The following is a 57,671-nucleotide window of genomic DNA, read 5'->3' on the forward strand; positions in this document are numbered from 1 at the left end:
CCAGATTTAGTTATAACTCAAGGTCATTTTTAGTCTTCCATAAATTTTAATAAATGGTTTTATAGTTATTGACTATCTTCCAGTTTCAAACGCTATATAACAATTTAGACTGAACGAATGGAGCAAACAACTAAAGTCAATCAGAAACATAAGGATCCATAACCATATCGCATCTAAAACGCTGAGATAGAAGCATAGACATCCCTGTCCGATTTGACGGAAAAAAGCTGACAGAAGGCTAACGTCTCCCCGACGAACTAGCTCTTCTGACGTCGCATGCCGCATTCCCACACCCTCATCCAAAACCACATTAAAAGCCAAATGCTTTATCATTGGGCCAGGATACGTACGGAACCCGCATAATTACAATGAATAACACTCCGCAACCCACCGCCAAATCTTTGATTTCTCCCGTTATTTTATTCGCCGCCACGCTGTTTATCAGCGCCACACTGATGTTCGTGTTGCAGCCGATGTTCGGCAAGTTGTTGCTGCCGCTGTTGGGTGGCACGCCGGCGGTTTGGAATACCTGTATGGTGTTTTACCAAACGCTGCTGTTTCTGGGCTACTTGTATGCGCATTGGCTGAGTTCGCGGCTGGGCAGTCAAAGGCAGATTCAAATTCATACCGCTTTGCTGGTTTTTAGCGTGATTGCGCTGCCGGTGGCGTTGCCGCCGGATTCCGCGCCGCCGACCGACGGCGATCCGACTTTATGGCTGGTGTGGACTTTGTTTCTAGCTATCGGCCTGCCCTTCTTTGTGGTCTCCACCACCGCGCCGCTGCTGCAAAAATGGTTTTCGCATAGCGGACATCATAGTAGCGACGATCCTTACTATTTATACGCAGCCAGCAACGCCGGCAGCCTGTTGGCTTTGTTGAGTTATCCGTTTCTGATTGAGCCGAATCTGGGCCTCGCCAATCAAAGACTGATCTGGAGCGGCGGCTATATTGGCCTGTGCGCCTTGATTTTAGTCTGTGCGATCAGCTTTTGGCGCAGCCAAGCCGATAAGGAAGACGAGGATGTTTTAACTGATGTCGGCATTGAACCGCCATCGACACTTGAGCAGTTGCGCTGGCTGGCGCTGGCTTTCGTGCCGTCCAGCTTGTTGCTAGGTTTGACCCAATTCATCAGCACCGACATCGCCGCTGTACCCTTGCTGTGGATCGTGCCGCTGACCCTGTATTTGCTGACTTTTATTTTGGTGTTCAGCACCTGGGCCGACCGCATCCGCCCCTGGATGTTGGCCGCGCAGCCGGCGGTCTTGACGGTGTTTATCGCCTATTCCTTCATCAACCCGGCCACCCTGCCCTATTGGCTGGATTTGATTCTGCACCTGCTGGCCTTCTTCCTGGCGGTGATGGTGTGCCACGGCGAATTAGCCAAAAGCCGGCCGCATCCGCACTATCTGACCCGCTTTTATCTGGTGATGTCCTTCGCCGGCATGCTGGGCGGTTTGTTTAATACCTTTGTTGCGCCGTTTATCTTTAATGCGGTGTATGAATATCCGATCATGATCGTCGCCGCTTTGCTGCTGCGCCCAGGCTTTTTCAACGGCAAATGGTTTTTACAGCCGATTTTCCCAGTGTTGGTATTGATCACCGGCCTGACGATTTATTTCACTACAGAACAGCTGTTCGACTACCTGGACTTGATCGGCGGCGCGCTGATTCTGCTGGCCGGTTTGAGTTATTCGCTGCGGCATAGCCCTATCGGTTTGGGCGTGTTGACCGGGGTAATTTTGCTGTTCACGCTGGGCTTGCACAGCATGGCGTCCAATACGATTTACCAGGAGCGCACCTTCTTTGGCGTAATGTCGGTGCGCGACACTGTCATCCCCGACGAAAACCAACGGCCGGAAACAGTCCGCGAGTTGTATCACGGCACCACCAAACACGGAGCGCAACGCCTGACCGCCGCCAACGTCACCACGCCCTTGACCTATTACAGCCGTCCCGGTCCCATCGGCCAGCTATTTGCGGAATTTGACGGTGAAAACCGGCACTGGCACATCGGCGCGGTGGGCTTAGGCGCTGGCGCGCTAGCCTGTTATACCAAGGAAGGCCAACTGTGGAAATTCTACGAAATCGACCCGCTGGTGGTGGAAGTGGCACAAAATCCGGCCTGGTTTACTTACCTGAATCGCTGTAACAAACAAGCGGAAATGATCGTTGGCGATGCGCGGCAATCGCTGCTGAAGGAAGCTGACGCCAGCTTTGACTTGTTGATCATGGACGCCTTCAGCTCGGACGCGGTACCCACGCATTTACTGACGCGCGAGGCATTGCAGCTATACTTTAGTAAGCTGAAAGACACCGGTTTGCTGGCGTTCCATATCACCAACCGCCATCTGGCTTTGAAAAAAGTACTGGCCGACCACGTTAACGAATTGCATCTGGCCGCCTTGATGCAGGAATTTAAACCGGAAACCGATGTCCCTCTAGTCATTGCCACCGACTGGGTGGTGATTGCGAAACAGCCCGAGCGTCTGCAACGCTTGCAGCAAAGCCGGCTGGGACATTGGCAGAAACTGCCGCTGACGTTTGGTCTACAACCCTGGACCGACGACTTCACTCATATTATTGGCATTTGGAAATAGGATAGTACATGCTCATTACGGACCTTGCCCAGCGTTGCGACGCCACCGCCCAGGGCGGCGACTCGACAACCTTTATTAATTCTGCGGCCGACATCATGTCCGCCCTTCCCCATCAAGTTACCGTCCTCAGCGACGGCAAATACAAAAAATATTTAAAAGATTCCAAGGCCTCTGCCTGTTTTATCGCCGAGCAACTGGTAGACGGCGAAATCCCGGAAAACCTGACCTTGCTGGTCTGTAAAGACCCGGAAATCAGCTTTTTAAATGCGGTTAAATTGCTACATCCGGAACCGGTGTTTAAACGCCAGGTTTCAGAGCATGCAGTGTTGGCCGACACGTCCACTTTAGGTTATGACGTGCATGTCGGGCCGTTTGCTACTATCGGCCAACAGAGCAGTATCGGCGACAGCAGCACCATCGAGGCCGGCGCCCGCATCGGTAATCACGTGATGATCGGCAAACACTGTCATATCCACCCCAACGCGGTAATTTACGACTACAGCATCATTGGTAACAATGTGATTATCCACGCCGGCGCGGTAATCGGTGCCGATGGCTTTGGTTATAAATTCAGAGACAACCAACACGTCAAAGTGCCGCATGTCGGTCATGTGGAAATTGACGATAACGTCGAGATCGGCGCCAATACCTGCATCGACCGTGGCGCACTGGGCGCCACCCGCATCGGTGCGGGCAGCAAGATCGACAACCTGGTGCAACTGGGACACAACAATATCGTCGGCCGCAACGTGATTATCTGCGGCCAGTCCGGCATCTCCGGCTCCTGCACCATCGAAGACGGCGCCATCCTGGCCGGCAGCACCGGCGTGGCTGATCATGTGAAGATCGGTGCGCGCGCGGTGGTGATGGCGCGTAGCGGTATCTCCGGTGACATCGACCCCGGTGCGCAAGTGTTCGGCAGCCCGGCCAAGGATCGTAAAGTAGCCTGGAAGGAATTAGCGGCTCTAGCAAAACTGCCGGAGCTGATGCAAAAATTTAAGGCGCTGGAAGCTCGGGTTCTCAAGCTGGAAGAGTAAACCGGCTTGTAGGGGCGATTTTAATCGCCCCTACAACTTGGCAAATTTCTATACAACTCAACAGGATCGAATCATGAACGACAAACAACGGGTCGCGGAACACGCGGTACAACACGTAAAACCGGGCATGATAGTGGGACTGGGCACAGGCTCCACCGCCAACTTCTTCATCGAAGCGCTGGCGCGTCGGCAAAACGAGGAAGACCTGAAGTTCAAGGTGGTTTCCAGTTCGGTAGTCAGCGCCAACAAGGCCAAACAACTGGGCTTGCCCCTGCTCGGTATGGAGCATATCGACGGCCTGGATTTATATGTCGATGGCGCCGACGAAGTAACTCCAGACCTGACTTTACTGAAAGGCCGCGGTTACGATCTGGTCCGCGAGAAGTTATTGGCCAAGGCCGCCGACTCGTTTCTGGTGTTGATCGATGCAAGTAAAAAGGTCAAACGCATCGGCGAGAATTTTCCGATTCCTATCGAAGTCAGCCCATTTGCCTGGCGCTTGGTGCAGCACAGCCTCGCAGCAATTGGCGGCCACGGGTCGTTGCGGCAAACTGCCAAACAAGACGGGCTGGTGGTTACCTCTCACGGCAGTCTAGTACTGGACGCGACCTTCGAATCGACCCCGGACGGCAAAACTCTGAGTGATCAGCTGAATGCAATTCCGGGCATTGTCGAACACGGTATTTTCAGCGGCCTGACCCGCGCGGTATTTTGCGGGCACGACGGCCAAGTTGAAGAGCAGTGGGCTTAATCGCTGACAGTTTATTCCTTTCCCAATTACAAACCCCAAAAACCGCCTAGCCGAATGGGTAAATTCTCACCCATTCGGCGGTTTACCCTCACGTCATAAAATAAAACGTCACGCTGAAAACCCCGGTAGCAGTGGAAAGCAGCTTCACTTTGTTAAGCAAAGGCAGCGACAACCAGTAATAGTGGCATTCGGTTTTTCGGCGCTCCCAGGCCAGCAGCAAAAACTGTACACACTTCCGGCAAAGGCGCGGCATAACCCGCCATAAGCCGTACAACAACAAACCGGCGATCAGTAACAGAATATAAAACGTGATGATCTGACTGCCGTGCCGCGACGTATGAAATAAATGTTCTACGGAATGTTCTATTCCTAGCTCGAACCATTCGTACAGAAAATGTAGCAGCTCGAAACACAGATGCAGAACATTCAGAAACAAATCAATCACCCTGTCATACATGGCAATGGACAGCGAGATGAGCCCCACAATAACCAAGTCAAAATGCTCTCTGATCATGTCAATCCTCCAAGATTTAGATTCGAAAAGACGCGTAAATAACAGGCTGGTTAGCGTTCTTCCACGGCCATCTGCCTATGGTATTCCGCCATTTGCCGGCTTTCTTTAGCGGCCATCTCCAAATCACGAACCATAGCGTCAGCTCGCGACTTCAAATCCTGAATCCGCTTTCCATACCTCCATGGCTTAGCCATATATTCTTCAAGCATTTCCCGTTCTTCCTGCGCATCTGCATCCAGCGTTTTAGCAACATCTTCGTAATGATCCGCAAGACGCATATGCGCATCTCGGGTATCAGCAGTCTGTACCGCCTTTGCCCAGCTGTGGGGCTTGGGGCCATTATCCGTCGCACAAGCGGACATCAATCCGACGGCAATAAATAGGGATGCTATGTTTTTAAATTTCATTGATGGTCTCCTTTGTTATTGTTTGTTTGGGCTCTCAACGTTTTCTAATGCAAAGTACTGTTTTTACAATCACTACCGATATTCAACAAAGGTACGGCGGAAATAAAGCGCCATTTACTCTTTTGTTGATCCAAATGATCCGTCTTCATCAAGGCTTGCTCAAAGGGTTGCAGGATATCGTCCAGAAGCGGAGTAAGCTTCGCCCCCTTATTAAGATATCGAATCGCTATCTTAATAGCAACACTTTAGCCTCTCATCGTATAAATTAGTCATTTCAAACTAGGATATTTTGCTTTAAGCAGCTGCTGCAACCAAACTGCGTATTGATAAACCGGATTGATCGGCGTGTTATCGACGAACCGTATATTATTGATTCCGTTAGTGGTCGACTGCGAGAATGCAAGAGTTAGAGCAGCTGTAGAAAGCTTGTCGAACCAGTTGCGCCCTTGAAGGTATCAGCGGAATCAACTTCTCCCGAGTTTCCTTAACCGATTGCCTTTTATCCCACCACTTTTGTGGTAGATGCCGCCGGAAACCTGGTTCATAATCGCCGCAAGCTGTCTTTTCGGGGAAAGCCTTTCAGTTTCAACGACCCAGCGTCGTGAAAATCCGGCGCCGCCAAAGGCCGCCGACAGCCCAAGCACCGGTGTTTATCCGGCCGAAATCAAGAGGAGAACCGCATGTCACAATTAGAAAAAAACCAGGAAGCGCCTTTCTTTAGATCCGCCAATCAAGACAACAAATTGATTTATCTATCTGACTACAAAGACGAAAAGAACGTCGTGCTGTACTTCTACCCCAAAGACGACACCCCCGGCTGCACGATAGAAGCCAACGATTTCACCGCCCTGGCCGGCGAATTTGACGCCCAGGACACCGCGATCATCGGCGTCAGCAAGGACGATTGCCAAAGCCACCGCGACTTCATCGCCAAATACGGCCTGAACGTGCAACTGCTGGCAGACACCTCCGGCGACCTTTGCGAAGCTTACGGCGTTTGGCAGGAAGTGGAAAAAGAAGGCGTGAAAAAATGGAAAATCGTCCGCTCGACGTTCATCATCGGCAAAGACGGCAAGCTGATCGAAGCCATGTATGGTGTCAACCATGAGGGGCATGCCCAGGCGGTGTTGGATATTATTAAGGGTTTGAGTGCGCCGGCAGAGGCGTAAATACCAATAAGTCGGGTTGCGGCTGACGCCGAACCCGACCTACAGCTGACGGATATTAACCAGCACAGGGATTAAGCCGCTGCCCACGACCGCATGTCCAGATATTTGCTCTTAGCTGTGACCGCCTTGGCGTCATATCAGCTTTGATATTGCTCAAGCCGTTCAGAGATGTATTTTTCCGGATCCATCAGTACCCCCCAAATTGAAAACTCATCGTCCACCGACCAGAACTTTAAGCTGGCGGCGGGTTTGCTGCCGTATGCCGCTCCGATTACCGGAGCTTTCGCCGGGAACAACCCGAAGGAGCGATGCAAGGATGCATAGCGTTGCCGAAGGGGGAGGAAGCCCCTTCTGGCAACCCCCGGCGAAAGCGACAAATTTGCTTGGAGCAAATTTGAACAGCCAACGGATGGCCCGAAGGGCGAAAACCATGGATGGTTTTCGTAGCAACGCAGTAGATAAGCGGCATCCGGGTGTCTTTTCTTTTGGATACTTTTCTTTTGACAAGCAAAGAAAAGTATCGCGGTTGCCGGTCCGAGAACCGACATTAAAGTTTTCGTCGCGATAGCGATACAAATCCCAAATTTCCGTGTGGGCATAGAAACCGTCTCCACCCTACAAATTATTGAATCAGTCCAGGTGTGGGCTGGTCGGATGAATTGTGAATCCCAGTGATTCTAGTCTGCTCATTTCACTCAATAGACCTTCAACTGCTGTCCGTAGCTTCTTACCTTTAAGGACGTAGACGTTATCTGTTGCATCAATCACGCGGATTTCTTGAATGCCTTTATGTCGTATGTGACCACAAGGAATTAGACCGACTAGATTTCTTTGTGGAGCAACTTCTGAGCCTCTAGGAATCAAGAAGAAAAGAGGATAGAAGGTTTTTCCATCATTATCGGTAGCTTCAATTTGTTCAAAAAAGATGGATTCATGGCCTGGGTTTATAATCTTTATGGCGAGAGCCAAAAAATTTCCAATTCCGTTCCCGTTAGGTTCATGGCGCCAGCCACAGTCAAGTTTGAGATGTGGGCGCTTCAGAAGGTGTGTTACCAATCCCCCTACGAGAGAAAAAACCGGTTTTACCAATATTTCAATTCCGAACATAGCGACTTATCTAAGGCAATAGAGGGTGCATATTCCGTTAAAAACCTTCCGGAATCTGTTGAAAAACGATTTGGCAGTCAGATTTATTAGTTCGAAATTTCAAGCCGATTTAACATTCCCCCCATGCAACCCACATTCCTTCTTCGCCGCATCTTCCCACCACCAACGCCCAGCCCGCTCGTGCTGATTCGGCAATACCGGCCGGGTGCAAGGCTCGCAGCCGATGCTGATGTAGCCGTGTTTGTGTAGCTCATTAAACGGTACCTGATAGGCTTCGATGTAATCCCACACCTGTGCGGATGACCAGTTCAGCAGCGGGTTGAACTTAATCAGCTGTTTGCCGGGGCCGGAGAAGCCGCCGTCGAGCTGTACTTCTGGAATATCGCCGCGGGTATCCAGGCTTTGGTCTTTGCGCTGGCCGGTGATCCAGGCGTCCAGCGTCGCCAGTTTACGCTTCAAAGGCTCAACCTTGCGGATGCCGCAGCATTGCTGGTGGCCGTCGTCGTAAAAACTGAACAGGCCTTTTTCTTTGACAAAGGCGTCAAGCGCTTCGCGATCAGGGCTCAAAATATCGATGTTGATGCCGTAATGCTTGCGTACTTGTTCCAGGAAGCGGTAAGTCTCCGGATGCAGGCGGCCGGTATCCAATGAAAATACTTGAATGTCTTTTCTGATTTGCAAGGCCATGTCGATTAGCACCACGTCTTCCGCACCGCTAAAGGAGATAGCAATATTATCGAAATTGGCTAGCGCGGCTTTTAGAACGGTGCGCGGATTTTTGCCTTGCAGTTCGGTTTGAACGCTGGCGAGGTCGAATGCGGTCATGGGTTTAGCTCTGGGCAAAGTAACGGGATAAGTATTCGTCAAAGTCCAACTTGTCGTTGGCTTCAATGTCGGCTTGTTTTTTTAGCGAGGCGGCGGCCATATCTTCGAACTGCCTTTGCGTTTCATCGTCCAGCGGTTCGGCGTTGAAATAATGCTTATGCAAGGCCGAGGTGTTGCTGGCAAAGCAGCCAAATTCCTGGCCGTTTTCGCGCATGCACGCCAGAATCCGCGCCGACGGCGTCAGCGCCGGGTTGTCCACCACCGCCAGCTGATGTTGTAAGGCCAGTTGGTAAGGACGCTCCAGGCTGCCTCTATCCAGCACCGCGCAGATCGGTTGCATCGCGTACAGAATGCTGTGTGCCCATTGCTGCATCGTCACGGTTTCGCCGTTGCGGTTCAACTGCAAACCGGGCTTGCGGCCTTGATTGGCGACCAATAATTGATTGCTGTTGTTAATTTGGAATTCGTCCGGGCCTTGCAGTGGGCTGTCCTGCAACAGGCAGTACAGCAAGAATGCCTCGACAAAGCGGGCGGTACTCTCGTCGATGCCGATAGGATTCAGCAGATTCAAGTCCAGCGAGCGCATTTCCACATACAGCACGCCGCGCCGTTTCAGAGCCAGGGTTGGCTTCTCGCCGGATTTGGCGATCTGCTTGGGGCGCATGGTGCTGTAAAACTCGTTTTCGATTTGCAGGATGTTGGCGTTGAGCTGCTGGTATTCGCCGTCCACCTTGACGCCGATAGCTTCGTAGTCCGGATACGGGGTGTTGATGGCCGCGCTCAGGCTGTCTACATAGCCGTCCAGTGAGTTGTAATCGATCTTCAAGCCCGCCTGATTCTTGCTCTTATAGCCGATGTCGCTCATCCGTAGCGAGGTGGCATAAGGGTGAAATACGGTGTGTTCGTCAAACTCCTTGAATTGCTCCATCAACTGCGGACGGCTTTTGAAGAAAGTCTTGCAGATGGCCGGCGAGGCGCCGAACAGGTACAGAATCAACCAGCCTTGGCGGTGGAAGTTGCGGATCAAACCAAAATACGCATCGGAGATAAAGCTTTCCAGGCTGGATTCGCTGGCGCGTTGCCGATGCAGGGCCGGCCATAAATCTTCCGGTACCGAATAATTGAAATGGATGCCGGCGATAGCCTGCATGGTGCGGCCGTAACGGTGCCATAAGCCCTTGCGGTAGACATGTTTCATCTTGCCAATGTTGGACGAGCCGTATTCCGCAATAGGGATGCTCAAGTCGCCGTCGATTCCGCAGGGCATGCTGGTGGCCAGCAGCATTTCTTCGCCCAGATGCGGGTAGACGAACTGGTGGAGCTGGTGCATGTAATCCAGGGTTTGGCGGATGTCGGCAAACGGCGGGGTGATAAATTCCAGCAGCGCTTCCGAGTAGTCGGTGGTGATGTAAGGGTGCGTCAACGCCGAACCCAGCGCCTTGGGATGCGGCGTTTGCGCGATCTCACCATGCTCGGTAATGCGCAGGCTTTCTTTCTCGATGCCTTTCAGGCCTTGCTTTAACAAGTATTGTTGATCCTGATCGATCAAGTATTTGAGGCGGTCGGGTAGTCGGCAGTAAGTCATGTTCATAGAAGATTTGGGCGCCTGCTGCGGCTTGGGTAAGCATGGCATTATATAGGTTGGCTTTGGAATTATTGAAATTGGCTGAGCGGTAAGCTGGGTTTTTGCAGGGGTAAGCGCTAAATCCCGGTAATTAAAATATCAATGGCGGCGATGATTTCCGTGCGCAAATAAGACAGGTCGGTGGCGGTTTCGCCCAGGTTGGCAACGGGAATACCGGCCATTTGCTGCATTAGCAGCAGGTATTGCTCGTCACCCAGAGTGAAAACCGGATTCAGCTTGTCGATAGCCGAGCCGGTTGCCGAATGTATGGCCGGCACGACTAAACGGGTTTTTAGGCTTTGCAGTAATTCGGCTTGTACATCCAGCAAATACGGATAATTGGCACGGGTTTGCTTATTGTTATTCCGGTATAACGTGAACTGCGCCATTAAAAATCTCGCAAGCCGTCACTAAAGCTGCCGCATTCTTCAACGCGTTGATTGTATTGCGCGATAGCCTGCTGATTGTCCTGCAACCACTGTTGCCGTTGCTTTTGTTTGACGATTTCGGTCAAGGCTTGCTCCAATGTGGCGGACAGATTAATTTTATAATCTTTCGCCTGGCGTAATAGCTCGGTGCTGATGCTGAGGTTGGTGGCTTTTTTGCCGGATGTATTCAAGGCGCTGCGCATGGTTCGTCCCCGGGTATTGTTTGCGCATGGATTATACGTATGCAATCTGTGATTTAATAGCCGCACCGCTCATACTTGTTTCGCTTACAGTCGATTACCCCTATCCTCATCATGACCCATTCCCCCGCCCTGCAAACCCTGCGTAGCGTGTTCGGCTACGATAGTTTTCGCGGTCAGCAGCAGCAAATTATCGAGCAATTGATCGGCGGCCAGGATGTGTTGGTGTTGATGCCGACCGGCGGCGGCAAGTCCTTGTGTTATCAGATTCCGGCCTTGGTGATGGATGGGGTGGGGATCGTGATTTCGCCGCTGATTGCCTTGATGCAGGATCAAGTCAGCGCCTTGCATCAGGTGGGTGTGAGAGCTGCCTATTTAAACTCAACGCTCACCCTGGAGCAGGTGCGCGAGATCGAGCAAAAGTTGCAGGCCGGCGAGCTGGATTTGCTGTACATCGCGCCGGAGCGGCTATCCAACGTCAGAACCCAGGCCTTGTTCGCCCGTTGCGAGATTGCTTTGTTCGCGATAGACGAGGCGCATTGCGTGTCGCAATGGGGCCATGACTTTCGTGCCGACTACTTGTTGTTGTCGGTTTTGCACGAACAATTTCCGCAAATACCGCGGATTGCCTTAACTGCCACTGCCGACGAACGCACCCGCCAGGAAATCATTACCCGCCTGGCACTGGAGCAGGCGCAAGTATTTGTCAGCGGTTTCGACCGGCCGAATATCCGCTATCGCATCATTCAAAAAGATAACGCCCGTCAGCAATTATTGACCTTTATCCGCACCGAACATCCCGGCGATACCGGTATCGTTTATTGCTTGTCGCGCAAGAAAGTCGAGGAAACCGCCGAGTGGTTGAATGATAAAGGTCTGAAAGCCCTGCCGTACCACGCCGGCATGGAGCATCGAGAGCGGCAGAAAAATCAGCACCAGTTTTTGATGGAAGACGGTTTGATCATCGTCGCTACCATCGCCTTTGGCATGGGCATAGACAAACCCAACGTGCGCTTTGTGGCCCATCTGGATTTACCGAAAAGCGTGGAAGCCTATTATCAGGAAACCGGCCGGGCCGGGCGGGACGGTTTGCCCGCCAATGCCTGGATGGCTTACGGTTTGCAGGATGTGTTGACCTTGCGACAAATGCTTAGTGCCTCCAATGCCGACGAGGCGCATAAGCGTGTGGAATTGCATAAGCTGGATGCGATGCTGGCCTTGTGCGAAATGGTCAGTTGTCGACGGCAGGCCTTGCTGGCTTACTTTGGGGATGTGCTAGAAGAGGGCTGCGGCAATTGCGATACCTGCCTGGAGCCGGTGGAAACCTGGGATGGCAGCGTTGCCGCGCAGCAAGCCTTGTCGTGCATCTATCGCACCGGCCAGCGCTTTGGCGTGACGTATTTGATCGACGTGTTGCTGGGCAAAGCCGACGACCGTATGCGCCAATTCGGTCACGATAAGCAGTCGACGTTTGGGATCGGCAAAGCGCTGGACGAGAAGCAATGGCGCTCGGTGTTTCGACAATTGGTTGCCAAGTCCTTGGTAGAAATCGATTTCGAAGGCCACGGTAGTTTGAAATTGACCGATGCCTGCCGACCGGTATTGCGCGGCGAGCAAACCCTGATGTTGCGCAAGGATGTGCAAATTGCCAAAACCCGGCGCGAGAAAACCGAAAAACGCCAGCCAGGCGGGGCGGCGGACAGCGCCCTGTGGAATGCCTTGCGTGCCAAACGCAAAGAGTTGGCCGACGAGCAGGATGTGCCGCCCTATGTGATTTTTCACGATGCTACGTTGATGGCTATGGTCGACGCCCGGCCGCGCAATCATCTACAACTGAGCATGCTGTCCGGCATCGGTCAGCGTAAGCTGGAGTTATACGGCGATGAGTTTCTGGCGGTGCTAGCCCAGTTCGACGACGAACCACCGGCGTCGGCGACCGACTCGGTGGCGGAAAGTCTGGATTTGTTTCGATTGGGTTACAGCGTCGAGCAAGTGGCCAAGCAGCGCAGTTTGAGCGAGGACACCATTTACAATCACATGGCTAAAAGTCTGGAGTTGGGCTTGGTGGCGCTGGGTGATGTGTTGAGTTTGTCGCCGGCAGAAGTCAGTGAAATCGAGGCGGTGTTGTTAAGCTTGCCGGAAGAGCAACGTAATGCCTTGAAGCCGGTCTACGAGCAACTGGGTGGTGCTTACAGTTACGGTGTGTTGCGTTGCGTCAGAGCGGCTTTACAGCAGCAGCTTGGCTGAGCTTGTCGTGCGTGAAGCGATAATCGGTTTTCAGGCAATGATCCAGCCATTTTTGCAGGAAATAGTTTAAGCGCCATTTGTAATTCCTGATTTCCACCAGACTGCCGGGGTTTTGATAGACCTTGTCTACCGCTGGCCGGTCGATATCGCGCAGTACTTCCGCCAATTGCGCATCCAGATAAATCCGAATCTTCACCGCGGGCACGATTTGTTCCGACAGCTGTTGATCGAAACAATGGCTGAGTTCGATCGTCAAGGTGTAAGGATTACGTTCCAACACTTCCAGATACAGCGCGGGTTTGTTCTGCGTCAGACCGACAGCGGTCTTATCAAAAGAGCGCAGATTCGGAATCAGCCTGAACAGCTTTTGATAATTGGATTCGCAGATCTTTTCCAAACAAAGTGCCGTGTTGACCGGTTGCACCAGGCTCATCGTCACTCTTCCCGATAACAAGCATTGGCGCTGGCGGTTTCCCACAGCACCACTTGATCGACATTAAAGCCTTGTTGTTTGACATGTTGGTAGATCATCTTGCTCAGCACTTCGGCGGTCGGATGTTCGTCGATAGCCAAAAACTGTTCGTTGTTGGCGACCAGCGCCGGAATGATAGGGTCGTCTTTATGCAGCAAAAAGTTGTGATCCAGCACCTTATTTATAAACCCATCCACGCAGTCTTTCACGTCCGAAAAATCGCAGACCATGCCTTGGTCGTTGAGCTGGTTTTGTTTGATGGAAATGCTGGCTTTGACGCTGTGACCATGCAGGTTACGGCACTTGCCCGGATGGTTCATCAGGCGGTGGCCGTAGCAAAAATAAACTTCTTTGGTGATGATATACATAGAGTGTTACGTCCTTGTGAGGAACGGGTGCTGTCCTTAGTTGCCTTTGATGCTTTTAATCGAAGCGGCGATTTCAAAATTGCCGTCGCCTTGCTTGACGCTACGCACCACTTCGATAAAAGCCGTCATCGGTGGGGTGATTTGGGTTTTCGGCATGATGCTGACTTCCATCGCCAGACCGATCTCGAATGGCCGTTCGGCAATAAACGATACGCCAGCGCCACTAAGCGTCGTGCATCTGCCGGTGCTGACCTCGCTGGAATCGGCCAGCTTATAGGTAATGTCACAGTCCACATCCATACGGATGTAATCGCGTTTTTCATCATGATTCAGCATTGGCTTCCCCCGATTCGGATTGGCAGTGGTTGGGTAAAAAATCAGTGGCAAGGAGTTTACTATAAAAAACCGTGGCTCTGGTTAGGAAATAGTGGTCTAAAAATTCCGAATTGCCAGGATTTTAGGGCGTGCTGTGATGGAGTTGGCATAACCGAATTCGACTGTTGCGCCGGTTTTATTGCCTGACTATCCCAGGCTATTTGTGTAAAATTCCGCCACTTTTTAATACAGACAGCGCAGGCAGCAGCATGAGTAAATCCATTGTCCTTACCGGTATCACCACCACCGGCACGCCGCATCTCGGCAATTACGCCGGGGCCATTCGGCCGGCAATCAATGCCAGCAAAGACGAGCATGTCAGACCATTTTATTTCCTGGCCGATTACCATGCGCTGATCAAATGCAACGAGCCGGCGCGGGTCAAGCAGTCCAGTCTGGAAATTGCCGCGACCTGGCTGGCGCTGGGTTTGGATACCTCTAACGCGGTGTTTTATCGGCAGTCCGATGTGCCGGAAATCCTGGAACTGACTTGGATGCTGACCTGTGTTACCGCCAAAGGCTTGATGAACCGTGCGCATGCCTATAAAGCTGCGGTTGCCGAGAATGAAGAGACCGAAGGCAACGACCCGGACAAAGGCATCACGATGGGCTTGTTCAGCTATCCGATCCTGATGGCGGCGGATATTTTGATGTTCAATGCCAACAAGGTGCCGGTCGGTAAAGACCAAATCCAGCATATCGAAATGGCCCGCGACATTGCCAGCCGCTTTAACCATATCTACGGCGAACATTTTGTCTTGCCGGAAGCGGTGCTGGATGACAATGCCGCCACCTTGCTGGGTCTGGACGGTCGGAAGATGAGCAAAAGCTACAACAACACCATCCCCTTATTCGAGCCGGAAAAGAAACTGCGCAAGCTGATCAACAAGATCAAAACCAACTCGCTGGAACCCGGCGAACCTAAAGATACGGAGGGTTGCACCTTATTCGGTATTTATCAGGCCTTCGCTAATAAGCACGAAATCGATGCCATCCGCCAACGCTATGCGGAAGGCATAGGCTGGGGCGAGATGAAGCAGGTGTTGTTCGAGAAAATCAACGATGAAATCGCCCCGGCCCGTGAGCGCTACGAAGCTTTAATGGAGGCGCCGGAGCACATCGAGCAACAATTGCAGGAAGGCGCCGAGAAAGCCCGTGCCATCACCCGGCCGTTTATCAATACCTTGCGAGAAGCGGTGGGGATTTCCAGATTGGCGATATAACGGCACCAAGTCTGTAGAGACGCAAAATCTTGCGTCTCTAGTTCACTCCCAATAGGGCTGGTCTATAGTCATATCGACTGATACTTGCTCAAGGATGATCGCAGCCAATGTCCATTATCGTCATCTACATCATCAAGCTACTCTTGCTGCCGCCAACTTCCCTGGTAATCCTAGCGCTGGTTGGTATGTTTCTGGACCAACATAAATGGGGTAAGCGCATGACGATAGTCTGCCTGACACTGTTATGGTTACTGAGCTTGCCGATTGTGGTTAAGCAATGGGCCTTGCTGTGGGAGCGGGTTCCGCCTCTCTCTAGCCAAGCCGTGCAGCAATTCAAACCGCAAGCCTTGGTAGTGATAGGCGGCGGCATCGAAACGTCTGCACCGGAGTATCCTGGGCAGGTCACTTTACATGTCAGAACCTTGCTGCGCGTGCGCTATGCTGCCAAGTTGTCCAGGGAGTTGGGTTTGCCGATTCTCGCATCCGGGGGCGGTATGCTGGAGCAGGATGACGTTCCAGAAGCGGTTTTGATGGCGCAAACCCTGAGCAACGAATTTAAAACTCCTTTAGCCTGGCAGGAACCTCGCAGCAGCAATACGGCCGAAAATGCCCGCTTCAGCCGCGAGCTGTTAAAGGAATTTGGCATCAATAAAATCGTGTTGGTTACCCAGGCCTACCATATGCCGCGCGCTGCTATGGAGTTTCGCAAAGCCGGTTTCGATGTCTTGCCTGCACCGACGGCGTTTATTGGTCACGCAGGCGAAACCCGCGTGTTGGATTGGTTGCCGTCCCCGACCGCTTGGTCTAACAGTTTTTTGCTGGCTCATGAAATGATCGGCATGTTGTGGTACCGCATCCGCTACTGATTTATTAACCCGGCTCTATTTAACACTGGTGTTCCGTTCGACAAGTTCAGGGCGAACGGTCATTAATACCCGCTGGCGCTGCATGGCTCGCTCATCAACGGCGCGGACGCGTGGCAATTGGCTATAATGCCAACCAGCTTTGCTTAATTGATTTCATCATGCCCAAATCAGCCACCAAGGAGGGTCTCCGTCGCGCAGCGGACGCACCGCCGTTACCTGCCAACCCCTGGCGTTTCATCCTATTCTGTCTAAAGCCATTCCGTTGGCTGTTGTTGTTGATGCTGATACTGGAAACCGGTCAGGCCGCCGGCAGCATTCTGGTGCCGTATGCGATTAAAGCCTTGATGGACGCGGTCGCCAGTCAGCCCATGCCGGTTGGCGATTGGCTGGAGACTTTCAAACAGCCTTTACTACTACTCGCCGGCCTGAACCTGGCCGAGATTATTTTCAGCCGTAGCAGCGGCGCGGTGCTGATCATCATGGGACCGCGTTTGCGGCAAGGCACGGCGCGGTCTTTGTTTGCGTATCTGCAAAACCACGCGCCGCGCTATTTTGGCAATCATTTCGCCGGCGCGCTGGCGCATCGCATCAGCGAAACCGCGATGAGCGTCAATCATACCACCTGGTCCATCATATGCGATTTCTGGCCTATTGCCGTTACATTCACCGTATCGGTGACGCTGTTGCTAGGTGTGCATCAAGGCTTGGGTTTGTTCGTAGCTGCCTGGGTGTTGATGTACGTGCTGATCTCGTATTGGCTGGCGACCCGCTGCCAACCCTACGCGCAAGATTTTGCAGCTACCCGCAGCATGGTCAACGGCAAGATCGTCGATGCGGTGACCAATATCATCAACGCCAAGCTGTTCGCGCGGTTGCAGCATGAGCGCGAGTATCTCGACGGATTTCTGGCTAGCGAATTAAAAAGTGCCCGCCGCACGTTTTGGTATATGGAACGGGTACGCTGGTTTCAATTTACCGCCGCTGCGATCCTGAAAATCGGCACCATCGGCTACGCCTTGCAACTTTGGCAAGCCGGCGAAATCAGCGTCGGCGCTTTTGCCATGAGCACCGGCTTGGCGATATTAGTGATCGGCGACGCCCGCAATTTGAGCCGGCGCTTTCTGGAGTTTTTTGAATACGTCGGCAACGTCGCCAACGGCGTGGATACCATCATCCAGAGCCATGAAATCATCGACGTGCCGGACGCCAAACCCTTGCAAATCAGCCAGGGCCGCATCGAATTTAAAGACGTTTGTTTTAGCTACGAACCTGGCCGGCAGGTGTTTGACAGACTGAATGTGGTGATTGAACCGGGGCAGCGAGTGGGTTTGGTCGGCTTCTCCGGCTCCGGCAAATCCACCTTCGTAAACTTGATCCTGCGCAATTTCGAACCGCAAGCCGGGCAAATTCTAGTGGACGGCCAAGATATTCTGCTGGCAACCCAAGATTCCTTGCACGCGCAAATCAGCCTGATTCCGCAAGATCCCAGCCTGTTTCACCGCAGTCTGAAAGAAAATATCGGCTATGGCAAACTGGATGCCGACGACGCGCAAATCAGCATCGCCGCCAAACTGGCGCATGCCGAAGAGTTTATCGCGGCCATGCCCGAAGGTTACGAATCACTGGTCGGCGAGCGCGGCGTGAAACTGTCCGGCGGCCAACGCCAACGCATCGCCATCGCCAGGGTGATGCTGAAAGACGCGCCGATTCTGATCTTGGACGAAGCCACCTCAAGCCTGGACTCGATCACCGAAAAAACCATCCAGGAAAACCTGGACCGCGTCATGGGCCGCAAAACCGTGATCGCCATCGCCCACCGCCTGTCCACCATCGCTCATCTGGACCGGGTATTAGTCTTCGATCAAGGCCGGATTGTCGAGGATGGCAGTCATCAGGAGCTGCTGGATAAGCAGGGGTTTTATTATCGGCTGTGGAGCATGCAGGCCGGTGGGTTTTTGCCGGATGAGGTGGTTTAGCGGCGATTGTAATGGTCAACAAAAACCGAACACATGTTTAGGCCGCCGTTCTATAAAACCCCCTCTCGAATTCGAGAGGGAACTGATAGCCCAATGTTGAATGTGCCCGGCGGCCATTATAAAAAGCCAAATAATAGATCACGCTCAATTTTGCCGCGATTTTGGTTTTGAATTTTTCATAGTTGAGTTGTTCATGCTTCAAGCTGCGAAAAAATCGTTCGGTCGGCGAATTGTCCCAGCAGTTACTCTCCGCTCGAACCCAGCGTCCCAGGGCACTTAATGATACCTGATTACCCACGACCCGCAGCAACTTCGAAGTATCGCGCGAGTCCAACGAAAACCTTAACCCGCCTGGAGAAGTTGCAACCATTCCTATATCGAATCGTTGTCGAAAATGCCGTCATTGCATGTGGCATGATGACGATTCCGCCATGCTTTTCTTGCGCGATGCGCAAGATATCTTTTAGATTTTTGTCTGACTTTTCGAGCTGTTTGGCGGCGTTCACTCTCGGGTAAGCGTATTCGTAAAACCTTCGATACTAAGGTGGCTGCTAAGCGTTATGAGGTAATAGTTCAATCTCGTGTTGCTGTTGATCCTGGTTACACGTTGCCGAAAAAGGATACCCGTAAGCTTTCAGACTTCGTCAATCTTTGGTATCAGTCTACAGGCCAGTTGCTCAATTCAGGTCAGGATAGCTTTCAGCGTATGATTCAAGCTAGTGCAAAAATGGGTAATCCCGTTATGACCGTTTTTAAACCTGTTGTTTTTATTGAATACCGTTCGGCTCGTATCACTGAAGGTACAAAACCGGCGACACTCAACCGCGAGTTACAAACCTTTAAAGCGGTTTTTAATGATCTGATTCGTTCTGGCCAATATGAGGGTAAAAACCATTTTTCAGCGATAAAGCAAATTCGTCTTTCTGAGCCTAAAACTGTTTTCTTATCAACTGACCAGATAAAAAAGCTCTTTTCTTATCTCGAAAAAAGCGAATCTGATGCTTATCTGATAGCGTTGGTGTGCCTGGCTACAGGTGCCAGGTGGGGTGAGGCTCAAAGCCTGGCTTTATCAGATTTGTCTAACAATATGGTTCATTATCATGAAACCAAGTCTAAAAAATCTCGATCGGTGCCTATCTCTGAGGCTCTTTATAAGCGTCTACATGATCGCTTAATTCTCGACCGGCTGACTGATAGCTATTCGACATTTACACCCAGGCTTTATGAGTCGGGAATAAATCTCCCTGAAGGTCAGCGAACCCATGTTTTAAGGCATACGTTCGCCTCACATTACATGATGAATGGCGGTAATATTCTTGCGCTACAAAAGATTCTAGGCCATTCGTCATTAAACATGACAATGAAGTACAGCCACTTGGCTCCTGATTATTTACGGGAAATTTTACAAACTAATCCGGCGTTGACACTTTGTTGACACTGCTACCAAACAGGCAAAAAAAAGCTGTAAGGCGTAAACCTAACAGCTTGATTTTACTAGTCATTCGATGGTGGGTCGTGTGCGATTCGAACGCACGACCATCGCATTAAAAGTGCGGTGCTCTACCGGCTGAGCTAACGACCCTGATTGAGCCGCCCATTATACTTAAAATTATCTTCTTTGCAACGATTAATTGTAATAATTACAAAAATTCGGGAGTCGCTATTTTTGCCGAAAGACTTTTTCGAGTTTCCCCCGCAGGAAAAATCGGCAAAAACGACTCGAACGCTTATGCCTGCGGCGCCCCGACTCGTCCGCGCTATCTCGTTCCGACCCAGCAAAGGGCGGAACATAGGCTCTCTGATGACTTAACCCCGTACCGCGATGCCTTTGCAGGCTTTCTCCACTTAGCTATGAAAACCCGTCCGGCGCTAAGGCTATCAGGGACTAAAAATGTTCACTTCGCTCGCGCTCCGTTTCAAATATATTCAGCGAGAGCACTCTTACTGCAAATTAAATCAGGCCTTCTCATTCCTTCACCGGCCTTTTTTCCAACTTTCTTTGCAATGTTCTTCTGTGCATATTCAACGCTCTGGCGGCGGCGGAGATGTTGCCGTCGTGTTGCATCAGCACTTTTTGTAAATGCTCCCACTCCAAGCGCTTAACCGATAGCGGATTGTCACTAATAGCTACAGACGCATCACCTTCGTTTTTGTATAAGGCACTGACAATCTCATCGGCGTTGGCCGGTTTGGTCAGATAATGGATCGCGCCCAATTTTATAGCCTCCACCGCAGTGGCAATACTGGCGAAGCCAGTCAACATGACGATTTGGGTATTGTCATCCAAGGAAATCAATTTCTTGACCATTTCCAGACCGGAATCGAAACCGATCCGTAAGTCGATTACCGCATATTCAGGCTCGGTTTGTTCCGCCAGCTTCATTGCCGTATCGACATCGTTGGCGACGGTCACTTGAAAATTGCGCTTTTCCAACGCCGGCTTCAACACCGAACAAAAGGTGACATCATCATCGACCAGCAGTAAATTGGGTTTATCCATAGGTAATTCGTTCATGCGTACTCTCCTTAGCTAATAGCGGCAAACTGATCTCAACGCAGGCACCGCCCGACTCTAAATTACTGAACTGTATTTTACCGCCGAGTCGCTTGATAGTGGTATAGGTCAAGAACAAGCCAACACCCATGCCTTGCTTATTGCTCTTGACCGGTTGATGCCCGGCAAACTCAATAAATTCGGCGGGCAGGCCTGGTCCAAAATCCCGGATTTTCAGGTTTAGCGTTTCCTCATCCCATTCCACATGAAACTCGATGCCTGCATCGACCGGCGACGCCTCGGCAGCATTATTCAAGATATTGATGATGGAGTGAGTCACGGTGCGCTCCGCAATCACGCGCGCCTCCATATCCACATTCGGCGAAATAAATAGTTTGAGCCGGGTAGCGGCTTTATGCGTACGCCACTGGCCCAGCACTTCATCGATATACTCGCTCACCAGCATCACCTTGCCGGATTCCGCCCGCATCTCGCCGGCAGAGGCCGACATCACCGACAAGGCCTGTTTACAGCGATCAATCTGCTGCTGAACGATCACCAGCTTCTGATGCATATCCGGGTAACGATGCTCCGACAACTCTTCCGCCATTTCATGCGTCAATATTGCAATCGTGCCCAGCGGCGTGCCCATGTCATGCGCCGCACTAGCTGCCAAGGTACCCAAAGACACCACCCGCTCATCGCGTAATGCACTCTCGCGGGCGTCGGCCAAATTGCGCTCTCGTTCCTTCAAGGTCTTGGACAGTTCGACCACAAAAAACGCTACCAGTCCGGCGCTAAACACAAAACCAAACCACATACCAAATACATGCAGATTGAAATAGCGCCTGTCGTTCATCAAATGCATTTGCAGACTCATTTCCGGCGTCATCTCCGCCATCGCCGGATGTGCCATATGCGGCTCTACGGCCGGCAAGGGTACGTTGTAGGCAATCAACACCGTATAGACACAGGATGTAATGATCACCATATTCCAGGCGTAAGCTTGCGGCAGCATGATAGCGGTAACAATCAAAGGTAATAGAAATACCCAAATGATCGGATTTGACGCGCCACCAGTGAGATAAAGCAAATAGGCCAGCGCCAACACATCCATGCATATTTGCGAAAAAATCTCGTGCTCGGTGACCTCTTCCGGAGTTCTCAGCCGCAGCCAGGTGTATAGATTGAGTATGGAAATCGCAAAAATCGCCAGCCACAACTGATTTTGCGGCAAATTGATACCTAAGCCGTTCACCGCGATAAACACCGCGACCGTGACGGCAAACAGCATTAAATTCCTAAGGATGTATAACCACCGCAGGTTTTCCCGAATGGAAATTTCGGCTTTGGGCAGAATGTGTGAAAGCATAGAAACAACACTAAATTTAAGAAAGCGTCGCAGCGATATACGACCGCCGTTCGCTTAACATGATGGAAAGCCGATCAAATTTGGATGCCGGTCACCGGAGTATTCTCAATCGACTTTCGCGAGTCAAACCGTCACCCTGTTTTATTCGCCAAATATTAACTGCTAGTCTTCGGCGAACAAAATTGAGCTAGCCAATTAATAAGAACTAAAGAAAAATCCACGAGCTAGTCATTTCGAAGCAAGCGGCACGATCTCACGAATCATGCCCCTAAAAAATAGTGCGGCATATCACGCATTAGCCAAACGCCAACCGCCGTTTTTATCCACCCATCTCATGCTCAGCCAATACCAGAACGTCATGGGCAGCATCATCGCGAACCATTCCCAGTCGTCTATTAAAAATAACTTGGCAACCCAGCCGTTGCCGTCGAAATATAGCGGCCAAGGCACACAGTAAACGGTAAAAACAATACTACTCCAGATCAACAGTAACGCGCCTTTGCGGGTTTCTATACTGGATAGGGCCAAGAACACCCACAGCGGGGTTTTATCGGTTTTTTGCATACATCTCTCCACTGAAAAATCTCGTGCCAACCCAATTAGCGGCGCAACAACCTAACAATAAATGACTAGAAAAGAAAGAAATTCCTGATCAAATCCGCCAAAACAAAATTCACCACCAAACCCTGATTAATCACCAATAATTGAACTGTGTTATATAAAACATAGTTCTGAGCTATTTCACTGAGTTTCGCCCGAGACTCAGTCAAGCCACCCCAAGCAAAATAAGCCGTAATACAATGAAATATATATGCTTTATTAAACTGGCCCATTATTCGCTTTAACTAGTGCGCTTGCTTCGTGGTTTGCTCTCCGAAAAGCGGTTAGTAGTTATCTATCCCTGCCATGTCTGCCGCTGGCGTAATTAGCAAATCTCTGGAAGCAAGAATTGCCACACCCGTCGTGAGGCGGGGCCGGAAAGCCGCGGTTCTTAAAATAATAAGAAAGCCAGGCTGCTAGCTGCTGTGGGTGATAGCCATTCTATTTTTAATAAATTGGCGAGTCATTGAGGGCATTTACTTCTGCGCTTACTACTTTCTTTCGAGGGAAATAATGAAAAATTTTGCAAAAATAGTTGCTGCATCGACTACTCTGGTGGCGTCTCTAGCCATGTCTCCAACCGTATTCGCTCATAACAGCTACAACGTGGGCGGCTACGGAAATATTAGCCCTACCGGAGGCACCGCCGGACTTCCAGGCGGCACATCGGGCGCCAATGCTATCGCCCAAACCTTGGCGGGTAATCAAGCCGTTTGGACGAACGGACCCATTTCTCCGTGGCTGGACTCCAGCACAACGCTGACTTCCATAGGCTACTTGGGGCTACACAATAGAACCACTACGCGCATAGTCGAGACCGGCAACTATTGCGGCGGCACGACAACAGCGGATTGCGTCGGCACGGCAAATACCAATACAAACAGCCTGCTAAGACAAGTCTACAACTACAACCACAACGCAGCCAACGCCGGTAATCAGTTACCTACCGATGTTCAGTTTGCGGTTGGCGCCAACTCCTGGCAAGCCGGGGTTTCTGCCGCCAATACCGGTTTGGATTTCGCCAATGTTCACACCAGCACTGGAAGTGGCAATCCGGAAGCTAACCTGCTGACTGCCGGTCCGCTGTATTTGAACATCACCTTGGAAGACGATTTGAGCGACATCGCTCTCGGCTCTCAGAAATTGGCATTTTCGGTGTATGGCGGTTGGGCACAAGGCCCAGGTTTAACCGGGTTGACATTGCTGACCACGCAATTGGCAGCCAATGCCGGCGATAGCTTCGGTGTAAGTTTAGCGTTGCAAGGTTATGAGTTTAATGGAGCAGGAACTGGCGGGGAATACACCATCGCAATAGGCGACCAAAGCGCAGCTGGCGGCAAATACAAGCTGACACTGACTACCAACGCAGTGGCGCAGTATGCCAACAATATCGTGGTCGCTTCCGTTCCAGTCCCAGGCGCAGTCTGGCTGTTTGGCAGCGCATTGGCAGGTTTCGTTGGTTTTGGTCGTCGTAAAACAACTGCGGCTTAATCAACAAGTAGGTATCCGCGTTATGGAAAATGCGGATACTTTGTCTTTTTATGTGATTATTTTGGGAAGAACAGTATGAATAGAAAGCTTCATAAAGCGATTGTCGGCATTTTGGGCACCGTAGCTTTGGCTGCATCATCGCACGCGAATGCATTGGGTGTTGCTGAAGTAGATTTAGGTACTTTCACTGGAAGCGCCTTGGCAGGAACCAGCACTGCCGGGAAAAAGTCATGGGCAGATTCTATTTCCGGATCTAATGGTTTTGGCTGGGTGCATACCGGTTCTACCTTCGCCAAGTTGCAAGTGGGTTCGGCTGCGCAGATCGCCAGTGGCGCGACGGTAAATTTGACTATTAAGATGACTGCGGCCGCCACTAATGGCATCGATAATCCAGCGTTTTCAGTTTGGACCAGCGGCACCAGTGATTTTAACTTATCCGCAGGTGGTTTTGGCTTGCATACATACTCTCAAGTTCGCGGCCCGGCGGATGGCGGTGTGTCGGATAACGCCTCGTTAGGTAACATTGGCATCACTGACTTCATCGGTTACAGCAATTCCGGTGGTTCGTTTACCAATGGTGATGGTGACGCTGTCGGTGCGGGTGGTGTTTCTTCATCGCCATGGGTTTCTGCTATCGCCTCTTCTTGGGCAAGCGGCGCTGATTTCTCGTCTTTGACATTAAGCGGACTAAAATCGGGATATTATCTGATTGCTGCGGGTGGCAGTTGTTTCGACGGAACGTGTGCGGCGGGAAGTAGCTTTAATTTGGAAGTGACTGCCGCTCCCGTGCCTGTTCCAGCTGCTGTTTGGCTGTTCGGCTCGGCAATGGCGGGTCTCATTGGCGTCGGTAAACGCAAACGCTCAGCATAAATGAAATAACGGTAAATAGGATCGCCCTGAAGAAAAGGGGCATAAGTTTTAATACAGGAGTTTTTAAAACGCAGGAATGTTAACGGATTAACCAGTGTATGGAAGCATTCAACCCCGAATTACGGCATGAAGCCGGTTCGGGGTTTTTTATGGCTAAAATTATGAGTAGCCCAAAATTCATCCTGATTAGTTTTACGGGTAGCTGCGAACCAACGCACCTATTAACAATTGAAATACTGAGCGATTACGCGCTCTTTTTAAAGACGATGGTATCTTTGGCGTTGAACTATGTCGGCTTTACTCGTGGCGAAGGCTCTACTGCTGTTGCATCGGTTTACAGAACGCTGAAGCAAGTCATGCTCAATGTCCGCGTATTTGTCACGGAGAAAACAGAAGTGACGGATTTTATCCAACCGAGCGATAGCGTTGGATCATCAAAACCGCGATTTACGGGCGCCATGGTTGATAAGCCACGAATACACTTTGAGCGAAAAAGGCGATTTAGTGATTACCGACGATGACAACCCGATGGCAAGTTTGCAAATTAGAGCAGTGGAGCGGTGTCTGCAAAAGCTCTTGAAACGGCTACCACCTGACTTGTTGATCTTATAATGTCTACTTCAGTAAAACCTAACCGCAATGCGCCCTGCCCCTGCGGCAGTGGCAAAAAATACAAAGTATGCTGTGCAAATCGCGAATCACAGGATGCCACTAAATCGGCAGTCGACTTGCAATGGCTACATAGTCAAGCTCAGCTGGCTGTTGCTGATTCTAATTTCGCTGATGCCGAACAATATTTCCGTCAATTGAGCGTATTAAAACCCAGCGACGCCTACTATCGCGCCAGCCTTGGTCAGGCTTTGTGTTGGTTGAAGCGTAAAAAAGAAGGCGTCGGGCAACTGCTGCAGGCGGCGCGTTTGCTGGAACGGCAAGTGAGTAAAAGCCGTGATCCCCGCTTTCTAGTGGAGCTCTCCAGCCAGCTCATGCACTGGGGAGAAGCCGGAATGGGAGAAAAGCTGGCTCGCTTGGCAGTCGCGTTAGCGCCCAATTCGCCAGTCACGCTGAATAATCTAGCCCTGTGTTTGACTCGAATTAACCGTAATAAAGAAGCTTTACCGATTGCCCAGAAGGTTTGTCAACTACTTCCCGACCACCCGGGATGCAATATTGCGTTGGCGATCTTGGAAGCACAATTGCTGGAGCGTGAGCAAGCGCTAAATCGATTGGACAGAGTCATTGAACGCAACGATGACCCGGAACAAACCGCACGGGCCTGGCTGGAAAAGGCCATCATATTAGACAAGCTCGGTCGATTCGACGAAGCGTTTACCAGTATGGGCATGGCCGGAGACAAGCACGCCGCAATCTCCCCCTTTAACCCGGAACAGCGCGAAATGATTTTCGATACCTTGGATCGTAATCGCGGCGGATTCGATCAAAACCTGTTACAACGTTGGCCAGTGGAATCGTTGATCGATGATGGCTTGCCCGCTCCGGCGTTTTTATTGGGTTTTTTGCGTTCCGGGACAACGTTGACTGAACAGGTACTCGGCTCTCACCCGAAGCTGCTTGCAACCGATGAAAGCACTATCGTCCATGAGTTGACACAGGAACTTGAACGGATAAGTGGCGTAGTTGGCAATCACGCCAAGGCTCTTCGCTCCCTGACAAATAATCACATCAAGCAATTGCGCCAGTTTTATTGGCGCCGGATGCGCGAAGAATTCGGCGAAGACGTCATGCGCCGCCAGGTAGTGGACAAGAATGCGCTGAACACTATTGATCTAGGCGTGATCAGCGTAGTGTTTCCCGAAGCCAAAATTCTATTTGCTTTGCGAGATCCGAGAGACGTCTGCCTGAGTTGTTTCATGCAGGCATTTAGCCCATCTCCAGCAACTATTAATCTATCGTCGTGGAGTGGCATCGCCAGACAGTACACCGCAGTGATGAGCTATTGGCTTGAAATCAGAGACCTTATTCAACCCGCTTTCCTGGAGTTGCGTTACGAGGATACTGTCACCGATTTCGAAGCGGCTTATCAGCGAGTTTTCGAGTTTTTAGGTGTGGAATGGCATGCTTCGGTTAACAAGTTTCACGAACGCGCTAAGGGGCGTTATATTTCAACACCCAGTTTTGCCGCTGTTTCGCAACCCATTTATAACTCGTCGCTTAATCGCTGGGTGAATTATCGAAATCATTTCGATACCATCAGTTTGCAGTTGCAGCCCTTTATTGAAGCATTCGGATACGCTGTCAATCTCGGCTAACTCCAGGTTCTAAAATATACGAAGGCGAGGCGTATGGCGATCTCCGATTTGAACCAATTGCCCCACTGCAAACAAAATCTCACAGTTCCGCAAGCACGGATAACGCTTCTTGAATATTGCTGACCGCATGGATTTGCAAGTTCTTCACCGCATCCTTGGGCTTATTGCTTTTCGGGATGATCGCTCGCTTGAAACCGTGCTTGGCGGCTTCGTTAAGGCGAGCATGACCGTTGGCAACCGGGCGAATCTCGCCGTTTAAACCCACCTCGCCGAAGAAAACCGTATCGTAGGGAATGATGCGGTCGCGTAGACTGGAGACCACGCCAATCATGATCGCCAGGTCGCTGCTGGTTTCAGTGACTTTAATGCCGCCGACCACGTTGGCGTAAATCTCGTCATTGCCGGTGAATATCCCGCCGTGGCGCGACAACACCGCCAACAACATGGCCAGCCGGTTTTGATCCAGGCCCACCGCCAGTCGGCGCGGATTGCCGTACTGGCTTTCCGTAACCAGCGCTTGAATCTCCACCAGCAAAGGCCGGGTACCTTCCCATAATACGGTCACCACACTGCCCGGCGAGGGCTTTTCGGCGCGGGATAAAAACATTGCCGACGGATTTTTCACTTCCTTCAAGCCGCTGCTTTCCATCGCAAAAAAGCCCAGTTCGCCGACGCTGCCGAAGCGATTCTTGTCGGCGCGCAACACTCTAAAGCGCGAATCGTCTGTGGACGACAACACCACTTGGGCATCAACGATGTGGCTTAAGGTCATCGGCCCGGCCAACGATTGATCCTTGGTGACGTGGCCGACCATGAAAAACGACACGCCGGTGCGTTTGGCGTATTGCGTCAGATAGCTGGCCGACTCGCGCACCTGCGACACCGAACCGGGCGCCGAATCGGAATCTGCGGTATACATCACCTGGATCGAATCGATGATCACCACCTTGGGCTGCTCTTCGTCCAGAATCTGGCAAATCTGCTGTACCGAAGTTTCGGCCAGCATCTTGATGCCGGCGGTATTCAGTTGCAGACGATGGGCGCGTTCGGCGATCTGTTGCAGCGACTCCTCACCTGAGACATATATCACCTGCAATTGGTGGGCGATATGAGCGATGGCTTGCAGAAGGATGGTACTCTTACCGGCACCCGGCGCGCCGCCGATCAACACCACGCTGCCGGTGACGATGCCGCCGCCCAGCACCCGATCGAATTCGGCCAGACCGGTGGAAATCCGCTCGGCTTGCGCCAAATTGACTTCCGACAACAAGCGCACTTCGCTGCGGCTACCGGCATAACCGGAATTATCGCGCGCGGTCTTACCACTACCCAGCTTCACTTCCTTGATACTATTCCAGGCCCCACACTGATTACATTGCCCGGACCAACCGGGATAATCGGCGCCGCATTCGGTACAGACGTAAGCAGATTTTGATTTTTTTGCCATTGGGATAAAGAGATTTAGCTATTTAGCCACAAGCCAGCCAAGTCATAGCTGAGTTGCTGGTGGTGTTTGATTGCGAGCAAATACACTGCGTCGGTCGGTAAGTACAATAGTAAGTAGTCTTCCATAATATATTCGCGGATTGCCAAGTAGCGGTCGGCGAGTCGTTCTGTCACGCTCATTGCTTCAACCGATTCGGGGCTATGGAGAGCAAACAATCGGCCCATTTCCGGATACCGCTCAAGATTAGGGATGACGGGATCGTTCAAGCTATCCAGCAACCGGTCGTAAGCCTGCGGAAAATTGTTCGTTTGCCAAAAGTCGTCGATGTCTTGCAAGTTGGCCAGGAAGTTGTCGGTAAAGCGTACCCGCATCGGTCAAACGGATGCGGATTTGGTCCGACTTTGTTTAATCTGCTTTAAGGCTGCGCGGGCATCCTGGTGGCGGCCCGCCTCGACATCGGCTAGTCCGCGTTCGATTTCATGAAGTAACAATAAGTGGATATGCGCACGTTCCAGGCGATGGTAGTGATCCAAGCGTTCCGCGCCGATCAACGCGGCCACGCCTTCGCCGTTTTTGGTAATAATTTTTTCTTTACCGGTTTGCACTTCGGTCACTAAAGCGGATAACTGGGTCCGCGCCTCGGAAAACGGCACTATGTCGGCGGCAGCAATACTCATGGCGACTCCTGATTAGCTTGCTCAAAATTTCGCTCAATATTATGATCTTTGGACTGATTTGCATAGCGAAACCTTCCGGTTTATCTCATCTTCTGCTGCCTATCTTTAACACACCAGCTTGACCACACATTTGGCGCTGTAGCGATTGGCTATGTGCCGGAGCTTACGAGTGATTAATGGTCAGGCGTTTTAAATCTGTTGCTATCGAGCCGTTGTGGTCTATCGCCCAATTTGATTCAATGGCAACAGTCTGGCCGTTACCGGCCATTATTTCTCCGCCGAATGATATACAGAATGGAAGATCATATGCAGACCAATATAAATTATCGTGCCAAAGATCATTTTTCGGTAGATATACGGAAACTATCTATTTCTTGTTAGAACTACGGAATGAGCACATGAATCGGTTCCTTAATATGAAGTCGCTGACCCTTGTATTGACCATCATCAGCGTCATAATCCCGGTTTGGATTTGGCGTTCCGATTTGGAATCGCGCTCATTGCAACTGCGGGTAGCCTCCCAGGTTAATCTACAGCCTGACAACGTCGGATCAATAAGCGGATTGCAGGTAGCAGTAGACGGCGTCCCGTTGAAGTCGCCATATTTGACGGTGCTCGAGCTTTCAAATGACGGTGACAAACCAATTCCTTCTGTAGATTTCGAGGCTCCATTAGAGATTCGCCTTGCGGAAGGATCTGTTGTCGCCAGAGCCCAAGTCACGGAAACAAAGCCAAAGGATATCGAGGCTTCTTTGTCTTGGGAGACCCAGGCCATAAAAATCAAGCCGCTCCTGCTCAATCCGAAAGACATCGTCACAGTTTCTGTGCTTACCTCGGGAAAAAAGCCTGAGTTCGGCGCCCGATCACGGATCGCCGGAATATCAGTAGTTCCTATTGATGAAAATGTTGGCTACGCCTCACGATCTCAAAAAGCGGTGATGCTCTTCTTTGCGGCCTTGCTCTTATTCGTAGCTTCGGATATCACGAACTCCGGGGTGATGAGCAGCGAACCTATACGCCTGAGAAAACGGGCAGCAATACTTGTTTCAACTACAACCGGTCTCATTGGAGCCGCAGTTTTCATCGGCTTTCTCGACACGATTGGCGTCACCGAGATGTCGTTAGTTGTACTCGCGTTCGTCGGAATGGTGTTTGCGTCAATTGTGCTATCCGTGTATTGGAACTGGAATTCAAAGTCAATTGAGCAAAAATGAAAGAAGTTCTGCCCGCACTAACACTCTGGTCAACCGGACAACCGAAAGCGGGGCACCTCTTCGAACGAGCCGCCTCGCGCGGTTGCCGGTTACCTAAACGTTAATCTTTCATTCAAAAATCCACCACGATAGCGGGATAAACAACGTTTGGCCGAAAACGTTATTCAGGAAGATCTGAGTCGGCACACACCCGAAATGTTTGTCAGTAAAACACCCTAAACAAGCGCTGAATCTGTCCAAATTCGTACAGATACGGTTGCGCCACATCCCGGTTGGCGGCGACCACGATCAGGTCGTGGGAGAATACCGAGGTGTTGTACCAATTGAAACTGCCGTCGATGACGATGTAATCGTCGATCACGCAATACTTGCTGTGGATGGGCGAATACGGCACCGGCAAGTCGTCTTGCCCATAGACCAATCCCACCCGAATCCCGGCGTCGCGCAAACGTTGCACGGCCGGCAATAGCGGCCGGGCCAGTTCATCGGCCATGCTACGTTCAACGCCGATTTTGCCCTGCCGCGCCAGATGGCCGTTGAACAATAATTGCACATCCACACCACGGTCGCGGGCCTGGATCAAGGCATTGACGACGCTGTCGTGATGGTCGCCTAGCAAGTCGCCGATTAAAAACAAACACAGTTTCAGGGAACGGCGCGCGCGGTGAATTTCTGCCAATATGGCGTGATGCGGCCGATAGGGCCGGCCATTGGCCATGGTTTGCCGGCCGAAGGTATACAGCAGATTGAACGGACTAAGTGGATCGATACCGTATTTTTGAATCACCCCGCCACGCTGGCTCTGGAAAATGTTATCCAGCAAGCGGCATACGCCTTTGGAATGAAAACTCATCCCCGATTCCCAATTGGCCCACCAGCGATCGAAGGTGATGTTGAACGAGCCGATGATGCAATCGTCGTCGTTGAAGATCACAAACTTGGTGTGCATGTCCGGCTCCACTTCGATCAAGTGGTGTTTGGGTGTGCAAAACACCCCCACCAGTTCAATGCCGGAACGCTTCAGGCGCGCATAATTCTGGCTATTGGTCAGTGTCATCTTCCGCCAATCGACAATACATTGCACCCATACGCCCTGCTGACTGGCGTGTATCAAATGGTTGATAAAATCGCCGTCGTCTATGCAATCGACGCTGACTTTGATCGTGCATAAGCGGTCCGGCTGACTGTGTTTGGCCGCGATCACCTTATCGATATGGTCGTGAATAAAGCGCTTGGGATGATAAGGATGAAACTGCTGGCCCTTGGTAAATTTGGGCGTCAGTTGCAAGGAATCGAAATGATGGTTGTACCAGTCCACATCGCTTTGCAGTTGGCCGGGGTCCAGCTCGTAACTGCGGAAATGGTTGGGCGTCGCCCAATGCTCGTTAATGTGGCGTTGCTGCGGATGATTGTCCCGCAACTGGTCGCCGTCCATAAAAATATAGTCGTGCCGCGAGGCAATCGAATGCTCGCCCAAATGCACGATAAACGAAAATTTGATGCAGCTGATCTTGCCGAACTGCCCGGAGTAGGGCATCACATAAAAATCCCGCGTCGAGCGTTTGTGCTTATCCCATTCCACATCGTAAGCATCAGTATCAACGATATAGGTTTCGCAAATCGACTCCCGATACACCTTCAATACCACCTTCAAATTGGCGGCAATGCCGTGCGACATGTCGAAATCTATCTTGCCCCAGCGGACGTCGAAGGTTTCCCTAAAATCGTTAGTGCGTTGGAAACAACCGCCCAGTTTGCCAAATACCGGTTTGGCGTAGTGTTCTGCTACTTGCATATGGTGCTGCCTAATTAAACAAGCTTTATTTTAATTGTAAAATCGCCTTAGCAATTCAGTCTATAGCGGCTCAAAGGTCATCAGATAGCCGCAATGATCGGATACCGACCCGTAATCCTGCTCGGTGAATACGGTCCTTGCCGAGCAGGCGCGCAGGCCGCTGTCCTTGTCCATAAAAATGTAATCGATTCGATAATCGTCGGCCAGATAATCCCGCCAATGCGCATCGTTCACCCGAAAAATTTGTTGAAACAGTGCCGGTGCGTTCGCGGCCAGATATTGATCTTCATACTGATGGCCGTTAACCACCAATTCGTAACCGGTCGAGCCGGCGGCGATATTGAAATCACCGCACAGCAAGGTCGCATCCACGTCTGCGCTGCGTTTGCCGTCCGCCCAGGCGGATAGGCGTTGAAACTGTTGCTGGAAGCCGTCTTCCCACCAGCTCAAATGTGCGGAAAACACATCGAGAGTACCGATATACGGCACTTTGATACGCGCCGACACCACTTTACGGGAATGGATGCTGTAGGCATCGTGGCTATCCGATACGTAGCGGGCTTCTTGCTCAGCCAGTGGATATCGACTGAGGATAGCCACGCCTTCGCGGAATTTATCGAAGCCCAAGTGCGACCAGTCCGTGTAGAGATGGAAAGGCTTAGGCAAACGCTGGTTGATGATATTCGCGGAATTGGACGGCCAATCGCCGCGCCCGTCATTCCAATACTCGGCCACTTCCTGCAGGCAGACTATATCAGCGCCCAGTTCGTCGATAGCATTGGCGATTTGCCAAAACTTCCGGTCTTGCTCGTCTTCCTGGTAGCAATGCAGATTCAAAATCAGCAGCCGCAGCGGCGTGCGGCTCAGGGCGTAATTTTGGCCGGCGTTGTTATCCCACAGCGTCTGCTCCTTGTTTTCGCAGCTGATGCTGTATTGCAGACGAAACGCATCCCCCACCCTGATCCGCCCGCTCCATACGTGAGCGAGATGCAAGCCGGCGTAGACGGCTTTATTGGCCGATTTTCTTTGCGCCTGGCGGCGACAGCTGGTCGTATGACTGTGTTGCCAATTGTCGATAGTCCAATGTATCGTCACATGGTCTATTTCCAATGCGGCATCCACCGCCAGCTTGATCGGCACGGAATGCTGACCGCCCTGAAGTTGTTCGGCGTGGCTCAATTGCAGTATGGCTGCGGCACCGGTCAACCTGCCGCCGCAGCCGGCACCGCTGAAATAGTCGCCGCCTTCGTTGTTGTCCCAATACTCGCTGCCGGCTGCTTGCAGCCGCAAGGCAAAACGAATGTCGCCGGGTATATCGGCATGCGCCTGCGGCGGAAATACGATTTCGGCTTGCCAATACTCCTGCCCATCATTCGCCTTACGGTTGAATAAGGCCGGTAAAAAGTGCCAGACGCCGTCTTCGCCGGCCCAAACCACTTCCACCTGCTTGTGATAATCCAGGTCTGCGACTCGCATAAAAAACAGCAAGGATTGCTGACAGGCGGCGGCCTTGCCGGTGACGTTATTGGCTACATACAACAATTGGATGTTATCCATAGCTCCCCCTGGAGGTTGGTTAGGCAGTGCCCAAAACAAGCGTCTGTCTAGGCGGCATAATGGCGAAAATCAATGTCCGGAAAAATATCGTCCATGATCTCCAGCGCTGTCAGATAGCGTTCATCAATACGGTTTTTGCGGATCGCATCGTGCAGATAATTAAAACGGGCCAAATGATCGGTGATGCGTTTGCGCGCGTAATCGATCGTGGTGCCGGCCTTCATGATAAACGGCCAATCGGAAGACTGCGCCAGCAACAGTGATCTGGCTGCCTGATTTAAAGCACGTTGCTGCAAATCACTCACGCCAAAGCCGCGCAAATCGCCGGCCAGCTTTTCCATCTCGGCGGCAGCCTTGTGCAACAAGGGATAAATCCAGTCGTTACTTTCGTTCAGCCAGTAACTGGAATAACCATGTTCGCCCCAACTGGAAGCGGCCGGCGTGGCCTGCACGTGCTGCAAAGGTAATTGCAAATAATCGCCGCAACTGACCATCTGGACACCGTTTTCGCTGCTCGCCGCCAAACGCAACACCTGTTCCAGCCATAAAGGCCCTTCGAACCACCAATGCCCGAATAGTTCAGCATCGTATGGTGCAACGATAATCGGCGCTTGCGGCATTTCCGCAGTCAACGCATCGATTTGCTGTTGGCGGCGCAAGATAAAATCCTCGGCATGCCGGCGCGCCTTCAGTCTGGCCAGTTCCGGCTGATAAACCTGCTTGGTTTGCTTGGCGCCGGTGATGCGAAAATACTTGATGCCGGTGTTGATCCGGGTTTCGCCATCCAAAATATAAGGTGCGATATATTCCAGGGGCAGATCGAAACCGATGTCGCGATAATACTCGCGGTAATCGCCATCGCCCGGGTAGCCTTCCTCGGCGCTCCACACCTGCCTGGACGACGCCGGATCGCGGCCGAACGCCGCCACGCCGTCGCCGCAATTCAGCGGCGCATACACACCATAGCGCGGCGACTGGTCGGCGTCCATGATCGCGTGACTATCGACGAAAAAATAATCTATGCCTTCAGCTTTCAGCACCTGTTCCAGGCCCGGATAATAACCGCATTCCGGCAACCAAAATCCACTGGGCGCAAAGCCGAAGTGGCTCTTGAAACTGGCGATGCCAACGCCGATTTGATTGCGCACCGACACCGGGCTGACATTCAGCAGCGGCAAAAAACCATGGGTCGCTGCCGTAGTAATCAATTCCAGGCAGCCCGCGCTGTGATGGCGTTGAAACGCCGTCAGCAAATCGCATTGATAGCGGTGCTGGTAACGATACAAGGCATCCTGAAACCACTGCATATACATCTGCGCCAGCGGCTCGAACTGCGGTAGCCGGTGGGTGCGCTCCAACTCCCGCTCCGCCAGTTCCAACCGGCCTTGCAGATAATGCAGATAGCGGTTTTGCAGCATCGGATCGCGCAGCATCGTCATTAACGTCGGCGACAGGGACAATGTCAGCCGGTACGGCACTTGATCGACATGCAGGCGTTCCAACATCGCCAACAAGGGCAGATAGCATTCGGTAATCGCTTCGAACAGCCAGTTTTCTTCAAAAAAACTGTCGTGCTCGGGATGATGCACATAGGGCAAATGGGCATGCAAAACGATGCTGAGATAGCCTTTGTTCATCGCGGAATTAATTTTGTTGGCCGGACGCGGTTACGGCAAGCGCCGAAGACGCTTGAGAAGACGGTATTATAAACTGCGCCATCGCCGGCGACAGTCTTTCCGTCATCGGCGACACTTGCGGCGCTGTAGCCGCAGCCTGCGAATAAGCCAATGGACTGAATTCCTGCTCTGCGTTTAGCCGGCCTATCGCCACCTGGTAAATGCCGGCGATGCAGGCATTGCCGCTGGGCAGCGTAATCTGCTGCTGGCTGCGTTCGGCGGCAACCGGCACATCGAACCAGGTCTTGACTGGTTCGGCCGGCGACGAGACCGCTCCGGCCGGTGCTGGGTGGCTGTAGACGCGCAAGGTCAAAGGCTGGGCATCTGCTGCCGGATCTACCAGCGGCGTAGACGTCTGCGCCGCGTCATCAAGCTGCCAGTAAACATGCAAGTGTTCCGGATCGACCGGCAAGGCAACCAGCTTGGCGCTTTCAACTTTGGCTACGACGATTTCCTGCCGCGGGGCAAACTCCCGATTGATCTGCTGACTGATGCTTAACAGCTCTTGAGGCGAAAAGCCGGTACTCGTCAACCGCGCCGCGCCAGCTCTGAACCGGCGTGGGGCAAAGCCCCGGCTAATCTCCAGGCTAATAGCCCGCATTTCCTCCGCAGAGAGCGGCATGCGGGCTTGAGACTGTGAGGAGGAAAAGGCCATCGGCAATGTTAACGGGTCGGGTGACTAGGTTTTATCCTGTGGGTAGCGGACATTCCGCGACGTATCGCCGCAGCGACTAGGGTTTATAGACTCTAACCGTTGTCGATTATTTACGCAAGGCGTAGGCCCGCAGCCCTTATATGCAGTAAAATCAGCGCCAATTCACAGTTTCTCGGTAAAGGGCATGCACAAACCATACAGTTTAAAGTCAGGGAGTCCCTATCCTCACGGCGCCAAGGTTAGCGAGGGCGGCGTCAACTTCTCCATCTCCAGCCGCCATGCGACGGATGTGGAGTTGCTGTTATTTTCCGAGTCTGACAGCGTAAAACCCTTACAAGTCATACCCTTACAAAAAGATAAAAACCATACATTTTTCTCCTGGCATGTGTTTGTCGAAGAACTGCCGGTTGGCACCTGGTACGCCTGGCGCATCGACGGCCCGGACAATACCCGCGAGTCGGGCTTGCGTTTTGATCGCGAAAAATTATTACTGGACCCTTGGGCACGCGCTATCAGCGACAAGCTATGGAACCGCGCCGCCGCCTGCAAGCCCGGCGATAATAGCCAGCATGCCATGCGCGCGGTGGTGGTCGATGACCGCTACGACTGGGAAGGCGACACACCGCTGGCCATTCGCAGCGAAAAAGCCATTATTTACGAATTGCATGTCGGCGGCTTTACCCGCCACTCCTCTGCCAAGGTTAAACACCCCGGCACTTTTATCGGCCTGATCGAAAAAATCCCTTATCTGAAAAAGCTGGGCATCACCCATGTCGAGCTGCTGCCTATCATGGCCTTCGATGAGCAAGACGTGCCACCGCACACCGCCGATCTGGGCTTGAAAAACTATTGGGGCTACAGCACGCACAGCTTCTTTAGCCCGCATCCCGGTTATTGCGTCACACCGGAGCAAGGTACGCATATCCGCGAGTTCCGCGATCTCGTCAAAGCGTTGCACAAGGCCGGCATCGGCGTGATCATGGACGTGGTGTTCAATCACACCTCGGAAGCGGGCGCCGATGGACCGGTCATAAATTTCAAAGGCATTACCGGCAACAGCTTTTATTTAACCGACAAGCACGATAAACGCATATTTCACGACTACACCGGCTGCGGCAACACCGTCAACGCCAATCACCCGCTGGTGACCAACTTCATCATCAGCTGCCTGGAATACTGGGTGCGGGAAATGCATGTCGATGGCTTTAGATTCGACCTTGCCAGTGCGTTGGCGCGCAGTGAAGACGGCAGCGTACTGCAAGATCCGCCGCTGGTCTGGGGTATCGAATTGTCCGAACAACTGGCTAGAACCAAGCTGATTGCGGAAGCCTGGGACGCGGCGGGCCTTTATCAAGTCGGCAACTTTCCTGGCTATCGCTGGGGAGAATGGAACGGCCGTTACCGCGACGTGATTCGCCGCTTCCTGCGTGGCGATACCGGCATCATCAGTGAAGTAGCTACGCGCATCTGCGGCAGTAGCGATCTCTATCAACATCAGCATCGCTTGCCGATCAGCGGCATTAACTTTGTCACCTGCCACGACGGTTTTACCTTAAAAGATCTGTTCAGCTACAACGAGAAACACAACACCGCGAACGGCGAAAACAATAGGGACGGTTGCAGCAATAATCTCAGCAGCAACTGTGGCGCGGAAGGCCCGACACCCAACCCGGCCATATGCAGACTGCGGCGGCAACAGGTGAAAAACGCCTTTGCGGTTTTGCTGCTTAGTCATGGCGTACCTATGCTGTTGGCCGGCGACGAATTTCTGCACACCCAGCAAGGCAATAACAACTGCTATTGTCAGGACAACGAATTGAGCTGGCTGAACTGGGATAAAGCCAAGGAAAATGCCGACGTGCTACATTTTGTGCAGCAGATGATCCGCTTGCGCAAACGCCATCCCGCCTTGATGCGCAGGAACTTCCTCACCGGCCGAAAAATGGAAGGCAAAGACATGGCCGACATCAGCTGGCATGGCCTGGAGGTTGATCAACCGCCGCGTTGGGACGACCCGAACACCCGGATTCTGGCGTTTACGCTGGCGGCATTAGGCAAAGATGAAGCAGACCTGCATGCAATACTGAACATGTCCGACAGCAAACACAGCATGCAGTTACCGGCGGTTGAAGGCAAAAGCTGGTGCTTGGCCGTGGATACCGCGCAAACGTCGCCCAAAGATATTGTGGAGCCTGCGGAGCAAAAAGCGCTGAGTAAACCCTGGTATATCGTGGAGCCGCATTCGATTGTGGTATTCGAAAGCACCACTCAAGCCGGTATCGAGGATGGGGATAGCGTAACAAAACGATCCGCGAACTTCTTCAGCAAATTGACCGGCATCAAGTTACTCGACCAGCCTGCGACGGAAATACCGACAAATTAATGGGATAGCTTGGTGTCAGTGAACGCCATCGCGCACCCTGACCTACCGGACTTATCTTGTTATCACTGTCATGGATTACCGGAATCCAATGTCGTAGGTCACGTTGACACCTTAGCGGCTACGTGAAAAACCGAGCCGCCAACCCCCTCAATCGAACACGTCACCCCAATCCGGTGGCGGCGGCGCCTCTTCGGCTGGAGTTGAGTCAGCGTCCGCCGGTTTTGGCGGCTCTGAGTCGGTGTCGGCAAATTGTGCTTCGGTCTCGGCAGCCAGCTCGTCGGCAACCGGTTTTTCGGCCACTTTTGGTATGCCGTCCAGATAACTATCCAGCAAACGACACAGATTTTCGTAAAATCCGCCTACCGTCTGCTGCTGCATTTGCTGTTCTATAAACCCATACAAAAACTGCTTTTCCGCCGCAATCAGGTTTTCGCTGACGGCCTGCGCGGTTTGTTCGTCTACATGATGCTTACCCACCAAAGCCAAGGTCAAGCGATCACCGCGCCGCTCCTGCCGGTCCTTGATGTCTTCCAGCAACTCTTCGATGCCAGCCAGGCGCCGACGTTTATTGCGGCGATTAACGGCTAGCAACACAATCAACCCCGTCAACAAAACCAGCGATAACTCACCCAAGCCGATAAGCAACAGCGATTGATTCATTTACCCAACTCCGTAATGCTCTCGCGCACACCGCGTTCGGCATCGTGGAAAATTTGCAGCATTTTCTTACTGCTGTTTTCCAGCTCCAGGGCTGTCTGATTGCCGCTAAACACGCGGGTATATTCGGCGGACATTTCATCTATGGTTTTCATCGCGTTATCCAGTTGCCGCACCAATTGTTGATTGATCCTCTCCATGCCGGCCAGTTGATTCGCTTGCGGCGAATCATGCACCGCAGCTACAGGCGCAATCGCTCCCCGATTTGCCAACAAATTCTGGTACGGCTCGGTTAGCCGACCAATACGCTGCTCGATCTCACTCAACAACACCAACTCGCGTTTTAGAAACAAGCGAACCACCCCTTCAAACAATGCGCGTTCGGAGGCGTTGACTTCTTGCAACAATGGTTCGATCTCCGCTGTAGCCAAACCACAGTTTTCCTCCAGAAATTGCTCCAGCCAGCGGCTTTTGACGATGGCTTGCTCTTCAAGCTCGGTAATGAAATGATCAATTTCGGCCATCTCTTTCCCTCGTCGGTTTCTCGATATAAAAAACAGCACGATGCCGAACAGCGTCAAAAACCCCAACGCCTCCGCTGCTAATATCACTACCACGGAATCGAATGGATTCATGACAATCTCTCCAGTAACTGCTGATGTTTTTCTGCTTGGTTTTTTTTCAGGTAACGGTAGGTAAAAAATCCACCGACGCCCAGGACCAGATTGATTGCCAGCAGAATGCCGCCAACCAATAACCAATTGGTTGGCGGCGCTTCCGGCGGCGGATGTTGCTCGTGGTCAGCCTGCTCATGGTGCTCGCCCCCCGCTTCGTGATTGGCTTCTTCGTGATGTGCATCAGTCGCGGCCTCCGGTGCGGCCACCTCGACCTTCTCGGCAGGTGCGAACCAACTGTCGTCGATGCTGAGCGGTTTGACTGCCGGTGTCAGCGGTTTGCCGGCGTGGTCTTTGGCCATCACGTTGAAATTGACATGCGTGGTGGTCTCCGGCGGCAATCCGACCAAATCCATGATCCAAACCCCGTCCTTGCCTGTTAAAACCCGGGTTTCCGGCTCGCGCCCGGCTTGGTTAATCACCGCATTGATCACCAGCCCGGCAGGATCAATCAGCTTGGTATCCGGCAGCAGCTTCAAGCTAACCTGCCGCTGCGCCACATCCACATGCTTCTCGACGGTAATAGGCGTGGCAACCACTTCGATCTCATGCACAATTTCCCGCTTGAAGGTCTTACCGTCGGCGACGATTTTCAGCAGATGTTTACCCAAACTTAAATGCTCGACCTGATGCTGATAAAAACCGGGCTCGGCAGCCACGACCTGCATTTTCGCCGGCGTTTGCTGATCCTGGATAACTTCCAGGGCCAACATGCCCAGAAAATCGGCGCGGGCTATCAGTTTGTCCTTATCGGTAAAATGCGCTTTTATCGGCAAAGCTTCGTTCTCGCCCAGAAAATTAGGTATCTCACTGAGTTGCAGTTTCAGGTCGGTGACTATCATGACTTGGTTGTCCGGATCGACTTCCGCGACCAAGCGCCATTCGCCGATCAACGGTTGCTTGACGGTGATCAGGTCGTAAGTCTGACTTTCCAGCCAGGACACATTGGCGACCATGCTTTGTTTACTGATGCTTTTGCCGTCCGGCGCAACCAATTGCGTCGGCGCGGCATGCGGCTTTTTGAACACCAACACCGAAAACTCATGGATGCCACTATCAACTTTGAATTTATTGTCGGTTAGCGGCAAGGTCTCTTTCGGGGCGGCTTTTTGGGCCATCTTCAAAAATACCCGCTGTAACTGCTCGGCCGATTGTGCGGTTTCCGCCCAGCCGCCGGTCTCGAACGCCAATTTTTCCAGCAACTCTTTGTCGGCCTGCTCCGATAAGGCGATGGTTTGCACGTTGATATTTTGCTGCTGGAGTTTGGGGATCCACTCGCTGAGAATTCGTTCGCGGGAATCCGCGCTTTGCATGATGTCTTTGGAAATATCCACAAAACCATCAGTCAACAAAATCAGATGTTTTTTGCCACTACCGGTAAATCCTTGGCTGAGCACGGTCTGAATCGCGTCCTCGATATGGGTGTACAAACCGCGAGAATGAATATTGGCCGTGGCTTTGCTGGCTTGCTGTTTCCAGGCAGAACTGACGGCATCGGTGGCTGACAGCGGCGCGGTTTTTTCGGCGAACAACCAGAACGCCGCCTTGGCGCCGTCCGGCAACAAATTGACCAGCAAACGGCTGGCCTCTATGCGCAGATTATCCGGATCGTTCTGTTTCATGCTGCCGGATACGTCTATCAACACCTGAATTTCATCGGCGCCGGCAGCGGCAGGCGCAGGCTGACAGCGCGCTGAATCGACACTTAACAGCAACACGCAGAAAACCGTAAAAATAAACGACTTGAACATAAGTCCGCCGACAAAAGTTTAGGCAATGGATAGCAAATATAGCCCAAGCATCTGACTATTCTGATATTTTTTAAATCAGGCTGCGGCCGGCATTACACTTTATAATGTTTTCACTATTTCAACCAAAGGAGAACTTATGTCTATCAAACGAATGGTCGACCTGGATTTGGCCGGCAAGCGCGTGTTAATCCGCCAAGATTTGAATGTGCCGGTCAAAGACGGCAAAGTCACCAGCGACTTGCGCATCCAGGCCAGCGTCCCGACCGTAGAAGCCGCATTGGCCGGCGGCGCGGCGGTGATTTTGATGTCACACTTGGGCCGCCCCACTGAAGGCGAATACGACGAAGCCTCCAGCTTGAAGCCAGTCGCCGAGCGCTTTTCACAATTGCTGGGCCAACCAGTGCGCTTGGTGAAAGATTGGCTAGAAGGCGTGGAAGTAAAACGCGGCGAAGTAGTACTTTGCGAGAACGTGCGTTTTAACAAAGGCGAAAAGAAAAACAACGCCGAACTGGGCCAAAAAATGGCCGCGCTGTGCGACATTTTTGTGATGGACGCCTTTGGTACCGCGCACCGCGCCGAAGCCTCGACCCATGCGGTAGCAGAACACGCTGCCGTGGCTTGCGCGGGCCCGCTGCTGGCTGCCGAACTGGATGCGCTAGGCAAAGCCCTGGAAACTCCTGCCCGCCCCTTGGTTGCCATCGTCGGCGGTTCTAAAGTGTCTACCAAATTGACCGTGCTGGAATCCTTGTCGTCTAAAGTCGATCAATTGATCGTCGGCGGCGGCATTGCCAATACCTTTATCGCCGCAGCCGGTTACCCGGTCGGCAAATCCTTGTATGAAGCGGATTTAATCCCTGAAGCCAAACGTCTGATCGCTTCGGCAAAAGAACGCGGTGCGGACATTCCGGTACCGGTCGATGTGGTCTGCGCGAAAGAGTTTTCCGAAAGCGCAGCGGCTACAGTGAAAAACGTGGCCGATGTGGAAGCTGACGACTTAATCCTGGACATCGGACCGGAAACCAGCAAGCAATACGCGGAAATCCTGAAAACCGCCGGCACCATCGTCTGGAACGGCCCGGTCGGTGTATTCGAAATCGACCAATTCGGCGAAGGCACCAAATCGCTATCAATGGCAATCGCCGAAAGCCCTGCGTTCTCTATCGCGGGCGGCGGCGACACATTGGCAGCGATAGACAAATACGGCATCGCCGACAAAGTGTCTTACACATCCACAGGTGGCGGCGCGTTCCTGGAGTTCCTGGAAGGGAAGGAATTGCCGGCGGTAGCTATTCTGCAAACCCGCGGCTAAGCGCTGAGGCCTGATAGGGCTATTCGGCCCTGTCAAAATCTCATATTTACCAGTCGATCAGCATGGAGAGTTGTTGATTGACTGGTTGCGATCCGTTGTTGTGCCTATCGCGCGATTTGATTTAATGGCAGCAATAGATTATTACCAGTCATAGCTACTTGTCGCCGATGATATACAGAAAAACCTCATCGCCAATCAATGGATTAGTCCATCAAATATCATTTTTCAGAAGGTTTACGGAAACTCTCTAATTACTACGCATCTTCTAAACATGAGTATGGACAAAGATCGAGAACCAGCGATAGGAACAAAAGCCAACAAAGCTCCCCGTGATGATCGCTCATCCTTGGAGCAACAATTAACTCGACAACTCAGATATCTCGATAACTCCTCTGCATTATTCGACAAGGGCGATCATGACGAAGCCAACAGGCTTGCTACTGTGATAAGAACCCTGTTGCACGACACAGATAAATCCAAATCGCTACTGGGACAACTCGGCCTCAAATCAACGCTCAAATTCGTTGACACTGGGCTTTATAGAGAACATCTTGATGCTGCGATGAACGAATGGATTCAGTCACAGCATCCGGGGATGTCAATTTGCGCAATTCAACCTGGAGAGGCCGGACTTGTCGAAATTGGCATAAATCCTGATGGTTCGGCTGGCTGGAGAGCGCCTCTAAGAGAGCAGCGGTTTCATCCTAACGACCCTAAGTCCTCCGCAATGCTCGCCCCCCAATCGTTTGAGTACTGGTGGAAAACTCCATTGGTAGAGGGCAGTGATTTAAAGCGATTCAGTCGCAAAAATCTGGTTTTAATCATGGCAAACCAAGATGGCGGTGCGCATGTAGACCCGAGTTTAGACCGTGATTACGCAAATTTATGTAGCGATTACCTGGGAGTCCAAGTGCAATTCGGCGACCCTGATCTTACTATGGATGCAAATTCTGAAATTCCACCAGTGGGGAACAACGTGGCTTTTGCTTGCGTGAGGCAGATTTCTTTCGAACTTGCGCTCACATTACACCGCCATATATCGAGAGCCTAACAAGGTACGCAGTGCTTAGCCCACATTAGCAAGTAGCCTCAATGAAATCGAGGTTTCGTAGCCACTCCCTTTCAATTACCGATGTGAGCTTGTTGACCGGCAGCCGACGCCCTCGATTCCGCTGACGCTGCATCGAGGCTACAATGGCCCGATTTCAATCGACGTAAGGAATGGCGATGGTGGCGTATCGGCGTAATTTCTTGGCGGGTGGCACTTATTTTTTTACGGTGACTTTGCGTGATCGCCGGGCGCGTTTTCTGGTCGAACATGTCGACGATTTGCGCCGAGTGTTTGCGCAAACACGCGCCCGAAAACCGTTCGTGATTGAGGCAATGGTGGTATTACCCGATCATTTGCATGCAATATGGCGTTTGCCGGAACACGATACCGATTATCCCGGACGTTGGAAATCGATTAAATCGCTGTTTACTCAGGCCCTGGACCGCCAGGGTATGGATGTAGGCAAACGGCATGATGGAAGCGCATCTATCTGGCAACGCCGTTATTGGGAACATACCATACGCGACGAACAGGATTGGTTGCATCACATCGATTACATTCACTTCAACCCGGTGAAGCACGGTTGGGCGCAACGCGTGCAAGATTGGCCGTTTTCATCGTTTCACCGTTACGTACGTCGCGGATGGTTACCTGTGAACTGGGCTGGCGAGAATGTTGCCGATCGGAGTTTCGGCGAACCGTAGCCTCGATGAAATCGAGGTTCCAAAAGCCAACACCCTTCAATTGCCGGCATGAGCTTGATGGCCGGCAGGATAGCTCGAATAGCGCCTTACCCTAGCCCGACCGCTTCTGTTTCATCTTTACGAATGCGCTATTGATGACGGCTTGTTTCGAAAATCACGATTCGACAGCGACGGCCTTGGGCGCGGTACAGCGTTTCCAAAATGCCATGCTCAGACTTTTGAAATCGTCCAGATAGGTATAAGCCACCGGAATCACCAACAAACTCAGCAAGGTGGACGTCACCAAGCCACCGATGACCGCGACTGCCATCGGGCTGCGGAATGAGGAATCCGCGCTACCCATGCCTATCGCAATCGGCAACATACCCGCGCCCATCGCGATGGTGGTCATCACGATAGGCCGAGCCCGTTTGTGGCAGGCATCCAGCAGCGCATCCATGCGGCTCATGCCGTGTTCGCGGCGGGCGACGATGGCGTATTCGACCAACAGGATGGAGTTTTTGGTGGCTATGCCCATCAGCATCACCAAGCCAATCAAGGACGGCATAGAAAAAGCCTTGCCGGTCAACAACAGCGCTACGAAGCCGCCGCCGAAGGACAGCGGCAATGCCACCAAAATGGTGATGGGTTGCAGGAAGTCTTTAAACAGCAAGACCAGCACGATAAAGATACACAGTACGCCAGTCAGCATGGCCAAACCAAAGCTGGCGAACAGTTCCCCCATCATTTCCGCATCACCAATGTTGATGCGCTTCACGCCGGCTGGCAGGTTTTTAATGCTCTGAAGGTTTTCCACAGCCGTGGCAACGTCGCCGAGCGGCTGGCCGGACAATTCGATTTCGAAGTTGACATTGCGCGAGCGGTCGTACCTGTCTATCACCGCCGGACCGCTGGACAGTTCCAGTTTAGCCACCTGGCCGACCATCACCGCGCCGATGCCGGCTTTTGCGGACGGCACGGCCAAGCGTTCCAACACGCTCAAATCGTGCCGGCCCTCATCGGCCAGTTTCACCACCATCGGCACCTGGCGTTGGGCCAGATTAAGTTTGGATAAAGACCAGTCGTAATCGCCCAAGGTGGCAATGCGCAGGGTTTCCGCCAGCGCGGTGGTGGTCACGCCCAGATCGGCGGCGCGGGCAAAATCCGGCCTTACCGCGATTTCAGGACGCACCAGCGCGGCGCTGGAGGCAATACTACCTAGACCGGGAATAGTTCGCAGATCGCGTTCCAGGCTGCGGGCCGCAGTACTCAATGCTTGCGGATCGTCGCCGCTCAACACAAGCACGTATTTCTCGCCGGAAGCACCCAAACCGACTTTGGTGCGTACGCCGGGCAGTTTTTGTAGCGCCTGGCGGATACTTTGCTCGATGACCTGTTTACGCACCGGTCTGTCCTGACGGTTGGCCAAGGTAATCGTCAAGGTGGCTTTGCGCACCTCGCCGCTGCCTTGATTGCCGGCCATGGGATCGCTACCTGCCGAGCCGCTGCCGATAGTGGTGTAAATCGTTTTTACGTAATCGATACCAGCGACCAACTGCCTGGCAGCTTCGGCGGACGCACGCGTTTGCGCCAGACTGGAGCCGGGCGGTAATTCTACGAAGACCTGGGTCTGCGGGTTGTCGTCCGCTGGGATAAAGCCGGTGGGCAATAACGGAATCAAAAACAGCGAGCCGATAAAAAACGCCGCCGCACCGCAGATTGTGGTTAGCCGATGGTGCAAGCACCAGCCTGCCAATTTCATATAGGTGCGCATCACGACACCTTCTTTTATCGCTGCGTGCTCCCTGTCTTTCAACATATACGCCGCCATCATCGGCGTCAGCATACGGGCGACGACTAACGAGGCCAATATCGCCAAAGCGGCCGTCCAGCCGAATTGCTTGAAAAACCGGCCGGCAACGCCACTCATAAACGCGGTCGGCAGAAATACCGCAACCAGTGCGAAGGTAGTGGCCACCACAGCCAAACCGATTTCGTCGGCCGCCTCCATCGCGGCTTGATACGGCGTTTTGCCCATCCGCAAATGGCGGACAATGTTTTCCACTTCGACGATGGCGTCGTCAACCAGGATGCCGATCACCAACGACAAGGCCAACAGCGTGATCACATTCAGCGAGAAGCCCAAATAATCCATACCCAAAAAGGCCGGAATCACCGACAACGGCAAGGCCACGGCGGAAATAAAAGTGGCTCGCCAATCGCGCAAGAACAACCAGACCACCAAAACCGCCAGCAAGGCCCCTTCGTAGAGCATGGTCATGGACCCCTGAAATTCCTCCTCAACTGGCGTGACAAAATTAAAAGCCTCGGTGAATTCAATGTCCGGGTTGGCGACGCGTAGTTCGGCCAAGGCTTTTTGCACGCCCGCGCCGACCTCCACTTCGCTGGCGCCCCGGCTGCGGGTCACTTCAAAGCCCACCACCGGCTTGCCGTTCAGCAGCGCCAGCGCGCGCGGTTCGGCGACCGAGTCGTCCACCTTGGCGACTTGATCGAGCCGAATGTGGCGGCCGTCGGCCAGGGATAGCTGCAAGGGCCGTATTTCATCGATCGAGGCCACGTTCGCCAGGGTGCGCACCGGTTGCTCGCCGCTACCCAAATCGATACGGCCGCCGGCGCTCTCGCGCTGCATTTGCCGCAATTGCCGGGAAATATCGGCGGCGGTCGCGCCTAGGGCCTGGAGTTTGACCGGGTCCAGCGCAATCGTCACTTCGCGGCTGACACCGCCCACCCGATTGACCGCGCCCACACCGCGCACGGCCAACAGCCGTTTGGCTACCGTATCTTCGACAAACCAGGACAACGCTTCTTCGTCGCGCTGGCTAGAGCTGACAGTTAAAGCCAAGATCGGCGAACCAGCCAAGTCCAGCTTGGTGACAATCGGGTCGCGCAGGTCGCCCGGCAAATCGGCGCGGACTTTGGAAACGGCGGAACGCACATCGTCCAGGGCTTCCTGTACAGGCTTCTCCAGGCGAAATTCGGCGGTGATAGTAGCGCTGCCATCTTGGACTTTGGAGGTGATGTGTTTCAGCCCCTGCAAGGTGGCGATGGCATTTTCGATCTTCCGCGCCACCTCGGTTTCCAATTGCGACGGCGAAGCACCGGGCAGCGAAGTCGAGACGGTGATGGTGGGCAGATCCAGGTCGGGGAAGTTCTGGATTTTCATCGATTTGAAGCTAAGCAAACCGGCAAAACTGAGCAGCACGAACAACATCATGGCCGGAATGGGGTTGCGGATACACCAGGCGGAGACATTCATTGTGTCAACACCCGCACGCTGTCGCCATCAGCCAAAAAGGACGCGCCGCTGGCCACCAGTCGATCATCGGCGGCCACTCCCGATAAAATTTCCAGTTTGCCGCCGTTTCTGCGACCCAGTTGCACTTTGACTTGCTTAACGCGGGCTCGGTCTTCGGTTTGTTCTGTTAGCAGAAATACATAACTAAAGCCATCCCGCAAAGACAAGGCCTCTTGCGGCACGGTCAGGCCGGTGGAGTTGCCCAAATCAAATTCGCCACGGGCAAACATGCCTGCGCGTAAGCCGTTCTGCACGGCATTGGGCAAATCAACGTAAACCAGACCGTTGCGATTCTGCACATCCAGGGTTGGCGCCAGGAAACGCACCGTACCCTCTATGCTGCCGACATTAGGCACTTCCACCATCACCTTAATGCCAGGTTTGAGTTGAGTCATTTCGGCTGCGGTCAACTCGCCGCGCCATTCCAGCCGGTTTTGCCGGATCAAACGAAACAATTCCTGCCCCTTGGCGGCGACAGCGCCCAAGGTGGCGCTACGCGAGGAAATCACGCCATCATCGCTGGCTAACACCTTGGTATATTTCAGCCGCAACAATTGTGCATCCAACTGCGCCTTGGCCAGTTGCACTTTGGCGTTGGCGGTTTTTTCGCTGGTTAGATATTGTCCAACTTGTTGAGCGCTCAAGGCTTTGCTGGCAAGCCGAGCAGCGCGTTCGGCGTTGATCCGCGCATCGGCCTGATTGGCCTCTGCTTCCGCCAATACCGCTCGGCTTTGCGCGACATCGGCCAGCACGCTCTCGTCGGAAAATGTCGCCAACACCTGGCCTTTCTTGACCGCTTCGCCGACTTGCACATTGATTGCGCTCAGACGCAGATCGCCGACTTCAGCACCGATCACCGCTTCCTGCCAGGGGGCTATTGAACCGTTAGCGGTAAGGCTGACCGGAATATCGCGCATTTCCGGGCCAATCACCGAAACACTAAGCGCCGGGTTGTTGTTGGCGGGCGGCGTGGTTGACGGGGCGGGTTCGTTGGCCCGGCCGATGGCTATCCCAATGCCAATTATCGATAACAGGACGAGTAACAATGTACCTATCTTGCCTTTACTCATGACTTTCCTCCGGTGAAAGTGGCGTTTTGATGCAAAAATAATTGGCGAACGCTGGTCAGTAAACCGTCCAGCGCCGTAGGACTTAAAGCAAGAAGTTTCAGTGGGTTATTTTTCATCAGCGCCCCCTGCACGACGTGCGGCCTCGCCTTCGACCATGACAAGCGCATAGCCGGCTAGACGCTCCGCCAGCACATCAATCGCTTTGGGCGCGGTTAAAATTTGCGGAGAAATGACGGAGACGACTTCTTGCCCGACATAAAAATACACGGCCATCCCTATCATCGCGAAAGCCAACCTATGCAAATCGACGTCAATATCAGGCAGGCGTAAATGCGCTTTCAACAAGGAAACCAGCGCTTCATGTTGCGGTTTGATTTCGGTGTCGATTTCTTGTTGCCAGGCGCCGGTCGGCTCGATCATTTCCCGAAAGTGCAGTTTCATCACCAGCCCCAGTTCCTCGCCTCTTTTAAAAGGCTCCAGAAATTCGCTGAAAAACCTGCCCAGCACATCGCGCAAGGGTAAGTCCGCGTATTCCGCCACATTGGAACCACAAGGCAAATCGCCCATCGGTTCGGTGAACGCAGCACGATATAACCCGGCCTTATCGCCGAAGTAATAGCGGATCGAGGAAATATTCGCCCCCGCTGCATCGCAGATTTCCCGTGTAGAGGCGGCCTTGTAGCCCTTTTCGGCAAACAGCCGCAACGCCGACATCACCAGTCGGCTGCGTGCGTCGTGAACGTCTGTGTTTGAGTTTTCGGTTGTGACCATGCTGCCTCGGCGAAGTGCTTGCCAGAAATAAAATCAATCGATTGATTTGCAAAATATCAATCAATCGATTGATTGTCAATCTGGAGCGAGCGCAGGCCGTGAGTTTGAATGGCAGAGAGATTATTCGGATTTGCCGGGCAAGATTTTGGAAATGGTGTGACTGAAGTACTGGCTGCTAATTTGAAGACCGCGGAGCTAACAGCCTCCCAAGATGAATACCTTGTTGTTGGACAATGAGATGCTGGTACGGCATTGTCAGGCCCGCCAGCGGCAAGCCGCCGCCGGCTTGGACCGAAAACCCAAGCCGACTAAATATCGTTTCCGAGCAACTTATACGCAAAACTTAAACATTTCCTGCCAATGCTGATTAAAAGCCATGTCGGATTTTAAAATGTGCTGGGTCCATTTATCGATAAAGCCCATCACTTCCTCGGTACTCCAGTCGTCCTGTTGAATTTTTTTATCCATTTCCAACAATTTTTCCAACATCAGATTGTGCTCTTTGACATGGCTTTTATAGTGATGAAACCCAACCTGATTCATGAATGCTTCTTCTTCCCCAAAATGGACTTTAACGTGCTGGTATAAATCAAATAGCGCGTCATTCATCTCATGTTTATTCACGGCAGCTAATAATCTTTCCGCCAACACAAAGAAATCCTTATGTTGATCGTCGATTTTTTCGTCGCCCAAGGCGTAGCTTTCTTGCCAGGCAAAATGCAACAAGCTGCCAGGTTGCGGTGCTTTTAACAATTCCACCACCCTATGCTTGGCGATATTATCCGGGGTTTTTGTTTGACATTTTTTGAACACAAAACTTTGCCGCGCCTGGTGATAAAGATCGTTTCCGTAAAAATTGGCGTACATCTGGGTTAACTCGAATTTTCTATAAACCGCCAAGGGTTTGGCGGCCTCGTCGGCGCAGCGCCTTTCGGCTTTTTCATCCAACAGGACTTTCAATGCGCCTGGGTCGGCCAGATAGGATTTGACCGTCTGTTTCAATTGCGCGGCAAAAATCGTGTGTTGCCGATCCAACACCTTATCAACCAAGCCCATTCGCCAAGCTTTCTTGGCACTAATCGGCAATCGTTCTTCGGTCAGTTGCGTCGCCATGCTCAACCCTACTCGTTTAGGTAATAAATACGTCCAATATTCGGAGCCATAGAGTTCTCCCATATTTTTGTAATGCGGGTTGAAAATCACCCCATCCCTCGCCAAGACCTTATCCGGCGCAATCGCCAATATCGCCCCGCCTGCTCCGCCGCCGCCGGATAATGCGGCGATGGTTAATTTATCCAAGGTCGTGATAATTTGGTAAATCAGGTCGTCGATGGCGTTGATGTTTTGCCAAGATTCGTCGGCGGGATTGGCGGCGGCTTCGATATTATTAAGGTGTATGCCGTTGGACCAGCAGTCTTCGCCGCCCATCAACACAATGACTTTCACATCCAGGGTGGCGACGTGTCTATACACAGACAATAGCAATCGGCATTGCGCCGTACTCATCCCACCATTATGAAAGGCAAAATGGATATAAGCGGCTTCACCGTCGAGTTGATACCACACCTCCTGGCAAGGCAACTGCCGCCCCGGTTTGCTGTAATCGATATCGATAAACTTCAAGGCTTTGCCGAATAAACCCTTCAAGCCGTTGCCCGGTTTCGGCAGCAAATCTTGCAGCGCCAGGGCCGCCGGCAGTTTGATGCCGTTTCCGCCGGGTAATTTGGCTTTCAGGTGACCGATCCACAGCGCGCCATCGCATGTCGCCCGGCAGATCGCCTGGTTGGCAATGGCAATGATCTCGCCGGGTTTGCCGCGTAAATGGTCTTCGCGGTGGGCGTTGAACAGATAAAAGGGCTGACCATAAATCTGGTCCAATACCCCAGGCGTGCCGTCCGCCGCGCGTATCCGTCTCAAAATCTGCTCGGTGCTGTGTTTTTTCCAATCAATCACTCGATCCGCCTGTTTCATCTGCGGCCGCAATTGCCCTTTGACATCCGGACGAGTGTAATCCAACGGCTCCGGCTTGAAATCGGCCGCCTCCAAATAACTCAACGCCTCCCACAAGCATTCGACCGCTGCAATGGTCACTTCGCGGTTGAACACGCTGCTTTTGGTGGCGGCGCGCAGCGGAAAGGTTTTACAAGCCCAAATCGCCCCGGCATCCATCTCGTCGTCGGCCTGCAGCAAGGTCACTCCCCACTCCTTAAGGCCAGTCTGAATTGCCCAATCCAGTGACGAAGGGCCGCGATCACCCTTGATACCGGGATGGACGATCAAACATTTATAGTATTGATAAATTGCCTTGGGTATACGCCGGGTTAAAAACGGGCATAGGATCAAATCAGGCTTAAATAGCGCGACCCCCTCTAACAACTTGGCTTCATCGCCCAGATGCAACTCCACGGACACCGTATAACCAGCGTCTGCCAATTCGCTGTAATAACGCTGGGTTAGCCCAGAGAATGCGGTTGAAATCAGTAAAATACGCATAGTTATCCCCTCATTTAATTTATTTTTGGCAAGCCTTGGGCGACTGCCCTTGGCGGCAGCATCAAAAATCGCTTTGTTAAAAGCTAATCGGCTATCGCTTTGCTGAAGCGCTGTCGATAGTTCTGCGGGTTGACGCCAAGCTGACGAATAAACGCCCGCCGCATCCGCTCGGGATCTTTGAATCCGGCTTTGCCGGCTATCGTTTCCACGGCTATCTCGGTAGTTTCCAGCCAATGCCGGGCTTGATCGATACGCGCCATTTCCACGAACTTGGCCGGGGTCATGCCGGTTTCTGCTAAAAATAGCCGGGCGAAATTGCGCGGACTCATCGCCATGCGCTCGGCCAACATGTCGACGTGCAAATCCTCGCTGGTATGCGCCATGATCCAGGTTTGCAGCTCGCGCAAATCCGGGCGATGACTTGCCTCACAGGTCAAATAGCTACTGAATTGCGATTGGCCGCCAGGACGCTTCAAAAACACCACCAAAAATCGCGCGACATAGAGCGCTAACTCCTGTCCCCAATCATCCTCCAGCATCGCCAAGGCCAAATCGATTCCCGACGTAATGCCGCCCGACGTGAAGATATGCCCATCCCTGACAAAGATGTGATCGGGCTCCAGCTTTACACGCGGATAGTTCCTGGCAAATTGCTGGCAATAGTGCCAATGGGTGGTAGCCTTGCAGCCGTCCAGCAAGCCGGATTCAGCTAGCAAAAAGGCACCCGTACATACCGAAGCCAGCCGATTGACTTTGGGCGCCATCGCCTTGATCCAATCCAGCAGTTTGACGTTAGATAGCTCGCCAGAGATATTACCGCCGGCAATCAACAAGGTATCGAACTGACTATCCAGAGCGCCATAGGCCTCATCGGCAATGATTTGCAGGCCGGACATGGTCGTTAGTGCTCCAGGGGTATCCGCTAATACCTTGACCGTATAAATACTTTGCTCACTAAGCCCTAACATTTTTAATGTACAGTTGGCAAAGCTGAATACTTCAAATGGCCCGGAAATATCCAAACTCTGGGCATTCGGAAACGCCACAATGCCGATTTTCCGGTTTTTAAAGGTAAAACTATCGGGCTTGGAAAAACTGAAATTATTCATGACGATACCTCGGTAACGGCCAGCGTGAGCAGCATGACGCAGAATTTGCTTACGCTCAATGACAAATTTCCCTCGATTTCTGCCAAAGAAAGGCTCCGACTGTAGTTTTTTTGATCCGATAAACCGCGTCATATGCCGCATGCGAATACGGTATATGACATAGTTTTGCATGTAATCCTGACCCTACGTAGTTCCCTCAAAAACCTTACCCCCCCAAGCATTATGCGGACTGGGCAACTGTCTGCCTTTATTGGCATACAGCTTGCGGCAAATTCCCACTTCCGTTCACAAAAATCCGGAGCTTGTCGCTTGTCCGTCATCGCCATACAGCACGATCAGATAGCCGAATTATTTCTGAATCACAAAGAAGCCATCGTCGATTTTTTGATGCAAAAGGTAAAGTGCCCGGATGCCGCTCAAGATTTAAGCCAGGAGACTTATTTACGTCTGTTGGGCAAGGACAGTCTGGCGCACACCGACAATCTGACCGGCTATCTATTCCGTACCGCCGAACGACTGTCGATAGATTTTATTCGCCACCATCAGCGTAGCGGTGCAAAGACTCAAGGCTTAGACGACGAGTTGACCTGCCCGCTGATGCAACCCGAGGACTTCGCCATTCTTAGCCAGCAATGCGAGCGCCTGTTACTGGCTATCGCCAGCCTCTCGCGACAATGCCGGCATATCTTGCTGCTGCGCAAGATCGACGAATTAACGTATGCGCAAATCGCCGGACAACTGGGCATTTCCGAGAAAACCGTGCAACGCCAATTGGTCAAGGCCATGCTGCACTGCCATCAAATACTAATCGATCCGCAGTACTAAACAGGCAAATTGATGAAGGTATCTAAGCTTTCGCAAGACCAGATTCTTAAACAAGCGGCGACATGGTTTGTGGAGTTGCAGTCCGAATACTGCAATGACCAGCGGCGGCAAGCATTCTCGCAATGGCTTCTGCAAAATCCCGCGCATCAGCAGGCTTACGACGACATAGCCAGCCTGTGGGGAAACCTGGACAAACTAAAAAGCCGCGAGGTAACGGGCTTGAATGCCGCACGCTCAACACGGCCCCGCCTCTGGCGAAACGGCAAAATCTTAACCGGCAGCCTGCTGCTTGCCACGGCACTGACCGGCGCATGGCAGGATTTCAAAGCGCCCAGCACGGCTTATCAAACAGGCATTGGCGAACGGCAAACCGTGCAGCTGGCCGACGGTTCCCAACTGCAATTGAATACAGATACAAAACTGAGTGTGCGTCTGTCCTGGTGGCGCCGCGAGATTGAATTGCGGCAAGGCGAAGCCATGTTCAACGTCGCCCATCAGGCCTGGCGCCCGTTTACCGTGCGTACCGGCAGTTTGCAAATTGAAGACATCGGCACCGTGTTTAATGTGCGGCATGATAATCACGGCACCGCCGTATCGGTGCTGGAAGGCGAAGTTGCCCTGCATGCCGGCCGCAGCTGGTTTGGCGAAAATTTACCGGCCGGCTTCAGCCGCAAGATAGATCCAAACGGCCACTGGCAAAAATCCGAAAAAACCAATCCCGAACAAGTGGCAGCATGGCTTAACGGCCACCTGTTGTTCGACCATACCCCGCTGACCGAAGTCGTCGCGGAATTGGAGCGTTATCACGCCGTGCGTTTTGCGTTTGCCGATCCTGCTTTGGCCAAACAAACCCTTAGCGGCAGTTTCAATACCGCAGATCTGAAGCCGTTTCTGCAAGCCTTGGAAAAAGTCCTGCCTATCCGCGTGCAACGCCAAAAGCAGACCATCGTGCTGTACAGCCGTTAACAAACAGGTCTTCGCTGTTGGGTTCAAAAAAAATATTCCACAAAAATGTCCAGTTTGACCAGTCTGCTTCGTTAATGGGGTATGGCGAGTCAAAAAATATTGCCACCCACGACTAACAGGAGATGATCATGGATTGCAAACTTTACCCCACACCTGCGAAAAAGCCGCGCCGACAGTTACCGCTGCTGGCTCTGGCTCTAGCTACGTCGATGGACGCAAGCGCGGCAAACAGCACCGGCACGAGCATAGACCTGCCCGCGCAGCCGCTGGCAGCCACTTTGGAGAATCTGGCAAAGTCCACCAATACTAAATTGATCTATGCAGACACAGTAGTGCAAGGCTTGCAAGCCCAGCCGCTGAAGGGCAATTACACCGTACAAGAGGCTTTGGAAAAAGTGTTAAGTCAGAACGGCTTACAGTACGAGCAAGTAGGCGAAGGCGTGATCGCGGTTAAAAAAGCCCCAGCGCCAAAAGCACCAGCTATAAAGGACGATTCGATTTTCGAGCTGGGTGCGGTCACCGTTAGTGATCAAGCCGAGAGTGTAAAATTAACCAGCAAGGACATAGCCACTTCGGTGGACATCATGTACGCCGATAAGATCGCCGACCAAAACGTGTTGACGGCCTACGACTTGTTCCACCGTATGCCCGGCGTCCAGGTTACTCAATTCGGCCAAGGCATCACGACCGGAAAAATGTCGTTTCGCGGCTTCAATGGCGAAGGCCGGGTTAACGCGGTCAAATTACTGATCGACGGCGTACCCAGCAACACCAACAGCGGCGACACCTATTTCATCGACTCGCTGTTTCCGCTGGACATCGAGTCCATCGAAGTGGTGCGCGGCACCAACGACGCCCGCTACGGCCTGCACTCCTTCGCCGGTAACATCAGCATGAACACCACCACCGGCGGCAACTACGCCAAGGGCCGGCTCAGTTACGGCAGTTTCAACACTCACGACATCCAGTCCGGACTGGGTTATGAAAAGGACGGTTTCTCGCAAAACTACCAAATTTCTTACCGCGCCAGCGACGGCTACCGCGACCACAGCGACACCGACAAAAACAGCTTTTCCGGCAAGTGGTTTTACACCCCGGATGACCAAAAATACAAAATAGGTCTGATCGCCCGCTGGAGCGAAGCCGGCGCTCAAGAACCCGGCTATATGACTTACCAGGAACAGTTACTCAATCAAACCCAAACCTTCGCCCGAAATGCCACCGACGGCGGCAAACGTACGGTTGGTCAAGTCAGCACCCATTTGGATGTCAACCTCAGCAAAACCTTATTCTGGTCGTCCAAGGTTTACGGTAACTTATTCGACGACCAACGTTACGTGACCTATGGTCCAGGCGCGGCGCAGCAAGAACGCGACCGCGACGAAATCCAGTACGGCGCGATGACCTCGCTCACCTACCATCCGGTTGTCAGTTGGTTGGACGACTTTTCGCTGGAAACCGGGTTCGATTTCCAGCAGCAGGAGAACAAATACCTGCGTTATTTGACCGATAGCAGGGTTCGCCGTAGCAGCGGTTTGCGTAACGACGAGAAGTGGGACTTCTTGAACTACGGCGGCTACATTCAGGCCGTGATCAAACCCTTCAAATGGTTAAAGCTGACACCGGGCTACCGTGCCGATATCATCGACGGCAGCTTTTTCAACTATCGCCCCGGCACGACCTTCGGCTCTTCACCATTGAACGATTACGGCACAATTTCGCAGCCGAAAATCGGCGCGGTGATTACGCCGATCGAAGGTTACAGCCTTTACGGTAACTGGGGACGCACCTTCCAGGTCGGTCTGGGACAGGCCACCTTCATCGGCCGTAACCAAGCCAACATTGGCCCCTCCTTGAACGATGGCTGGGAAGTTGGGATCAAGCTGAAACCGGTGGATTGGGCCGAGGGTCGGATCGCCTATTGGGCGCAAGACGCCAGTAACGAAATCAGCCGCAATTTGGCCAGCGTCGATTCGACGATGATCGGTGCCACCAAGCGCCAGGGCGTGGACATTGAGGTCAAGGTCTACCCCACCGACAAAGTCGGTGTTTGGGCAGCCTATTCTTTGCAGGAAGCTAAAGTCACTAACCCGCCGGCAGTCGCGGCCGGCACGATGGAATACACCGCCGGCAATCAGGTGGTCAATACCCCGAATTATTTATTCTCGGCCGGTATCGACTACCAGATTCTGCCGCAACTGCGGTCTTCGCTGTGGACCAGCGGCCAAGGCGACTACTTTGTCGATCAAGCCAACCAACGCGGCCAATACGGCGAATACGCCCTGCTCAACCTCGATTTGGGCTATCAGGTG

The 57,671-nt window shown here is 52.4% G+C and carries 51 protein-coding genes, 1 tRNA gene and 1 riboswitch (1 of these 53 running past the window's edge); of the genes, 21 read left to right on the forward strand and 31 right to left on the reverse strand.

The window, feature by feature from the left end; translation table 11 throughout:
• Nucleotides 1-368: 368 nt before the first annotated feature.
• The 3 genes from A1332_RS08230 (at nt 369) to rpiA (ending at nt 4,385) form a co-directional block, all read left to right on the forward strand.
• Nucleotides 369-2,597: a fused MFS/spermidine synthase gene (locus tag A1332_RS08230; RefSeq protein ID WP_064008020.1), complete on the forward strand. Its 2,229-nt coding sequence runs from the start codon at nt 369-371 to the stop codon at nt 2,595-2,597.
• Nucleotides 2,598-2,605: 8 nt separating this feature from the next.
• A complete protein-coding gene (gene lpxD, locus A1332_RS08235; RefSeq protein ID WP_064008021.1) occupies nt 2,606-3,634 on the forward strand; it encodes a UDP-3-O-(3-hydroxymyristoyl)glucosamine N-acyltransferase in 1,029 nt (342 codons plus the stop codon).
• A 73-nt stretch (nt 3,635-3,707) separates the two neighbouring features.
• Nucleotides 3,708-4,385, forward strand: coding sequence for a ribose-5-phosphate isomerase RpiA (gene rpiA, locus A1332_RS08240; RefSeq protein WP_064008022.1), 678 nt, complete (start codon nt 3,708-3,710; stop codon nt 4,383-4,385).
• Between the two features lie 88 nt (nt 4,386-4,473).
• On the opposite strand, the gene A1332_RS08245 is transcribed toward rpiA, so the two are convergent.
• Both A1332_RS08245 and A1332_RS08250 read right to left on the reverse strand, forming a co-directional pair.
• Complete coding sequence (locus A1332_RS08245; RefSeq protein WP_064008023.1) at nt 4,474-4,899, reverse strand: hypothetical protein; 426 nt, start codon at nt 4,897-4,899, stop codon at nt 4,474-4,476.
• A 50-nt stretch (nt 4,900-4,949) separates the two neighbouring features.
• Complete coding sequence (locus A1332_RS08250) at nt 4,950-5,306, reverse strand: hypothetical protein (RefSeq protein WP_064008024.1); 357 nt, start codon at nt 5,304-5,306, stop codon at nt 4,950-4,952.
• 680 nt (nt 5,307-5,986) lie between these two features.
• On the opposite strand from A1332_RS08250, the gene A1332_RS08260 reads away from it, so the two are divergent.
• Nucleotides 5,987-6,475, forward strand: coding sequence for a peroxiredoxin (locus tag A1332_RS08260; RefSeq protein WP_064008026.1), 489 nt, complete (start codon nt 5,987-5,989; stop codon nt 6,473-6,475).
• A 137-nt stretch (nt 6,476-6,612) separates the two neighbouring features.
• Here A1332_RS08260 and A1332_RS08265 read toward each other — a convergent pair whose 3' ends face one another.
• The 6 genes from A1332_RS08265 to A1332_RS08290 all read right to left on the reverse strand — a co-directional run bounded on the left by A1332_RS08265 (nt 6,613) and on the right by A1332_RS08290 (nt 10,662).
• Nucleotides 6,613-7,074 (reverse strand): hypothetical protein, encoded by a 462-nt coding sequence (locus A1332_RS08265; protein ID WP_064008027.1) that lies wholly within the window; start codon nt 7,072-7,074, stop codon nt 6,613-6,615.
• A 31-nt stretch (nt 7,075-7,105) separates the two neighbouring features.
• Complete coding sequence (locus A1332_RS08270; protein WP_064008028.1) at nt 7,106-7,582, reverse strand: hypothetical protein; 477 nt, start codon at nt 7,580-7,582, stop codon at nt 7,106-7,108.
• A gap of 99 nt (nt 7,583-7,681) precedes the next feature.
• Nucleotides 7,682-8,407, reverse strand: coding sequence for a phosphoadenylyl-sulfate reductase (locus A1332_RS08275; protein WP_064008029.1), 726 nt, complete (start codon nt 8,405-8,407; stop codon nt 7,682-7,684).
• Between the two features lie 4 nt (nt 8,408-8,411).
• Nucleotides 8,412-9,998 carry a glutamate--cysteine ligase gene (gshA, locus tag A1332_RS08280; RefSeq protein ID WP_064008030.1) on the reverse strand — a complete coding sequence of 529 codons (1,587 nt, stop codon included), beginning with the start codon at nt 9,996-9,998 and terminating at the stop codon, nt 8,412-8,414.
• Between the two features lie 110 nt (nt 9,999-10,108).
• Nucleotides 10,109-10,420, reverse strand: coding sequence for a CcdB family protein (locus A1332_RS08285; RefSeq protein WP_064008031.1), 312 nt, complete (start codon nt 10,418-10,420; stop codon nt 10,109-10,111).
• Nucleotides 10,420-10,662: a type II toxin-antitoxin system CcdA family antitoxin gene (locus A1332_RS08290; protein WP_064008032.1), complete on the reverse strand. Its 243-nt coding sequence runs from the start codon at nt 10,660-10,662 to the stop codon at nt 10,420-10,422. The genes A1332_RS08285 and A1332_RS08290 overlap by 1 nt, the downstream gene beginning before the upstream one ends.
• Before the next feature lie 111 nt (nt 10,663-10,773).
• On the opposite strand from A1332_RS08290, the gene recQ reads away from it, so the two are divergent.
• Nucleotides 10,774-12,906: a DNA helicase RecQ gene (gene recQ, locus A1332_RS08295; protein ID WP_064008033.1), complete on the forward strand. Its 2,133-nt coding sequence runs from the start codon at nt 10,774-10,776 to the stop codon at nt 12,904-12,906.
• Here recQ and A1332_RS08300 read toward each other — a convergent pair.
• The 3 genes from A1332_RS08300 to A1332_RS08310 are packed head-to-tail and all read right to left on the reverse strand — an operon-like array spanning nt 12,875 to nt 14,082.
• Nucleotides 12,875-13,339 (reverse strand): DUF1249 domain-containing protein, encoded by a 465-nt coding sequence (locus A1332_RS08300; RefSeq protein WP_064008034.1) that lies wholly within the window; start codon nt 13,337-13,339, stop codon nt 12,875-12,877. The two genes, recQ and A1332_RS08300, sit on opposite strands and share 32 nt — an antisense overlap.
• A gap of 2 nt (nt 13,340-13,341) precedes the next feature.
• On the reverse strand, nt 13,342-13,746 hold the full coding sequence (locus tag A1332_RS08305) for a 6-pyruvoyl trahydropterin synthase family protein (protein ID WP_064008035.1): 405 nt from the start codon (nt 13,744-13,746) through the stop codon (nt 13,342-13,344).
• 36 nt (nt 13,747-13,782) lie between these two features.
• The gene (locus A1332_RS08310; RefSeq protein ID WP_064008036.1) at nt 13,783-14,082 is read right to left on the reverse strand and encodes a PilZ domain-containing protein; all 300 of its coding nucleotides are present in this window, start codon (nt 14,080-14,082) and stop codon (nt 13,783-13,785) included.
• 248 nt (nt 14,083-14,330) lie between these two features.
• Here A1332_RS08310 and A1332_RS08315 point away from each other — a divergent pair, with 248 nt between their 5' ends.
• The 3 genes from A1332_RS08315 to A1332_RS08325 all read left to right on the forward strand — a co-directional run bounded on the left by A1332_RS08315 (nt 14,331) and on the right by A1332_RS08325 (nt 18,186).
• Nucleotides 14,331-15,344 carry a tryptophan--tRNA ligase gene (locus A1332_RS08315; protein ID WP_064008037.1) on the forward strand — a complete coding sequence of 338 codons (1,014 nt, stop codon included), beginning with the start codon at nt 14,331-14,333 and terminating at the stop codon, nt 15,342-15,344.
• A 107-nt stretch (nt 15,345-15,451) separates the two neighbouring features.
• Nucleotides 15,452-16,210, forward strand: coding sequence for a YdcF family protein (locus tag A1332_RS08320; protein WP_064008038.1), 759 nt, complete (start codon nt 15,452-15,454; stop codon nt 16,208-16,210).
• A gap of 158 nt (nt 16,211-16,368) precedes the next feature.
• Nucleotides 16,369-18,186 (forward strand): ABC transporter ATP-binding protein, encoded by a 1,818-nt coding sequence (locus A1332_RS08325; RefSeq protein ID WP_064008085.1) that lies wholly within the window; start codon nt 16,369-16,371, stop codon nt 18,184-18,186.
• Between the two features lie 37 nt (nt 18,187-18,223).
• On the opposite strand, the gene A1332_RS26500 is transcribed toward A1332_RS08325, so the two are convergent.
• Nucleotides 18,224-18,556, reverse strand: a complete 333-nt coding sequence (locus A1332_RS26500) for an integrase core domain-containing protein (protein WP_082879599.1) — start codon at nt 18,554-18,556, stop codon at nt 18,224-18,226.
• 174 nt (nt 18,557-18,730) lie between these two features.
• Between A1332_RS26500 and A1332_RS08335 the strand changes: the two genes are divergently transcribed.
• On the forward strand, nt 18,731-19,621 hold the full coding sequence (locus tag A1332_RS08335) for a tyrosine-type recombinase/integrase (RefSeq protein ID WP_082879600.1): 891 nt from the start codon (nt 18,731-18,733) through the stop codon (nt 19,619-19,621).
• A gap of 71 nt (nt 19,622-19,692) precedes the next feature.
• Here A1332_RS08335 and A1332_RS08340 read toward each other — a convergent pair.
• The 4 genes from A1332_RS08340 to A1332_RS08355 form a co-directional block, all read right to left on the reverse strand.
• Nucleotides 19,693-19,768 (reverse strand) — tRNA-Lys (locus tag A1332_RS08340).
• 384 nt (nt 19,769-20,152) lie between these two features.
• Nucleotides 20,153-20,701 (reverse strand): response regulator transcription factor, encoded by a 549-nt coding sequence (locus A1332_RS08345; protein WP_064008041.1) that lies wholly within the window; start codon nt 20,699-20,701, stop codon nt 20,153-20,155.
• Complete coding sequence (locus tag A1332_RS08350) at nt 20,679-22,052, reverse strand: ATP-binding protein (protein WP_064008042.1); 1,374 nt, start codon at nt 22,050-22,052, stop codon at nt 20,679-20,681. The genes A1332_RS08345 and A1332_RS08350 overlap by 23 nt, the downstream gene beginning before the upstream one ends.
• A gap of 288 nt (nt 22,053-22,340) precedes the next feature.
• A complete protein-coding gene (locus tag A1332_RS08355; protein ID WP_064008043.1) occupies nt 22,341-22,616 on the reverse strand; it encodes a hypothetical protein in 276 nt (91 codons plus the stop codon).
• 377 nt (nt 22,617-22,993) lie between these two features.
• A riboswitch (cyclic di-GMP riboswitch) is annotated at nt 22,994-23,073 on the forward strand.
• 92 nt (nt 23,074-23,165) lie between these two features.
• Between A1332_RS08355 and A1332_RS25945 the strand changes: the two genes are divergently transcribed.
• The 4 genes from A1332_RS25945 to A1332_RS08380 all read left to right on the forward strand — a co-directional run bounded on the left by A1332_RS25945 (nt 23,166) and on the right by A1332_RS08380 (nt 27,280).
• Complete coding sequence (locus A1332_RS25945; protein WP_231890244.1) at nt 23,166-24,143, forward strand: hypothetical protein; 978 nt, start codon at nt 23,166-23,168, stop codon at nt 24,141-24,143.
• 75 nt (nt 24,144-24,218) lie between these two features.
• Entirely contained in the window at nt 24,219-25,013 is a 795-nt protein-coding gene (locus tag A1332_RS25615; RefSeq protein ID WP_064008046.1) for a hypothetical protein, read from the forward strand.
• A gap of 98 nt (nt 25,014-25,111) precedes the next feature.
• Entirely contained in the window at nt 25,112-25,534 is a 423-nt protein-coding gene (locus tag A1332_RS08375) for a hypothetical protein (protein WP_064008047.1), read from the forward strand.
• A 90-nt stretch (nt 25,535-25,624) separates the two neighbouring features.
• Entirely contained in the window at nt 25,625-27,280 is a 1,656-nt protein-coding gene (locus tag A1332_RS08380; protein ID WP_082879601.1) for a tetratricopeptide repeat-containing sulfotransferase family protein, read from the forward strand.
• 79 nt (nt 27,281-27,359) lie between these two features.
• On the opposite strand, the gene radA is transcribed toward A1332_RS08380, so the two are convergent.
• Genes radA through A1332_RS08395 form a run of 3 tightly spaced genes read right to left on the reverse strand, consistent with a single transcriptional unit; the run spans nt 27,360 to nt 29,404 of the window.
• Nucleotides 27,360-28,727, reverse strand: coding sequence for a DNA repair protein RadA (gene radA / locus A1332_RS08385; protein ID WP_064008048.1), 1,368 nt, complete (start codon nt 28,725-28,727; stop codon nt 27,360-27,362).
• Between the two features lie 14 nt (nt 28,728-28,741).
• Nucleotides 28,742-29,098, reverse strand: coding sequence for a type II toxin-antitoxin system RelE/ParE family toxin (locus A1332_RS08390; RefSeq protein ID WP_064008049.1), 357 nt, complete (start codon nt 29,096-29,098; stop codon nt 28,742-28,744).
• 3 nt (nt 29,099-29,101) lie between these two features.
• The gene (locus A1332_RS08395) at nt 29,102-29,404 is read right to left on the reverse strand and encodes a type II toxin-antitoxin system Phd/YefM family antitoxin (protein WP_064008050.1); all 303 of its coding nucleotides are present in this window, start codon (nt 29,402-29,404) and stop codon (nt 29,102-29,104) included.
• A gap of 398 nt (nt 29,405-29,802) precedes the next feature.
• Here A1332_RS08395 and A1332_RS08400 point away from each other — a divergent pair, with 398 nt between their 5' ends.
• Nucleotides 29,803-30,618, forward strand: coding sequence for a hypothetical protein (locus A1332_RS08400; RefSeq protein WP_157203971.1), 816 nt, complete (start codon nt 29,803-29,805; stop codon nt 30,616-30,618).
• A 202-nt stretch (nt 30,619-30,820) separates the two neighbouring features.
• On the opposite strand, the gene A1332_RS08405 is transcribed toward A1332_RS08400, so the two are convergent.
• From A1332_RS08405 to A1332_RS08420, 4 genes are read right to left on the reverse strand one after another with little or no spacing between them, the layout of a single operon-like run.
• A complete protein-coding gene (locus A1332_RS08405; RefSeq protein WP_064008052.1) occupies nt 30,821-32,413 on the reverse strand; it encodes a phospholipase D-like domain-containing protein in 1,593 nt (530 codons plus the stop codon).
• Nucleotides 32,414-32,473: 60 nt separating this feature from the next.
• On the reverse strand, nt 32,474-33,970 hold the full coding sequence (locus A1332_RS08410) for an endonuclease/exonuclease/phosphatase family protein (protein ID WP_064008053.1): 1,497 nt from the start codon (nt 33,968-33,970) through the stop codon (nt 32,474-32,476).
• Between the two features lie 47 nt (nt 33,971-34,017).
• The gene (locus A1332_RS08415) at nt 34,018-35,607 is read right to left on the reverse strand and encodes a glycoside hydrolase family 57 protein (RefSeq protein WP_064008054.1); all 1,590 of its coding nucleotides are present in this window, start codon (nt 35,605-35,607) and stop codon (nt 34,018-34,020) included.
• Nucleotides 35,608-35,614: 7 nt separating this feature from the next.
• Nucleotides 35,615-36,268, reverse strand: coding sequence for a DUF4912 domain-containing protein (locus A1332_RS08420; RefSeq protein ID WP_064008055.1), 654 nt, complete (start codon nt 36,266-36,268; stop codon nt 35,615-35,617).
• 217 nt (nt 36,269-36,485) lie between these two features.
• Here A1332_RS08420 and glgX point away from each other — a divergent pair, with 217 nt between their 5' ends.
• The gene (glgX, locus tag A1332_RS08425) at nt 36,486-38,684 is read left to right on the forward strand and encodes a glycogen debranching protein GlgX (protein ID WP_064008056.1); all 2,199 of its coding nucleotides are present in this window, start codon (nt 36,486-36,488) and stop codon (nt 38,682-38,684) included.
• A gap of 147 nt (nt 38,685-38,831) precedes the next feature.
• Here glgX and A1332_RS08430 read toward each other — a convergent pair whose 3' ends face one another.
• From A1332_RS08430 to A1332_RS08440, 3 genes are read right to left on the reverse strand one after another with little or no spacing between them, the layout of a single operon-like run.
• The gene (locus tag A1332_RS08430) at nt 38,832-39,344 is read right to left on the reverse strand and encodes a hypothetical protein (protein ID WP_064008057.1); all 513 of its coding nucleotides are present in this window, start codon (nt 39,342-39,344) and stop codon (nt 38,832-38,834) included.
• Nucleotides 39,341-39,976: a hypothetical protein gene (locus tag A1332_RS08435; RefSeq protein WP_064008058.1), complete on the reverse strand. Its 636-nt coding sequence runs from the start codon at nt 39,974-39,976 to the stop codon at nt 39,341-39,343. The genes A1332_RS08430 and A1332_RS08435 overlap by 4 nt, the downstream gene beginning before the upstream one ends.
• A complete protein-coding gene (locus A1332_RS08440; protein ID WP_064008059.1) occupies nt 39,973-41,766 on the reverse strand; it encodes a VWA domain-containing protein in 1,794 nt (597 codons plus the stop codon). Before A1332_RS08440 ends, A1332_RS08435 begins: the two co-directional genes overlap by 4 nt.
• Nucleotides 41,767-41,902: 136 nt before the next feature.
• Between A1332_RS08440 and A1332_RS08445 the strand changes: the two genes are divergently transcribed.
• The 3 genes from A1332_RS08445 to A1332_RS08455 all read left to right on the forward strand — a co-directional run bounded on the left by A1332_RS08445 (nt 41,903) and on the right by A1332_RS08455 (nt 44,830).
• Nucleotides 41,903-43,075 (forward strand): phosphoglycerate kinase, encoded by a 1,173-nt coding sequence (locus tag A1332_RS08445; RefSeq protein ID WP_064008060.1) that lies wholly within the window; start codon nt 41,903-41,905, stop codon nt 43,073-43,075.
• 271 nt (nt 43,076-43,346) lie between these two features.
• A complete protein-coding gene (locus A1332_RS08450) occupies nt 43,347-44,126 on the forward strand; it encodes a hypothetical protein (RefSeq protein WP_064008061.1) in 780 nt (259 codons plus the stop codon).
• 176 nt (nt 44,127-44,302) lie between these two features.
• A complete protein-coding gene (locus A1332_RS08455; protein ID WP_064008087.1) occupies nt 44,303-44,830 on the forward strand; it encodes an REP-associated tyrosine transposase in 528 nt (175 codons plus the stop codon).
• A 154-nt stretch (nt 44,831-44,984) separates the two neighbouring features.
• Here A1332_RS08455 and A1332_RS08460 read toward each other — a convergent pair whose 3' ends face one another.
• From A1332_RS08460 to A1332_RS08480, 5 genes are all read right to left on the reverse strand, one after another.
• On the reverse strand, nt 44,985-48,086 hold the full coding sequence (locus A1332_RS08460; protein ID WP_064008062.1) for an efflux RND transporter permease subunit: 3,102 nt from the start codon (nt 48,084-48,086) through the stop codon (nt 44,985-44,987).
• The gene (locus tag A1332_RS08465; RefSeq protein WP_064008063.1) at nt 48,083-49,195 is read right to left on the reverse strand and encodes an efflux RND transporter periplasmic adaptor subunit; all 1,113 of its coding nucleotides are present in this window, start codon (nt 49,193-49,195) and stop codon (nt 48,083-48,085) included. The genes A1332_RS08460 and A1332_RS08465 overlap by 4 nt, the downstream gene beginning before the upstream one ends.
• A 105-nt stretch (nt 49,196-49,300) precedes the next feature.
• On the reverse strand, nt 49,301-49,966 hold the full coding sequence (locus A1332_RS08470) for a CerR family C-terminal domain-containing protein (RefSeq protein WP_064008064.1): 666 nt from the start codon (nt 49,964-49,966) through the stop codon (nt 49,301-49,303).
• Between the two features lie 330 nt (nt 49,967-50,296).
• The gene (locus A1332_RS08475; protein ID WP_064008065.1) at nt 50,297-52,459 is read right to left on the reverse strand and encodes a hemerythrin domain-containing protein; all 2,163 of its coding nucleotides are present in this window, start codon (nt 52,457-52,459) and stop codon (nt 50,297-50,299) included.
• 83 nt (nt 52,460-52,542) lie between these two features.
• Nucleotides 52,543-53,568, reverse strand: coding sequence for a GlxA family transcriptional regulator (locus A1332_RS08480; protein WP_064008088.1), 1,026 nt, complete (start codon nt 53,566-53,568; stop codon nt 52,543-52,545).
• Between the two features lie 309 nt (nt 53,569-53,877).
• Between A1332_RS08480 and A1332_RS08485 the strand changes: the two genes are divergently transcribed.
• The 3 genes from A1332_RS08485 to A1332_RS08495 all read left to right on the forward strand — a co-directional run.
• Nucleotides 53,878-54,393, forward strand: a complete 516-nt coding sequence (locus A1332_RS08485; protein ID WP_064008066.1) for an RNA polymerase sigma factor — start codon at nt 53,878-53,880, stop codon at nt 54,391-54,393.
• 12 nt (nt 54,394-54,405) lie between these two features.
• Nucleotides 54,406-55,359, forward strand: a complete 954-nt coding sequence (locus A1332_RS08490) for a FecR family protein (protein WP_064008067.1) — start codon at nt 54,406-54,408, stop codon at nt 55,357-55,359.
• 128 nt (nt 55,360-55,487) lie between these two features.
• Nucleotides 55,488-57,671, forward strand: the 5' portion of a protein-coding gene (locus A1332_RS08495; RefSeq protein WP_082879603.1) for a TonB-dependent receptor domain-containing protein. Its footprint extends 162 nt past the window's final position; only the first 2,184 of its 2,346 coding nucleotides appear in the window; the start codon lies at nt 55,488-55,490; its stop codon lies beyond the right edge, outside the window.

Source organism: Methylomonas methanica, from assembly GCF_001644035.1.
In the GTDB taxonomy this organism is placed as follows: Bacteria; Pseudomonadota; Gammaproteobacteria; order Methylococcales; family Methylomonadaceae; genus Methylomonas; species Methylomonas methanica_A.

Excerpts from the sequence above, each read along its gene's own strand:
- A1332_RS08230 (WP_064008020.1), top strand. The coding sequence starts at position 369 with ATGAATAACACTCCGCAACCCACCGCCAAATCTTTGATTTCTCCCGTT.
- lpxD (WP_064008021.1), top strand. The coding sequence starts at position 2,606 with ATGCTCATTACGGACCTTGCCCAGCGTTGCGACGCCACCGCCCAGGGC.
- rpiA (WP_064008022.1), top strand. The coding sequence starts at position 3,708 with ATGAACGACAAACAACGGGTCGCGGAACACGCGGTACAACACGTAAAA.
- A1332_RS08245 (WP_064008023.1), bottom strand. The coding sequence starts at position 4,899 with ATGATCAGAGAGCATTTTGACTTGGTTATTGTGGGGCTCATCTCGCTG.
- A1332_RS08250 (WP_064008024.1), bottom strand. The coding sequence starts at position 5,306 with ATGAAATTTAAAAACATAGCATCCCTATTTATTGCCGTCGGATTGATG.
- A1332_RS08260 (WP_064008026.1), top strand. The coding sequence starts at position 5,987 with ATGTCACAATTAGAAAAAAACCAGGAAGCGCCTTTCTTTAGATCCGCC.
- A1332_RS08265 (WP_064008027.1), bottom strand. The coding sequence starts at position 7,074 with ATGCCCACACGGAAATTTGGGATTTGTATCGCTATCGCGACGAAAACT.
- A1332_RS08270 (WP_064008028.1), bottom strand. The coding sequence starts at position 7,582 with ATGTTCGGAATTGAAATATTGGTAAAACCGGTTTTTTCTCTCGTAGGG.
- A1332_RS08275 (WP_064008029.1), bottom strand. The coding sequence starts at position 8,407 with ATGACCGCATTCGACCTCGCCAGCGTTCAAACCGAACTGCAAGGCAAA.
- gshA (WP_064008030.1), bottom strand. The coding sequence starts at position 9,998 with ATGAACATGACTTACTGCCGACTACCCGACCGCCTCAAATACTTGATC.
- A1332_RS08285 (WP_064008031.1), bottom strand. The coding sequence starts at position 10,420 with ATGGCGCAGTTCACGTTATACCGGAATAACAATAAGCAAACCCGTGCC.
- A1332_RS08290 (WP_064008032.1), bottom strand. The coding sequence starts at position 10,662 with ATGCGCAGCGCCTTGAATACATCCGGCAAAAAAGCCACCAACCTCAGC.
- recQ (WP_064008033.1), top strand. The coding sequence starts at position 10,774 with ATGACCCATTCCCCCGCCCTGCAAACCCTGCGTAGCGTGTTCGGCTAC.
- A1332_RS08300 (WP_064008034.1), bottom strand. The coding sequence starts at position 13,339 with ATGAGCCTGGTGCAACCGGTCAACACGGCACTTTGTTTGGAAAAGATC.
- A1332_RS08305 (WP_064008035.1), bottom strand. The coding sequence starts at position 13,746 with ATGTATATCATCACCAAAGAAGTTTATTTTTGCTACGGCCACCGCCTG.
- A1332_RS08310 (WP_064008036.1), bottom strand. The coding sequence starts at position 14,082 with ATGCTGAATCATGATGAAAAACGCGATTACATCCGTATGGATGTGGAC.
- A1332_RS08315 (WP_064008037.1), top strand. The coding sequence starts at position 14,331 with ATGAGTAAATCCATTGTCCTTACCGGTATCACCACCACCGGCACGCCG.
- A1332_RS08320 (WP_064008038.1), top strand. The coding sequence starts at position 15,452 with ATGTCCATTATCGTCATCTACATCATCAAGCTACTCTTGCTGCCGCCA.
- A1332_RS08325 (WP_064008085.1), top strand. The coding sequence starts at position 16,369 with ATGCCCAAATCAGCCACCAAGGAGGGTCTCCGTCGCGCAGCGGACGCA.
- A1332_RS26500 (WP_082879599.1), bottom strand. The coding sequence starts at position 18,556 with ATGGTTGCAACTTCTCCAGGCGGGTTAAGGTTTTCGTTGGACTCGCGC.
- A1332_RS08345 (WP_064008041.1), bottom strand. The coding sequence starts at position 20,701 with ATGAACGAATTACCTATGGATAAACCCAATTTACTGCTGGTCGATGAT.
- A1332_RS08350 (WP_064008042.1), bottom strand. The coding sequence starts at position 22,052 with ATGCTTTCACACATTCTGCCCAAAGCCGAAATTTCCATTCGGGAAAAC.
- A1332_RS08355 (WP_064008043.1), bottom strand. The coding sequence starts at position 22,616 with ATGCAAAAAACCGATAAAACCCCGCTGTGGGTGTTCTTGGCCCTATCC.
- A1332_RS25945 (WP_231890244.1), top strand. The coding sequence starts at position 23,166 with ATGAAAAATTTTGCAAAAATAGTTGCTGCATCGACTACTCTGGTGGCG.
- A1332_RS25615 (WP_064008046.1), top strand. The coding sequence starts at position 24,219 with ATGAATAGAAAGCTTCATAAAGCGATTGTCGGCATTTTGGGCACCGTA.
- A1332_RS08375 (WP_064008047.1), top strand. The coding sequence starts at position 25,112 with ATGGAAGCATTCAACCCCGAATTACGGCATGAAGCCGGTTCGGGGTTT.
- A1332_RS08380 (WP_082879601.1), top strand. The coding sequence starts at position 25,625 with ATGTCTACTTCAGTAAAACCTAACCGCAATGCGCCCTGCCCCTGCGGC.
- radA (WP_064008048.1), bottom strand. The coding sequence starts at position 28,727 with ATGGCAAAAAAATCAAAATCTGCTTACGTCTGTACCGAATGCGGCGCC.
- A1332_RS08390 (WP_064008049.1), bottom strand. The coding sequence starts at position 29,098 with ATGCGGGTACGCTTTACCGACAACTTCCTGGCCAACTTGCAAGACATC.
- A1332_RS08395 (WP_064008050.1), bottom strand. The coding sequence starts at position 29,404 with ATGAGTATTGCTGCCGCCGACATAGTGCCGTTTTCCGAGGCGCGGACC.
- A1332_RS08400 (WP_157203971.1), top strand. The coding sequence starts at position 29,803 with ATGAATCGGTTCCTTAATATGAAGTCGCTGACCCTTGTATTGACCATC.
- A1332_RS08405 (WP_064008052.1), bottom strand. The coding sequence starts at position 32,413 with ATGCAAGTAGCAGAACACTACGCCAAACCGGTATTTGGCAAACTGGGC.
- A1332_RS08410 (WP_064008053.1), bottom strand. The coding sequence starts at position 33,970 with ATGGATAACATCCAATTGTTGTATGTAGCCAATAACGTCACCGGCAAG.
- A1332_RS08415 (WP_064008054.1), bottom strand. The coding sequence starts at position 35,607 with ATGAACAAAGGCTATCTCAGCATCGTTTTGCATGCCCATTTGCCCTAT.
- A1332_RS08420 (WP_064008055.1), bottom strand. The coding sequence starts at position 36,268 with ATGCCGCTCTCTGCGGAGGAAATGCGGGCTATTAGCCTGGAGATTAGC.
- glgX (WP_064008056.1), top strand. The coding sequence starts at position 36,486 with ATGCACAAACCATACAGTTTAAAGTCAGGGAGTCCCTATCCTCACGGC.
- A1332_RS08430 (WP_064008057.1), bottom strand. The coding sequence starts at position 39,344 with ATGAATCAATCGCTGTTGCTTATCGGCTTGGGTGAGTTATCGCTGGTT.
- A1332_RS08435 (WP_064008058.1), bottom strand. The coding sequence starts at position 39,976 with ATGAATCCATTCGATTCCGTGGTAGTGATATTAGCAGCGGAGGCGTTG.
- A1332_RS08440 (WP_064008059.1), bottom strand. The coding sequence starts at position 41,766 with ATGTTCAAGTCGTTTATTTTTACGGTTTTCTGCGTGTTGCTGTTAAGT.
- A1332_RS08445 (WP_064008060.1), top strand. The coding sequence starts at position 41,903 with ATGTCTATCAAACGAATGGTCGACCTGGATTTGGCCGGCAAGCGCGTG.
- A1332_RS08450 (WP_064008061.1), top strand. The coding sequence starts at position 43,347 with ATGAGTATGGACAAAGATCGAGAACCAGCGATAGGAACAAAAGCCAAC.
- A1332_RS08455 (WP_064008087.1), top strand. The coding sequence starts at position 44,303 with ATGGTGGCGTATCGGCGTAATTTCTTGGCGGGTGGCACTTATTTTTTT.
- A1332_RS08460 (WP_064008062.1), bottom strand. The coding sequence starts at position 48,086 with ATGAATGTCTCCGCCTGGTGTATCCGCAACCCCATTCCGGCCATGATG.
- A1332_RS08465 (WP_064008063.1), bottom strand. The coding sequence starts at position 49,195 with ATGAGTAAAGGCAAGATAGGTACATTGTTACTCGTCCTGTTATCGATA.
- A1332_RS08470 (WP_064008064.1), bottom strand. The coding sequence starts at position 49,966 with ATGGTCACAACCGAAAACTCAAACACAGACGTTCACGACGCACGCAGC.
- A1332_RS08475 (WP_064008065.1), bottom strand. The coding sequence starts at position 52,459 with ATGCGTATTTTACTGATTTCAACCGCATTCTCTGGGCTAACCCAGCGT.
- A1332_RS08480 (WP_064008088.1), bottom strand. The coding sequence starts at position 53,568 with ATGAATAATTTCAGTTTTTCCAAGCCCGATAGTTTTACCTTTAAAAAC.
- A1332_RS08490 (WP_064008067.1), top strand. The coding sequence starts at position 54,406 with ATGAAGGTATCTAAGCTTTCGCAAGACCAGATTCTTAAACAAGCGGCG.